This is a genomic window from Ralstonia psammae (assembly GCF_958405935.1).
Classification (GTDB): Bacteria; Pseudomonadota; Gammaproteobacteria; order Burkholderiales; family Burkholderiaceae; genus Ralstonia; species Ralstonia psammae.
In genome coordinates this window covers 1-56,493 of sequence record NZ_CATZBU010000015.1, presented here as the reverse complement: position 1 = coordinate 56,493, position 56,493 = coordinate 1, and the positions used below count along the sequence as shown (strand labels likewise).

Annotated in this window: 52 protein-coding genes and 1 pseudogene (1 of these 53 only partly in view); 20 read left to right on the top strand and 33 right to left on the bottom strand. The window is 64.8% G+C overall.

Annotated features, from left to right (window positions below; all coding sequences use genetic code 11):
- Positions 1–530, top strand: the 3' portion of a protein-coding gene (locus R2N16_RS22210) for a sigma-54-dependent transcriptional regulator (protein ID WP_316668650.1). The gene continues 1,096 nt to the left of window position 1, outside the view; 530 of the gene's 1,626 nt are visible here — the last part of the coding sequence; its start codon lies beyond the left edge, outside the window; the stop codon is at positions 528–530.
- Positions 523–1,119, top strand: a complete 597-nt coding sequence (gene ampD / locus R2N16_RS22205) for a 1,6-anhydro-N-acetylmuramyl-L-alanine amidase AmpD (RefSeq protein WP_316668646.1) — start codon at positions 523–525, stop codon at positions 1,117–1,119. Before R2N16_RS22210 ends, ampD begins: the two co-directional genes overlap by 8 nt.
- Before the next feature lie 71 nt (positions 1,120–1,190).
- Here ampD and R2N16_RS22200 read toward each other — a convergent pair whose 3' ends face one another.
- From R2N16_RS22200 to R2N16_RS22190, 3 genes are read right to left on the bottom strand one after another with little or no spacing between them, the layout of a single operon-like run.
- Positions 1,191–3,338 carry a phosphocholine-specific phospholipase C gene (locus tag R2N16_RS22200; protein ID WP_316668644.1) on the bottom strand — a complete coding sequence of 716 codons (2,148 nt, stop codon included), beginning with the start codon at positions 3,336–3,338 and terminating at the stop codon, positions 1,191–1,193.
- A 36-nt stretch (positions 3,339–3,374) separates the two neighbouring features.
- On the bottom strand, positions 3,375–3,575 hold the full coding sequence (locus R2N16_RS22195) for a hypothetical protein (RefSeq protein WP_316668642.1): 201 nt from the start codon (positions 3,573–3,575) through the stop codon (positions 3,375–3,377).
- Between the two features lie 30 nt (positions 3,576–3,605).
- A complete protein-coding gene (locus R2N16_RS22190) occupies positions 3,606–5,636 on the bottom strand; it encodes a LamG-like jellyroll fold domain-containing protein (protein ID WP_316668640.1) in 2,031 nt (676 codons plus the stop codon).
- A 651-nt stretch (positions 5,637–6,287) separates the two neighbouring features.
- On the opposite strand from R2N16_RS22190, the gene R2N16_RS22185 reads away from it, so the two are divergent.
- The 3 genes from R2N16_RS22185 to R2N16_RS22175 all read left to right on the top strand — a co-directional run bounded on the left by R2N16_RS22185 (position 6,288) and on the right by R2N16_RS22175 (position 11,812).
- On the top strand, positions 6,288–9,251 hold the full coding sequence (locus R2N16_RS22185; protein ID WP_316668638.1) for a ribonucleoside-diphosphate reductase subunit alpha: 2,964 nt from the start codon (positions 6,288–6,290) through the stop codon (positions 9,249–9,251).
- Positions 9,252–9,367: 116 nt separating this feature from the next.
- Positions 9,368–10,576 carry a ribonucleotide-diphosphate reductase subunit beta gene (locus R2N16_RS22180; protein ID WP_147213782.1) on the top strand — a complete coding sequence of 403 codons (1,209 nt, stop codon included), beginning with the start codon at positions 9,368–9,370 and terminating at the stop codon, positions 10,574–10,576.
- Between the two features lie 153 nt (positions 10,577–10,729).
- Complete coding sequence (locus R2N16_RS22175; protein WP_316668634.1) at positions 10,730–11,812, top strand: M14 family metallopeptidase; 1,083 nt, start codon at positions 10,730–10,732, stop codon at positions 11,810–11,812.
- A 47-nt stretch (positions 11,813–11,859) separates the two neighbouring features.
- On the opposite strand, the gene R2N16_RS22170 is transcribed toward R2N16_RS22175, so the two are convergent.
- The 6 genes and pseudogenes from R2N16_RS22170 to R2N16_RS22145 form a co-directional block, all read right to left on the bottom strand.
- On the bottom strand, positions 11,860–12,753 hold the full coding sequence (locus R2N16_RS22170) for an EamA family transporter (protein WP_316668752.1): 894 nt from the start codon (positions 12,751–12,753) through the stop codon (positions 11,860–11,862).
- Between the two features lie 122 nt (positions 12,754–12,875).
- Positions 12,876–14,219, bottom strand: coding sequence for a peroxidase (locus tag R2N16_RS22165; protein WP_316668632.1), 1,344 nt, complete (start codon positions 14,217–14,219; stop codon positions 12,876–12,878).
- A gap of 118 nt (positions 14,220–14,337) precedes the next feature.
- Positions 14,338–14,631 (bottom strand): annotated as a pseudogene (locus tag R2N16_RS22160) (methyl-accepting chemotaxis protein); the annotation flags it as partial.
- A gap of 175 nt (positions 14,632–14,806) precedes the next feature.
- Entirely contained in the window at positions 14,807–15,262 is a 456-nt protein-coding gene (locus tag R2N16_RS22155; protein WP_316668630.1) for a DUF2147 domain-containing protein, read from the bottom strand.
- Between the two features lie 66 nt (positions 15,263–15,328).
- Complete coding sequence (locus tag R2N16_RS22150) at positions 15,329–16,450, bottom strand: collagen-like triple helix repeat-containing protein (RefSeq protein WP_316668628.1); 1,122 nt, start codon at positions 16,448–16,450, stop codon at positions 15,329–15,331.
- A gap of 132 nt (positions 16,451–16,582) precedes the next feature.
- A complete protein-coding gene (locus tag R2N16_RS22145) occupies positions 16,583–17,380 on the bottom strand; it encodes a collagen-like triple helix repeat-containing protein (protein WP_316668626.1) in 798 nt (265 codons plus the stop codon).
- 1,750 nt (positions 17,381–19,130) lie between these two features.
- On the opposite strand from R2N16_RS22145, the gene R2N16_RS22140 reads away from it, so the two are divergent.
- The gene (locus R2N16_RS22140; RefSeq protein ID WP_316668624.1) at positions 19,131–19,709 is read left to right on the top strand and encodes a histone H1-like DNA-binding protein; all 579 of its coding nucleotides are present in this window, start codon (positions 19,131–19,133) and stop codon (positions 19,707–19,709) included.
- A gap of 253 nt (positions 19,710–19,962) precedes the next feature.
- On the opposite strand, the gene R2N16_RS22135 is transcribed toward R2N16_RS22140, so the two are convergent.
- The 10 genes from R2N16_RS22135 to R2N16_RS22090 all read right to left on the bottom strand — a co-directional run bounded on the left by R2N16_RS22135 (position 19,963) and on the right by R2N16_RS22090 (position 28,562).
- Complete coding sequence (locus tag R2N16_RS22135) at positions 19,963–20,430, bottom strand: outer membrane lipoprotein (protein ID WP_009241557.1); 468 nt, start codon at positions 20,428–20,430, stop codon at positions 19,963–19,965.
- 9 nt (positions 20,431–20,439) lie between these two features.
- Positions 20,440–21,375, bottom strand: coding sequence for a carbohydrate kinase family protein (locus R2N16_RS22130; protein ID WP_316668620.1), 936 nt, complete (start codon positions 21,373–21,375; stop codon positions 20,440–20,442).
- Positions 21,376–21,467: 92 nt separating this feature from the next.
- Positions 21,468–21,968, bottom strand: coding sequence for a thiol peroxidase (tpx, locus tag R2N16_RS22125; protein WP_316668619.1), 501 nt, complete (start codon positions 21,966–21,968; stop codon positions 21,468–21,470).
- 151 nt (positions 21,969–22,119) lie between these two features.
- Entirely contained in the window at positions 22,120–23,547 is a 1,428-nt protein-coding gene (locus R2N16_RS22120) for a DUF3426 domain-containing protein (RefSeq protein ID WP_316668617.1), read from the bottom strand.
- 96 nt (positions 23,548–23,643) lie between these two features.
- Positions 23,644–24,540, bottom strand: a complete 897-nt coding sequence (gene prmA / locus R2N16_RS22115; RefSeq protein WP_316668615.1) for a 50S ribosomal protein L11 methyltransferase — start codon at positions 24,538–24,540, stop codon at positions 23,644–23,646.
- Positions 24,537–25,904, bottom strand: coding sequence for an acetyl-CoA carboxylase biotin carboxylase subunit (gene accC, locus R2N16_RS22110; protein ID WP_316668613.1), 1,368 nt, complete (start codon positions 25,902–25,904; stop codon positions 24,537–24,539). Before accC ends, prmA begins: the two co-directional genes overlap by 4 nt.
- A 132-nt stretch (positions 25,905–26,036) precedes the next feature.
- Positions 26,037–26,504 carry an acetyl-CoA carboxylase biotin carboxyl carrier protein gene (gene accB, locus R2N16_RS22105; protein WP_316668612.1) on the bottom strand — a complete coding sequence of 156 codons (468 nt, stop codon included), beginning with the start codon at positions 26,502–26,504 and terminating at the stop codon, positions 26,037–26,039.
- Positions 26,505–26,647: 143 nt separating this feature from the next.
- A complete protein-coding gene (gene aroQ / locus R2N16_RS22100) occupies positions 26,648–27,115 on the bottom strand; it encodes a type II 3-dehydroquinate dehydratase (RefSeq protein WP_316668610.1) in 468 nt (155 codons plus the stop codon).
- A gap of 182 nt (positions 27,116–27,297) precedes the next feature.
- Positions 27,298–27,822: a TlpA family protein disulfide reductase gene (locus R2N16_RS22095; protein WP_316668609.1), complete on the bottom strand. Its 525-nt coding sequence runs from the start codon at positions 27,820–27,822 to the stop codon at positions 27,298–27,300.
- Positions 27,823–27,887: 65 nt separating this feature from the next.
- Complete coding sequence (locus R2N16_RS22090) at positions 27,888–28,562, bottom strand: UDP-N-acetylmuramate--alanine ligase (RefSeq protein ID WP_316668607.1); 675 nt, start codon at positions 28,560–28,562, stop codon at positions 27,888–27,890.
- A gap of 78 nt (positions 28,563–28,640) precedes the next feature.
- Between R2N16_RS22090 and mpl the strand changes: the two genes are divergently transcribed.
- From mpl to mtgA, 7 genes are all read left to right on the top strand, one after another.
- Positions 28,641–30,026, top strand: coding sequence for a UDP-N-acetylmuramate:L-alanyl-gamma-D-glutamyl-meso-diaminopimelate ligase (gene mpl, locus R2N16_RS22085; protein WP_316668606.1), 1,386 nt, complete (start codon positions 28,641–28,643; stop codon positions 30,024–30,026).
- 7 nt (positions 30,027–30,033) lie between these two features.
- On the top strand, positions 30,034–30,657 hold the full coding sequence (locus tag R2N16_RS22080) for a YqiA/YcfP family alpha/beta fold hydrolase (RefSeq protein WP_316668604.1): 624 nt from the start codon (positions 30,034–30,036) through the stop codon (positions 30,655–30,657).
- A complete protein-coding gene (locus R2N16_RS22075; RefSeq protein ID WP_316668602.1) occupies positions 30,654–31,232 on the top strand; it encodes a chorismate--pyruvate lyase family protein in 579 nt (192 codons plus the stop codon). The genes R2N16_RS22080 and R2N16_RS22075 overlap by 4 nt, the downstream gene beginning before the upstream one ends.
- A 153-nt stretch (positions 31,233–31,385) precedes the next feature.
- A complete protein-coding gene (locus tag R2N16_RS22070) occupies positions 31,386–33,482 on the top strand; it encodes a ribonuclease catalytic domain-containing protein (protein WP_316668600.1) in 2,097 nt (698 codons plus the stop codon).
- A 52-nt stretch (positions 33,483–33,534) separates the two neighbouring features.
- Complete coding sequence (locus R2N16_RS22065) at positions 33,535–34,449, top strand: energy transducer TonB family protein (protein ID WP_316668597.1); 915 nt, start codon at positions 33,535–33,537, stop codon at positions 34,447–34,449.
- Between the two features lie 11 nt (positions 34,450–34,460).
- Positions 34,461–35,378, top strand: a complete 918-nt coding sequence (gene aroE / locus R2N16_RS22060; protein ID WP_316668595.1) for a shikimate dehydrogenase — start codon at positions 34,461–34,463, stop codon at positions 35,376–35,378.
- 20 nt (positions 35,379–35,398) lie between these two features.
- Complete coding sequence (mtgA, locus tag R2N16_RS22055) at positions 35,399–36,103, top strand: monofunctional biosynthetic peptidoglycan transglycosylase (RefSeq protein WP_253543064.1); 705 nt, start codon at positions 35,399–35,401, stop codon at positions 36,101–36,103.
- Positions 36,104–36,115: 12 nt separating this feature from the next.
- Here mtgA and corA read toward each other — a convergent pair whose 3' ends face one another.
- Positions 36,116–37,078, bottom strand: coding sequence for a magnesium/cobalt transporter CorA (corA, locus tag R2N16_RS22050; RefSeq protein ID WP_024972131.1), 963 nt, complete (start codon positions 37,076–37,078; stop codon positions 36,116–36,118).
- Between the two features lie 212 nt (positions 37,079–37,290).
- Between corA and pyrF the strand changes: the two genes are divergently transcribed.
- Positions 37,291–38,106 carry an orotidine-5'-phosphate decarboxylase gene (gene pyrF, locus R2N16_RS22045; protein ID WP_316668750.1) on the top strand — a complete coding sequence of 272 codons (816 nt, stop codon included), beginning with the start codon at positions 37,291–37,293 and terminating at the stop codon, positions 38,104–38,106.
- A 40-nt stretch (positions 38,107–38,146) separates the two neighbouring features.
- The gene (locus R2N16_RS22040) at positions 38,147–38,365 is read left to right on the top strand and encodes a metal transporter (protein ID WP_316668590.1); all 219 of its coding nucleotides are present in this window, start codon (positions 38,147–38,149) and stop codon (positions 38,363–38,365) included.
- 1 nt (position 38,366) lies between these two features.
- On the opposite strand, the gene R2N16_RS22035 is transcribed toward R2N16_RS22040, so the two are convergent.
- From R2N16_RS22035 to thiL, 3 genes are read right to left on the bottom strand one after another with little or no spacing between them, the layout of a single operon-like run.
- Positions 38,367–38,867 carry a CinA family protein gene (locus R2N16_RS22035; RefSeq protein WP_316668588.1) on the bottom strand — a complete coding sequence of 167 codons (501 nt, stop codon included), beginning with the start codon at positions 38,865–38,867 and terminating at the stop codon, positions 38,367–38,369.
- A gap of 32 nt (positions 38,868–38,899) precedes the next feature.
- Complete coding sequence (locus tag R2N16_RS22030) at positions 38,900–39,478, bottom strand: phosphatidylglycerophosphatase A family protein (RefSeq protein WP_316668587.1); 579 nt, start codon at positions 39,476–39,478, stop codon at positions 38,900–38,902.
- Positions 39,475–40,560, bottom strand: coding sequence for a thiamine-phosphate kinase (thiL, locus tag R2N16_RS22025; protein WP_316668585.1), 1,086 nt, complete (start codon positions 40,558–40,560; stop codon positions 39,475–39,477). The genes R2N16_RS22030 and thiL overlap by 4 nt, the downstream gene beginning before the upstream one ends.
- A gap of 161 nt (positions 40,561–40,721) precedes the next feature.
- Between thiL and R2N16_RS22020 the strand changes: the two genes are divergently transcribed.
- The 3 genes from R2N16_RS22020 to R2N16_RS22010 all read left to right on the top strand — a co-directional run bounded on the left by R2N16_RS22020 (position 40,722) and on the right by R2N16_RS22010 (position 44,591).
- Entirely contained in the window at positions 40,722–43,067 is a 2,346-nt protein-coding gene (locus R2N16_RS22020; protein ID WP_316668583.1) for an NADP-dependent malic enzyme, read from the top strand.
- Between the two features lie 472 nt (positions 43,068–43,539).
- On the top strand, positions 43,540–43,971 hold the full coding sequence (locus tag R2N16_RS22015) for a ribonuclease (protein ID WP_316668581.1): 432 nt from the start codon (positions 43,540–43,542) through the stop codon (positions 43,969–43,971).
- On the top strand, positions 43,968–44,591 hold the full coding sequence (locus tag R2N16_RS22010) for a barstar family protein (RefSeq protein WP_316668579.1): 624 nt from the start codon (positions 43,968–43,970) through the stop codon (positions 44,589–44,591). The genes R2N16_RS22015 and R2N16_RS22010 overlap by 4 nt, the downstream gene beginning before the upstream one ends.
- A gap of 89 nt (positions 44,592–44,680) precedes the next feature.
- On the opposite strand, the gene araH is transcribed toward R2N16_RS22010, so the two are convergent.
- Genes araH through R2N16_RS21980 form a run of 6 tightly spaced genes read right to left on the bottom strand, consistent with a single transcriptional unit; the run spans position 44,681 to position 52,015 of the window.
- Positions 44,681–45,691, bottom strand: a complete 1,011-nt coding sequence (gene araH, locus R2N16_RS22005) for an L-arabinose ABC transporter permease AraH (protein ID WP_316668576.1) — start codon at positions 45,689–45,691, stop codon at positions 44,681–44,683.
- A 33-nt stretch (positions 45,692–45,724) separates the two neighbouring features.
- Positions 45,725–47,254: an L-arabinose ABC transporter ATP-binding protein AraG gene (araG, locus tag R2N16_RS22000; RefSeq protein ID WP_316668575.1), complete on the bottom strand. Its 1,530-nt coding sequence runs from the start codon at positions 47,252–47,254 to the stop codon at positions 45,725–45,727.
- Positions 47,255–47,311: 57 nt separating this feature from the next.
- Positions 47,312–48,316, bottom strand: a complete 1,005-nt coding sequence (locus tag R2N16_RS21995; RefSeq protein WP_316668573.1) for an arabinose ABC transporter substrate-binding protein — start codon at positions 48,314–48,316, stop codon at positions 47,312–47,314.
- Positions 48,317–48,369: 53 nt separating this feature from the next.
- Positions 48,370–49,308, bottom strand: a complete 939-nt coding sequence (locus tag R2N16_RS21990) for a Gfo/Idh/MocA family protein (protein WP_316668571.1) — start codon at positions 49,306–49,308, stop codon at positions 48,370–48,372.
- A 2-nt stretch (positions 49,309–49,310) separates the two neighbouring features.
- Positions 49,311–50,252 carry a dihydrodipicolinate synthase family protein gene (locus R2N16_RS21985; RefSeq protein ID WP_316668569.1) on the bottom strand — a complete coding sequence of 314 codons (942 nt, stop codon included), beginning with the start codon at positions 50,250–50,252 and terminating at the stop codon, positions 49,311–49,313.
- Between the two features lie 26 nt (positions 50,253–50,278).
- Positions 50,279–52,015, bottom strand: coding sequence for an IlvD/Edd family dehydratase (locus tag R2N16_RS21980; RefSeq protein ID WP_316668567.1), 1,737 nt, complete (start codon positions 52,013–52,015; stop codon positions 50,279–50,281).
- A gap of 203 nt (positions 52,016–52,218) precedes the next feature.
- Here R2N16_RS21980 and R2N16_RS21975 point away from each other — a divergent pair, with 203 nt between their 5' ends.
- Complete coding sequence (locus R2N16_RS21975; protein ID WP_316668565.1) at positions 52,219–53,163, top strand: LysR family transcriptional regulator; 945 nt, start codon at positions 52,219–52,221, stop codon at positions 53,161–53,163.
- A 60-nt stretch (positions 53,164–53,223) separates the two neighbouring features.
- Here R2N16_RS21975 and R2N16_RS21970 read toward each other — a convergent pair whose 3' ends face one another.
- The 4 genes from R2N16_RS21970 to gcvA all read right to left on the bottom strand — a co-directional run bounded on the left by R2N16_RS21970 (position 53,224) and on the right by gcvA (position 56,130).
- On the bottom strand, positions 53,224–53,823 hold the full coding sequence (locus R2N16_RS21970) for a YidB family protein (protein ID WP_316668564.1): 600 nt from the start codon (positions 53,821–53,823) through the stop codon (positions 53,224–53,226).
- Between the two features lie 83 nt (positions 53,824–53,906).
- On the bottom strand, positions 53,907–54,656 hold the full coding sequence (locus tag R2N16_RS21965) for a 16S rRNA (uracil(1498)-N(3))-methyltransferase (RefSeq protein WP_316668562.1): 750 nt from the start codon (positions 54,654–54,656) through the stop codon (positions 53,907–53,909).
- Positions 54,657–54,706: 50 nt separating this feature from the next.
- Entirely contained in the window at positions 54,707–55,126 is a 420-nt protein-coding gene (locus tag R2N16_RS21960; protein ID WP_316668560.1) for a VOC family protein, read from the bottom strand.
- 77 nt (positions 55,127–55,203) lie between these two features.
- Positions 55,204–56,130, bottom strand: a complete 927-nt coding sequence (gene gcvA, locus R2N16_RS21955) for a transcriptional regulator GcvA (protein ID WP_316668558.1) — start codon at positions 56,128–56,130, stop codon at positions 55,204–55,206.
- A 176-nt stretch (positions 56,131–56,306) separates the two neighbouring features.
- Between gcvA and R2N16_RS21950 the strand changes: the two genes are divergently transcribed.
- A partial coding sequence (locus R2N16_RS21950; protein WP_343228939.1) for a porin occupies positions 56,307–56,493 on the top strand: 187 nt, incomplete at its 3' end.

The following is a 56,493-nucleotide window of genomic DNA, read 5'->3' as shown; positions in this document are numbered from 1 at the left end:
AGCTGGAGAACCTGCTGGAGCGGGCGTACGCGTTTGCGGAAGGCGAGTCGATCGACGTGGATGATCTGGGCGCACTGGGCGCCGAGATCGAGCGCTCGCCGCTGTTCCACCGCACGCGCGAGGCGCACGCTGCCGCAGCAGGCAATCATCCGATGGCGCCGTCGCCGATGACCAGCTGGCCCGATGCCGTCTACATGCCGGCGCCCGTGCCCAGCCCGATCGGGATGCCGCAGCCGATGGCGCCGCCCGAGCCGGCACCCGTTGCGCAGCCGGCGGAGCCGGTGTTGCCGAGCGTCGCACTGCCGATCGATCTGCCGGCGTATCTGGAGTCGGTCGAGCGCAACGTGATCCTTGCCGCGCTGGACCAGACTGGCTTCAACCGTACGGCAGCGGCCAAGCTGCTCGGGTTGTCGTTCCGCCAGTTGCGCTACCGCATGCAGCAACTGGGCATTCGTGACCCGCGGGACGTTGAAGCGCCACCCGGGGGCGTGGGCGAGCCGGCCGGAAATGGGCTGAACGGTGATGCCTGAAAGGTTGCATATCGGCGCGGACGGATGGGTGGATGGCGGGCGCAGACATCCGTCGCCGAATATCGACGCGCGGCCCGACGGCATGCCGATCGACCTGATCGTGCTGCACAACATCAGCCTGCCGCCTGCGCAGGCCGCAGCCGATTTCGGCACCAACCACGTGCTCGACTTCTTCACCAACACGCTCGACTGCGACGCGCATCCGTACTTCGATCAGTTGCGCGGCGTGCGCGTGTCGGCGCATTTCTTCATCCGCCGTACGGGGGAGTGCGTGCAGTTCGCGCCTTGCGGGGCGCGCGCCTGGCATGCCGGTGCGTCGGACTTTTTCGGCCGAACGCGCTGCAACGATTTCTCGGTTGGCATCGAAATCGAGGGCACCGATGATCTGCCGTTCACGCCCGAGCAGTACGCCACTACGGCGTCGCTCGTGCGGGCGATCTGCGCGGCGTATCCGATTGCGGCGATTGCCGGCCACTCGGACATCGCGCCGGGCCGCAAGACCGATCCCGGGCCATGCTTCGACTGGGCACATCTGCGTGCGCTCGGCGGATTCAACGCGGCGTTGTTTCCGTACCAGCCCGCGCTCTGAAATGGAAACGGGCGGCCCGTTGTGAAGACCGCCCGCGTTCTCCTTCCTGTCTGTCTTTCTAGTTCACGGCCTTAGGTTCCCATGGCGGGGTCGGACACGCCGTCCTTGCCGGTTTCCATCCGGCCGGCAAAGCGCCGCGTGAAGCCACCTTGCGGCACCGTCACCGTCAAGTCGTACCAGTTGCCCTGGCGGGCGATCGGCCAGTGCTGGTCGAGTTGCTTGCCGGCGGGAATGTCGAACGTCCACGGGCCGTCGGTGCGGTAGGCATTGGGTTTGACGGTGAAGGTGCAGCCGGCGGTGCCGGTGTTCATCATCGTCACGTAGACCTCGGCGTTGGCCACGTCGTAGCACACGCGGATTTCCGGTGCGCTCGAACCCGCAGCCGACACGGCGCTCACATCGCCCGAGAAGGCGCGATGGAAGCCGTTGGGGCCGAGCACCCACAGATCGTACTTGCCCTTGTCGGCGGCGAACACGTCCCACGTGTCGTCGAGCATCTTGCCGGGCTCCACCGCATAGCGGCGCGGCACGCGGTCCAGATGCAGGCGGTCGTACACGTGGAAGACGGCAGCGGCTGTGCCGGTGTTGCTGAAGATCAGGCGCAACGCGCGGTTGGTGGCATCTTCGCGGGCGCTCACGTGAAGCTCGTACGGCAGGGCGCGCGAGGGACGCGTGCCGGTCGCCTGCATGGGCAGTTGCTGCGCCGTCACCGAGGGCAGCGGCACCTGTGGCTTCAACCCTTGCGCAGTGCGGATGGAGTCGGCCGTCGCCTTGTCGCGGCTGGGCAGCGTGGGCAGCGTTTCGTTGTTCGGGTTGACGAAGTTGAAAGCGCTGGTCAGGTCGCCCAGCACGGCGCGGCGGTACGCGCTGATGTTCGTCTCCTTGACGTTGAAGCGCAGCTCCAGGAAGCGCAGCACCGAGGTGTGATCGAACGCCTGCGAGTTGACCCAGCCGCCGCGGCTCCACGGCGAGACGATGTACATCGGCACGCGCGGGCCGGGGCCGTACGGGTTCTTGTCGGTGTGATATTCGCCGGCGGTGCTGACCGTCGATTTGCCGGCCAGCACGCCGTTGTCATACGCGGGGGCGGCGGGCGGCGGCACGTGGTCGAAAAAGCCGTCGTTCTCATCGAAGTTGATGAACAGCACGGTCTTGCTCCACACCGCCGGGTTGGCGGTGAGCGCGTTGAGCACTTCCTGCGTGTACCACGCGCCCTGCACGGGGCTGGACGGGCCGGGGTGCTCGGAGTACGTGGCCGGTGCGACGATCCACGACACCTGCGGCAATTGTCCGGCGGCGATGTCGTCCTTCAGGGCCTGCAGGAAACCGCCGTCGGGCATGGTGTTGCCCACGCCCTTGATCAGCGGGCTGATGGTTTCGTCGGCCGGCGTGTACGGCGGGAACGGGCTGCCGTCCGCGAGGTTGCCGCGAGCGGCGTTGGCGTCGCGGTAGGCCTTGAAGCCGGCGAGCGGGTTGTCGGTGAAGTTGTCCGGCATGTTCTGGTACACCTTCCACGACACGCCGGCTGTTTGCAGGCGCTCGGGGTAGGTCGTCCAGTTGTAGGTGACGCCGGCGTCGAGGTGGTCGCCGCTGTTGTCGATGACCGGGCCGCCCGCAGCGCCGGTCGGGTCGTTCGTGCCCGTCCAGTGGAACAGGCGGTTGGTATTGGTGCCGCCGTGGAAGCCGCAATGGTACGCATCGCACAGCGTGAAAGCGTTGGCCAGCGCGAACTGAAAGTCCAGCTCGGCCTGCTTGTAGTAGCCCATTGACTGCGTCTGCTTGTAGGTCGGCCACTTGCTCATGCGGCCCAGGTCCCACGCTTGCTGCGCATCGGGGTAGCTGTGCGGCGTGCCGGAGACGCGCTGCGCGTTGCCGGCGCTGCTGTCGAGGTAATACGGCAGTACCGTGCGCGACGTGCCGCCGCTGGTGTAGGTCTGCTGCCAGACGTTCAGGCCGCCGGCCAGCGGGATGGGGAAGCGGTCGCCAAAGCCGCGCACACCTTGCAGCGTGCCGAAGTAGTTGTCGAACGAGCGGTTCTCCTGCATCAGGATCACCACGTGTTCAACATCGCGCATCGTGCCGGTGGCGTTGTTGGCGGGAATCGCCAGCGCGCGGCGGATCGACGGCGGAAAGGCGGCCAGGGCGGCGGCCGAAATTGCGCCCGTGCTGGCCATCTTGAGGAAGTTGCGGCGGCTGCCGTTGTTTGTGTTGGAAGTCATGTCGGTCTCAAACGCAAGTCGATGGGAAGCCGCGCGTTACGGAGCGCAGTGCAGGTTCGGCTTGTTGGCCGGCGGTTGGCCGGGTTGATCCGGCTGGGTGGTACCGGGGCTGGTGCCGGTGCCCGGCGTGCCGTCGTTCGAATCGCCGCCGCAGGCCGACAGCGACAAGGTGGCGGCGCACAGCAGCACCGCGGCCAGCCGGTGCGGCCGCGCCAGAGGATGGATAAAAGGCTTCATGAGCGGTCTCGTTCGGGGTGGGGGAGGGAGTCAGGGGGTCAGCGACGACAGCGGCTGATGCGAGCCGTTGATCGTCTTGAGTTCGTCCAGCGTCAGGCGGCGCGTCCACATGGCCAGGTCGTCGTAGGCCATTACGCCCTTGAGCGAGCCCGGGTTGTTGGGCACGTAGTTGTGTGTGGCGTCGTCGTTCAGGCCCCAGACCTTGGTGGCCAGGCCGTTGAGCTTCGTGACGTCGGTATTGGCGATGGCCTTGTCTTCCACCTTCTGCACGCCCAGCACCGGGTCGAGGATGTAAGCGCTGAAGCGCTTGCCCTGCGTGTCGACCGACAGCGCGAGATAGGCCCACTGGTTGGCGCTGAACTTCATGCCCTGGATGTCGTCGCGCTTGCCGCCGCTGCCCAGGTTGAAGCGCACCTCGCAGCCGCCGAACAGGCCGAAGGCGATGCCCGCATTTGCGCCGGAGGTGTAGTCCTTGTTGGACAGGATCGGCTCGCCCGTGCCGTTGCCCTGCGTGCAATCCGACTTGAACCAGAAGCCGATGGTGAATTGCGGGCTCTGCGCGATGTCGGCGCCGTTCTGCGTGAGCTTGTAGGCGTCGATGCGCGAATCGACCGAGAGGGCCGTGCCGCCAAACGGGTCCGTCACGGCCGAGCCGCCGTCGGTGCCGACCACCCACGGGCCGATGGTCGAATTGGCCTTGCGGTCGGTCGGGGGCAGCGGATCGAAGCTGTAGTACGCGGCCAGACCGTTGGTGAGCGAGGTCGCCAGCGGCGTCGGTGCAACGTAGCTGATCTGCGCGAGCATCGAGACCGGCACGTTGTTGCGCACCAGCGTGTAGTTGAAGCGGTAGATGCCGCTTGCGGCGGCGATGTTGCTGTCGGTGTACTGCGTGGCCGTGGCGGGCAGCGTGGCGACCTGCTTGCCGTCGCGCAGCACGTTGATCGGGCCGCTGGCGGTGGTCGGGTTCTGCCAGTTCAGCACCAGCGATGCGCTGTACGCGCCCACCGTGCTCTGCAGGTTGCGCACGCCGATCGCGCTGGCGGTGAGCGCCGCGCCGTCCAACTTGTGGGCGGTAGCCGGCACGGCGGCGTTCAATTGCGCCAGCACGGTCGGCACGATGTCGGCTTCGCTTGGCAGGGCGGCCAGCGTGGCTTCCGACGTAGGCGCGGCCATGCCGTTCTTGCCGAGCAACGGATTGACGGTCTTGTTCAGCGCGATGAAGGCGGTGCGGTTTTCCAGCGTCGGTGCTGACGTGGTGGCGCCCGTGGCGTCCAGGCCGTGGCTGGTGGTCACGACCACGAGCCAGTCTTCGTTCGGGTTGGCGGTGCGGCGCTGGGCGATGGCCGCCTGCAGCGTGCCCAGCGCCTGGTCGACGTTGGTCAGCGCAACGGCGTACGCATCGCTTTGCAGGCCTGAGGCCAGCGCGGCTGCTGCGGGCGCGGTGTATTGCGCGAAGACGACGTCATAGCCCGACTGCACGAGCTTCACGCTGTTCTGCGTGACGCAGGTGTCTACCTGGGCGCAGTCGACGAGCGTGTCGAGATTGCCGGCTTGCTGATCCGCCTTGAGCAGGGCGGGCAGCACGGCCGAGCTGACGGCGGCGCCCAAGCGTTGCGTGCTGCCGGCTGCCTTGGCGGCGTTGCGCGCGTAGCTGAAGACACTTGGGGCGGCCAGGGTGGTGACGGTATCGTCCGTCACGCTATGGCGGTTCTGCCAGGTGCCGGTCAGCACGGTGGCCCAGCTTGGCGTATCCAGCGGCGGCTGGGCGGTGGTCGTGCCCAGCGTCCCCCCGGTGGAAGCCGGCATCACCGCCAGCGTGCCGAGGTTCGGCAAGCTGCGCTGCAAGAGCGCGCTCTGCACCTGCGCGTAGGTGGCGCCGTCCACGCCCACCACCAGCACCTTCTTGCTGGCGTTGGAGGACGGTGCGTCCGTGTTGCCCTGGTTGGCGATGGGGCTGCTGTCGCTACCGCCGCATGCGGTCAATGTGGCCGCCAGCGCAGCGGCCACGGTTGTGCTTAGCGTGGCCCTCAGCAGGCCGCGGGCAGGTTGATTCCAAGCCATGTCGATTTCCTCGGTCGTTGTGTGCGGCGCTCGGTGTCCCGCCGCTGTGATTGCGCTCCCTGCAATGCGACCGAAGCGTAGGGTTGGGGCCTGTCGCTCAAGTGACAGCCGAGGCAAGAATGCTGATGCCGCTATTCGGATTTCTTGAGCGAGTGGAATGTCGAGGAAGGCATCGGCCGCAGCATGCCTGCACCGGTGCAGTGCGCTGCACACTTGCCCCCACCGTAGATGAGGTGACGTCTATTGAGCTTGCGACGTCGATAGAAAGAATTATTCTGGAAGAAGGGTCATTGCGACGCCGCACGCCAGCCCCGCCGACCCGTTGTGCCGCCTGGGATGGCGGGTTTGCGGCACTGCATTTGGATTGAGAAACCCCCCCTTCGTCGCCATCTGTCAAGACTGGTCTTGTTTGATCGATCCACTATACTTAGGGCTAATCCCGGGGTAACACACTAGATATAGTGGTGACTTTCCGGGATTCTTATTTCGGCGCCACGCGGGGGCGGGCGTACGGCGGGTCAAGCCGACGCTTGGGAGCTGAGAAAAGGCAAGGGTCTTTTCCGTCTCATTTCTCCGCATGGCGCAAGGGTTCGCCAAGGGTGCTTCACCCAGCGGCGAGCCAATAAAACGAACGGTTCAACAGGAGTCCACATGCAGACGGCCCAACCCGAAATCCACTCCGGCACCGCCAATCCTTCCCAATTTGCGCAAAGCGCTGGCGGTACGGCCGTGGCCCCCAGCGCCGGCTACGCCGACTACAAGATCATTCGCCGCAACGGCGCCGTGGTCAGTTTTGAGCCTTCCAAGATCGCCGTGGCCATGACCAAGGCCTTCCTCGCCGTGAATGGCGGGCAGGGCGCTGCTTCCGCGCGTGTGCGCGAGCTGGTCGACCAACAAACGCAGAACGTGGTGCGCGCCCTGCTGCGCAGCCGTCCGAACGGCGGCACGTTCCACATCGAAGACGTGCAGGATCAGGTTGAACTGGCCCTGATGCGCTCGGGCGAACATGACGTGGCCCGCGCCTACGTGCTGTACCGCGAGCGCCGCGCCCAGGAGCGCGCGCAAGCCGGCGAAACCCAGCAGCAACCGGCCGTCATCGGCCTGAACGTGACCGACGGCGGCATCACCCGCCCGCTGGACATGGCGGCGCTGCGCAACGTGATCGTCTCGGCCTGCGAAGGTCTGGGCGAAGCGGTGGATCCGGAGCCGATCCTCAAGGAAACGGTCAAGAACCTGTATGAAGGCGTGCCGATGACGCAGGTGTACGACTCGGCCATCCTGGCCTCGCGTACCCTGATCGAAAAGGACCCGGCGTACAGCCAGGTCACGGCGCGCATCCTGCTGCACACGATCCGCCGCGAAATCCTCGGCGAAGAAGTCACGCAAGCGGAAATGAGCACGCGTTACGTCGACTACTTCCCGCAGTTCATCAAGCGCGGCATCAACGCCGAGCTGCTCGACGACAAGCTGGCCCAGTTCGACCTGGCCCGCCTGGGTGCGGCGCTGGACGCCTCGCGCGACTTCCAGTTCAACTACCTCGGCCTGCAGACGCTGTACGACCGCTACTTCCTGCACATCAACGAGACGCGCATCGAGATGCCGCAGGCGTTCTTCATGCGCGTGGCGATGGGCCTGGCGCTGAACGAAATCGATCGTGAAGCCCGCGCCATCGAGTTCTACCAACTGCTGTCGTCGTTCGATTTCATGTCGAGCACGCCGACGCTGTTCAACTCGGGCACGCGCCGCTCGCAGCTGTCGTCGTGCTATCTGACCACCGTGTCGGATGACCTGGACGGCATTTACGAGGCGCTGAAGGAAAACGCCCTGCTCTCGAAGTTCGCGGGCGGCCTGGGCAACGACTGGACCAACGTGCGCGCACTCGGCTCGCACATCAAGGGCACCAACGGCAAATCGCAAGGCGTGGTGCCGTTCCTGAAGGTCGTCAACGACACGGCTGTGGCCGTGAACCAGGGCGGCAAGCGCAAGGGTGCGGTGTGTGCGTACCTGGAAACGTGGCACCTGGACATCGAAGAATTCCTGGAACTGCGCAAGAACACCGGCGACGACCGCCGCCGCACGCACGACATGAACACGGCCAACTGGATTCCGGACCTGTTCATGAAGCGCGTCATGGAAGGTGGCGAGTGGACGCTGTTCTCGCCGTCGACCTGCCCGGACCTGCATGACAAGGTTGGCAAGGCATTCGAGCAGGCCTACCTGAGCTACGAAGACAAGGTCGCGCGCGGCGAGATCAAGCTCTTCAAGAAGATGCCGGCGCTGCAACTGTGGCGCAAGATGCTGGGCATGCTGTTCGAAACCGGCCACCCGTGGATCACGTTCAAGGATCCGTGCAACATCCGCAGCCCGCAGCAGCACGTGGGCGTGGTGCACAGCTCCAACCTGTGCACGGAAATCACGCTGAACACCAACGACAGCGAAATCGCCGTGTGCAACCTGGGTTCGGTCAACCTGGTCGCTCACCTGGTCAAGCAGGCTGACGGCAGCGTGGTGCTCGATCACGACAAGCTCAAGAAGACCGTGCGCACGGCCATGCGCATGCTCGACAACGTGATCGACATCAACTACTACGCGGTCAAGAAGGCGCGTGATTCGAACCTGCGCCACCGCCCGGTCGGCATGGGCATCATGGGCTTCCAGGACGCGCTGCACGTGCTGCGTGTGCCTTACGCCAGCGACGCAGCGGTGCAGTTTGCCGATACCTCGATGGAAGCCGTGTGCTACTACGCCTACTGGGCGTCGACCGAGCTGGCCGAAGAGCGTGGCCGCTACAGCAGCTACAAGGGCTCGCTGTGGGACCGTGGCATCCTGCCGCAGGACTCGCTCAAGCTGCTGGCCGAAGAGCGCGGCGGCTACCTGGAAGCCGACATGTCGTCGACCATGGACTGGGATAGCCTGCGCGGCCGCATCAAGCAGTACGGCATGCGCAACTCGAACTGCGTGGCGATCGCCCCGACGGCAACGATCTCCAACATCATCGGCGTGTCGGCCTGTATCGAGCCGACGTATCAGAACCTGTACGTCAAGTCGAACCTGTCGGGCGAGTTCACGGTGGTCAACGACTACCTGGTGCGCGACCTGAAGGCACGCGGCCTGTGGGACGAGGTGATGGTCGCCGACCTGAAGTACTTCGACGGCTCGCTGGCCCGCATCGACCGCATCCCGCAAGACCTGCGCGACCTGTACGCAACGGCCTTCGAGGTGGAGCCGACGTGGCTGGTGGAAGCTGCATCGCGCCGCCAGAAGTGGATCGATCAGGCGCAGTCGCTGAACATCTACATGGCCGGTGCGTCGGGCAAGAAGCTGGACGACACGTACAAGCTCGCCTGGCTGCGTGGTCTCAAGACCACGTATTACCTGCGCACGATCGGTGCCACACACGTCGAGAAGTCGACCGTGTCGCGCGGCACGCTCAATGCGGTGTCGTCGGGTAGCGACGTGGGGGGCGTGTCGGCTGCAGGTGCATCGCAAGCTGCTCCCGCCAGCGCGCTGGACAACGTGGCCGCCGCTGCTCCGGCCATGCCGGAAGCCGAAGGCGCCGTGTGCACGATGCGCCCGGGCGACCCCGGTTTCGAGGAATGCGAAGCCTGCCAATAAGTCTAAACAGTGTCTGAGGTTGCTCCCGCGCAAGCGGGGGCGCCGTGACCTGGACGACACTGGACTCGCGCTCCGAAAGAGCGGGAGCGACGAGCAAAGAATTAGGAGAAACACATATGCTGAGCTGGGACGACGACGTCAAACCTGCCGCACAACCGCAAGCTGCGCCGCAGCCCGCGTATCAACCGCAGCCGCAACTGCAAACGGCCACCGCTGACCAGGGCGGGGTGCTGCCTCCGTCGGCCACGCAAGCCGCCGGTACGGGCATCCTCGGCAACAACCCGAACGCCGCTGCCGCACAGAGCAACCGCCGCGTGAACGCCGCCGACAAGCGCGTCATCAACGGCGCCACCGACGTCAACCAGCTGGTGCCGTTCAAGTACAAGTGGGCGTGGGAGAAGTACCTGGCCGGCTGCGCGAACCACTGGATGCCGCAGGAAATCAACATGTCGCGCGACATCGCCTTGTGGAAAGACCCGAACGGTCTGACCGAAGACGAGCGCCGCATCATCAAGCGCAACCTGGGCTTCTTCGTGACGGCCGACTCGCTGGCCGCCAACAACATCGTGCTGGGCACGTACCGCCAGATCACCGCGCCGGAATGCCGCCAGTACCTGCTGCGCCAGGCGTTTGAAGAGGCGATCCACACGCACGCGTATCAGTACATCGTTGAATCGCTGGGCCTGAACGAGGCCGAGATCTTCAACGCGTACCACGAAGTGCAGTCGATCCGCGACAAGGACGAGTTCCTGATCCCGTTCATCGACACGTTGACCGATCCGTCGTTCAAGACCGGCACGCCCGAGAACGACCAGAAGCTGCTGAAGTCGCTCATCGTCTTCGCCTGCATCATGGAAGGCCTGTTCTTCTACGTTGGCTTCACGCAGATCCTGGCGATGGGCCGTCAGAACAAGATGACCGGCGCTGCCGAGCAGTACCAGTACATCCTGCGCGACGAGTCGCTGCACTGCAATTTCGGGATCGACCTGATCAACCAGATCAAGCTGGAGAACCCGCACCTGTGGACGGCCGAGTTCAAGGCCGAGATCACGGAGCTGTTCAAGAAGGCTGTCGACCTGGAATACCGCTACGCAGAAGACACCATGCCGCGCGGCGTGCTGGGCCTGAACGCACCGATGTTCAAGGGCTACCTGCGCTTCATCTGCAACCGCCGTTGCCAGCAGATCGGCCTGGATGCGCTGTTCCCGAACGAAGAAAACCCGTTCCCGTGGATGAGCGAGATGATCGACCTGAAGAAGGAGCGCAACTTCTTCGAGACGCGCGTGATCGAGTACCAGACTGGCGGTGCGCTGTCCTGGGAGTGATCTGAGCGCCCGCTTCGACAAGGCGCCAAGACAAACGGGCGACGCACCACGCGTCGCCCGTTTGCATTTTGGGATGCCCGATTCACGTTTGTACGATTGCGCCGCTCGCATGAGGCATGGCACGCTGCGGCAACCACCGCAATCGGGCTCGCCATGACCATCGAGGCATCCTTTTCCCAAACCTACGATGAAGCCCGCGGCAAGTTCCTCGCCGCCGCGCAAGGCCGGGGGCTCCGCATCGAGCGTCATCTGCATCCGGAAGTGGTCGGGCCGTCCGGCGAGCAGCTTTCCATCGACACCGCACTGCTTGCGCCGGCGCAGGCTCAAACGCTGCTGATCGTCACCTCCGGCGTCCATGGTGTGGAGGGGTTCAGCGGCTCGGGTTGCCAGACCGGCTTGCTGCAAGACGACGAACTGTTCGCGCGGCTGGCGGCTGCCAAGGTAGCGCTGCTACTGGTGCACGCGGTCAATCCGTACGGGTTTGCGCACTTGCGGCGCGTGAATGAAGACAACGTTGACCTGAACCGCAACAGCGTCGACTTTAACGAGGCCGCTTCCGCCAACCCCGCCTATCTCGAAGTCGACCCGCTTCTGCTGCCGCGTACCTGGCCGCCCAGCCAGGCGGATCAGGCGGCGCTGCAGCACTACATGGTTACCCGCGGCGAGAGGGCCCTGCAAGACGCTGCAACGAGCGGCCAATACCGCGTGCCGGACGGCATGTTCTACGGCGGCAGCGCGCCGTGCTGGAGCACGCTGCAGATGCGTGGAATCGTGTCGCGGCATGCGGCCGACATGTCCCGCCTGGTGTGGATCGACCTGCATACCGGGCTCGGTCACTACGGCCACGGCGAGAAGATTTTCAACAGTCCCGATCCTGCCGAACTGGAGCGCGCCATGTGCACCTGGGGCGCCGATGTTCGGCCGATTGCCGCGGCAGGTTCGGTATCGTCGGTGGTCAAGGGCGATCTGGTGGGCATTGCATACGAACTGCTGCCGGGCATCGAGAAGACCTGCGTGACGCTGGAGTTCGGCACGCTCGCGCCGCTGGCGGTGCTGCAGGCGCTGCGCGCCGACCATTGGCTACATCGCCATCCGGAGCAGGGCGCCGCGCAGCGCGCCGGCATTCGCCAGTCGCTGCGTGATGCGTTTTATTGCGACGTGCCGGAATGGATGGGGATGGTCTACGGGCAGACGCGCATGGCTGTTCTGCAAGCGGTGGCGCGGTTTTCCGGCTAGGCGACGTCGGGCGACCCCAATAGGACCCCAACAGGACCCCAACAGGCTCAGGGGGAAGGCTTGGGCGCCCGCACCGTGAGCGCACACCCCGCGGACGCGGCGATGATGGCCAGGATCGCCACCCACTGGCGCCCCGTCAGTTGCTCGTGCAGCACGATCGCCCCCGCCAGCGCGCCGATGGCAGGCTCCAGGCTCAGCAACACGGAAAACGTCTTGCCGGGCAGATGCTTGAGCGCCACCATCTCGAGCGAATACGGGATCGCGCTCGACAGCAGCCCGATGCCCAGTCCCGCCAGAATGAGCGATGGTGCGAGCAACGCCGCCCCTGCCTGCGCCACGCCAAACGGAATCGCAAACAGCGCACCGACCAGCATGCCGATCGACGTAGCCTGGCCCGCATGCAGGCCGCCGAGGTTCTTGCCGGTCAGGATGTAGAGCGCCCAGCAGACGCCGGCGGCCAGCGCATACACCGCGCCCAGGTGGTCAACCTGACCGACCGACTTGTCGCCCACCGTCAGCATCAGCAAGCCGACCACCGCCAGCCCGATCCACACGAAATCCAGCGCGCGGCGCGACAGCAGCACGGCCAGCACCAGCGGCCCCGTGAACTCGATGGCGATCGCAATGCCGATTGGCAACCGCTGTAGCGACAGGTAGAACAGCAGGTTCATGCTCGCCAGCGTGACGCCGTACAGCGCGATGCGGCCGGCATCGGCGCGGCTCAGGTGCAGGCGCCACGGCCGCCAGAATGCCAGCAGGATCACTGCGCCAATCGTCACGCGATACGTGACCGTGCCCGCGGCGCCCAGCACCGGGAACAGCGTCTTGGCAAATGAGTTACCGAGGCACACCGACGCCATCGAGCCCATCAGCGCAAAGATGGGCATCCAGGGGGAGGGCGTCGTCGTGGAAGCGGTAGAGGCGGGAGCAGCGGAAGACATGAACGAGAGCGCGGGGGACGACAGATGGTGCGGCAAGGCAACGCCACAGCATAGCCGCGCGCCGCCGAGAAATCGTTGCATTCTCGGCGGCGCAGGCGTCGCTTTTTATCGAATTGGCGTGCTTACAGAGCGGCTGCGCTCGGGCGGATCACGTCGATCAGCAACACACGCTGGCCTTCGCGTTCGCCGTCGGGGCGCGGGGTCACGCCGCGCTGCGGGCGCGGGGCGGCGAGCGGTGCCGGGTCTTCGGCGCTCATGCCGAAGACGGCCAGTTTGGACGCCGCAATGCGCTGCAGCGTGCCGCGCACACCGGGCACGTCGAGGTCGTCGGGGTCGAAGCCGGTGGTGGCCGTCCAGTCGTCGCGGGCAATGTCCTGCAGGCCGTTGGCCATCTCGAACTGCAACGAGGCACCAAAACCCTTCTGCAACGAGTGCGAGCCGAGCAGGTATTCCGCCGTCAGGAAGCCGCGCAGCCGCGTCCAGAACGCCAGCGAGCTGACATTGCCGCTCTTGAGCGCGTGGCTCGGGGCGACTTCCCAGCTGTGGTCGAGCAGCTTGTTGATGAGGCGGCCCCAGGTCGGCACGTCGGTGCCGGCAGAGCAATCCTCGCCGGGGCCTTCCGGGCGGGCGAGCTGGCGCAGCAGGCCGGTGAACGAACCGGAGCTGGGCCGTGCACTGCCGGCTTGCGGGCCCGAGGGCCAGCGCCATTGCAGCGGCGAGGCCGGCCGGGCGCCGGGCCATTGCGCGTGCTGCTGCAGTCCTGTGCAGGGCGTCAGATAGCGCCACTGGCGCTGGTCGCAGCCAATGCGGCGCAGCGGGTCCAGCTCCGCCGACAGGTCGAACTTGCCCAGGAAGGTCGCGTTGCGCGACTTGATCGGCGAACGCGCATAGACGTTGAAGTCGGGCCAGCCTTCGTACAGGTTGATTTGCGGCAGCGCGTGGTGCTTGTCGAGCGCGTCGTCGGGCTGATCGATGCGGCGACTGGTGAGGAACAGCGCGCGGCAATCGAGCGTCGGCACCGCACCGCGCAGGCGCAGCAGCACGAGCAGATCGCCGAATTCCGCCGGGCGGGCTTCTGCGCGGGCCGGGTAGGCGTGCGGCTGCTCTTCGGGCCAGAAGCTGGTCAGGCGCAGGGCCGAACCCGGGAACGCGCTGCGCAGTCCTTGCCTGAGCAAGCGAAGGCCATCGGCGTGGCGCAGGATGCGCAGGACGGAAAGATCGTCGCGCAAGGTGGCGTCGGGGTGGGGCGCGCGGCCGCCGTGCTCTGCGGCCAGCGCAAAGCGCCACAGCGCGGTATCGCTGGCCAGATCTTGTGCAGCGACATCGCGTACCGCACTGGAGCGGCCGCCGGACATCGGCTCATGGGCGTCGCCGGCAGTGTCTCCTGCTGCGGCATAGACGCTGGTGGTCGACCCGGCAATCGCGCCAAAAGGGCCACTGAATGGCGGCCGGTTGCGCTCGGGCATGGCTATTCCAACATTGTTTTATCGATTCTCTGGCGCGCAGCATAGCACCATGCGACACCCCAGAGAACGGCGCGGCGTCCCTCCCCTCGTTGGGGAATAGGACACGAAATCTCTGCGATCAGGCGGTGCTGAACGACGCCACCGCGTCGCGCAACACCTGTGCCCGTTCTTCCAGCGACAGCGCGGCGGCGGCCTGCTCGACCAGCGCTGCGTTCTGCTGCGTCACCTCGTCCATCGGGTTCATGGCCTGGTTGACCTGCTCGATGCCGCAGCTTTGTTCTTCGGACGCCGAACTGATCTCGCCCATGATGTCCGTCACGCGCTTGACCGCGACCATCACCTCGTCGATCACGCCGCCCGCTTCGGCCACCAGTGTGGTGCCGCTTTCTACGCGGCCGACCGAATTACCGACTCCGCAACGGTGTAACGGCGATGGAGTGGTCTTCTTTAATGGAGGTACCGTCCGTGCAGCGTGCGGATTTCCGCAAAAAGAAGGCGCCGGCTTGCACCGGCGCCCGAAGAGACGGCACCCCACCCGCAAGGAGGGGCACCGCCGCGCGTTGGGAGGTCTCGTTATCGGCGGGCGGTCATTGCTCGCGAATCCAGGTCTGCGTACGGCCCAGCAGGCTGATGCCCAGGAAGCCGCGCACATTGAGTTTCTGACCGTCTTCCGACAGCGACATCTTGGCGCTGTAGACCTTGCCGTTTTCCGGGTCCAGGATCTGACCGCCATCCCAGTTGTTGTTGCCGTCCGCCTTCAGGCCCGTCAGGATCGTCAGGCCCTTGATCGGCTGGTCCTTGCGGTCGTCCGAGCACTTGGTGCAAGTCTTGTTCTCGTCGCCGGGCACCAGGATCTTGGTGACCTTGCCGGTGAACGTGCCGCCGTTGTCGACGATCGTCACTTCGCCTTTCTGTTTGCCTGTGTTGTCGTCGATGGTCTTCCAGGTGCCGGCGGGGCTGGCTTGCGCGAAGGCGCTGCCGGCGGCCAGTGCGAGAGCCAGTGCGCCAGCCAGGCGCGCGAGAGAGTGGGGGGTATGTTGCATCGTGGAGTCTCCTTGTTGTCGGTCAAAAGAATCGGTGAGGGCTGATCGATGATGTCGGCGCAGGGATCAATGCGCGCTCAACGCACCGGTCAGGGGTGACAGCGGATTGCTGCCGGAGCTGCTGGTGGCGTTCGTGACGCCACCCAGCGCATTCGTGATCGGGGCGAGCGGGTTGCCGCTGCCGGCTGCGCCGCTCAGTGCGCTCGTTACCGGGGCGAGCGGATTGCTGCCACCGCCGAGGCCGCCGCCGAGCGCGCTCGTGATCGGCGCCAACGGATTCGTCGAGCCGCCGCTGCCGCCGTTGACCAGGCCACCGGTGCTGGCCACCGTGCCGCCGACGGCGCCGACCACACCGCCCACGTCACGCGTGAGCGGGTTGCCGCCGGCAGCGCCGACTTGCGCACCGGCGCTCTGCAGGCCGCCGCCAACCGTATTGAGCGCACCCGCCAGCGGACCGCCGAGCATCGTCGTGCCGCCGACCGCCTGCGTGCCCTGCACGACTTGCGACGACAGCGGCACGATCGCGTTGCTGGTCTGCTGCGTAATCTGCTGCACCGGGCCGCTCGAGGTGGCGATGGTGGTCAGACCGCCCGCACCTTGCAGCACTTGCCCGAGCGCCGATACACCGCTGCCCACAGGCGACGTCACCGGATTCAGCGGCGCCAGCGGGCTGCCCGCGGCACCCAGGTCCGAGACGGTCTGCCCCGCGTTGCCTACCGTCACCCCGGCGGAGCGGATCACGTCACCCGAACTCTGCACCGTGGTGCCGACGGGGTCGGGCGTGGAGCCGATCTTGCCGAGCCCGTTGCTGATGCCGGCGCCCAACGTCTGGACCGTATTGCCGGCGGAGGTGACCGTCGCACCCAGATCCTTCTGCGCCGCCGTGCCGCCGATGACGGGCACCGACGCCGTGCCGATCGTCGTGCCAAGGTCACTGACGGTCTTGCCGGTCTGCGTGACGACGTTGCCGCCGCCGCTGGCCACGTTGCCGACCGGCACCGCGCCCGGATCGTTGTTGGCCGACGATGACGGTGTCGTGTCACCGTTCGGGTTGCCGCCCGAGGCACAACCGGCCAATGTCAGCACGGCCACAGCCGCCGCTGCCAGCAGCGTGCGCGACGCCGAAACGGCGGACAACGAAGCCGAAGAAGCGGACGAAGAAGCGTGGAGCGGGTTCTGAATTTTCATGGTGAGTCTCCTTGTAAGCGCGGCCCGTACCGCGTGTCACCGCCGGGTCAGAAGAACGCGCATCTGGCGTCCAGCGGGTAGCATCCGCCTGCGTTTGCTGTCGAATGCAAAGAAAGTTCTACAGAGCAGGGGCTAGTGATGCGCGCCGGATGTCACACCCGACAGCACACCGCCAACCAACCCGCCCACCGTTGTGCCGACGCTGCCCAATCCGCCCAGCGGACCAGTCGCGGCCGTACCACTACTGCTGACAGCGCCAACCGAGCCAAGCGCACTGACACCAGGCAACCCCGCTGTCAGCGAACCGACTGCCGTCGTGACCGGCGCCAGCGCACCACCGAGCGCACCGGTCAACGCACCTCCCGGTGCACCACCCGCCGCAGACGGCGCCGTCGGCGCGACCATTGCCGACAACCCACTGGTGAGCGAGCCGAGCGCGCCCACCGTGTTACCCAGCGTCGACACCAGCGCATTGCCCTTGCCGGCCGTTGTGATCGTGCTGCCCTCGCTGCCGAGCGCACTGCCCAGCGTCGACAACACGTTGCTCACCGGCGCACCCAGGCCAGTGGCCGCGCCCAGCGTTTGCGTGGCGGAAGTCAGCGTGCTGGTGAGCGGCACGATGGCGGTGATGGTGGTGGTCGTCAACTGCTCGACAGGACCGGTCAGCGTCGCGATGGGTGTGCTGCCGGTTGAGCCGCTGCTACCCGTTGCATTGCTGGTGTTGTCGTTCGACCAGGCGGGCGATGTCGATGCCGCGATCGCCGGCTTGGATTGCGAATCGCTGCCGCCGCCAAGCGACGTACCCATGTCGCCGCTGCCCGAATTCGCGCAACCGGCCAACATGGCGAGTGATGCCGTCGCCAGCACGCACTGCAGGAACACTCCGCGCTTCGGCGGATTCGATTTCGACAAGAACGCTTGATCGCGCATCTTGTGCCTCCACGACTCAGAACAGAACGCTTGTGTTGGACCCCTTCTGTCTTGCGCTCTTTGCTCGTCGGGTTTGTCGTCGCCCGGCATGCGGGGTTGGCGACGACCTCCCTGTCTTGTCACGGGCCACGCGCAGGCCCGTGCCACACTGCGCGATCGATGCCGCGCTGATGTGGTGAGCGGATCGTGAAGTGAAACCGAATGGCATGACAATCAGCGTCAACCTGACACCCGGATATGCAGTTGCAACAATTCGCGAACTTGATTCCGAATAAAGCGCCTCTACAAGCCATTCTTCGGGCGATCAGTCCGCAGCAAAAATCGCTTCCGGATTGCCGTAGAACAATCCTTCTATCGTCGTAAAACAGCCTCGTTTCAAACGCAATTGCGTGCAGTTTTCAGCGGTTGCTGAGCAGGGTTTTCCCGCGATCGGCGATCGGTTTCGCACAGCGCATCACGCGATCGTCCGGTCGTGCTTGCCCGCTGTTCGGCATCGTCACGCTCCGGTGCAGATGTCGCATGCATCGACACGAACTCCGCATGCGTCGATGCCATTCGCACTCTCGAGCGCTCGCACGCATCGATGCGTCGACCCTATCGTCAGCACCTCGCGCATCGGATGCGCGGCACGCGATTTGCGGTACCTGCATGCGCTGTTGGCCATCGCAATCGCAGCGACTTCGCGCGGTGCGCATCGAAGGTGTTCGACTTGCAAGTCAGCAGCGTCGATCGACACGTTCAACACGCCGATACGCACGCGTCGATCGCATCGATTGCGTGCGTATCGACAGGTTGCATGCGAAAAATTTGCGCGCGTTGTCGCATCTACGCATCGTTTTTTTTCGACACGCATCGCGCCGCGCGCACGTCGACGCGCACGACGATGCCGAACGTGCGCGCCGCACGTGCATCCGTTCACGATGCACACGCGCACTACATCGCGTGTTGCTGTAAACCGGCATGACTACTGGGTTTGCGGGACACGTGTGTCAACGTGGAGCAACGCCGTAACGTGATGTCACGACGCAAGAAAATGCGCATTCGCGAGATCGATCTGCACGCATGCGCGATGCGAATCGCAGCGACGCACAGACGCAGCGCAATCCTTCACCAAAACTCACCGCGCTTTTTGCATAAATCTCTTAACATCACCGCGCAAACGAATTATGATTCGCCTTGACAAGACGTTGACTTCGATGCAAGGCAGCTTCGCGCGATCAACGATGATGAAGTTCCAAGCGGCAAGTGAAAGGTAGTCGAGGAGCGTAACCACTTTGATGCACGCCACGCCGACAGGGCTGTTCGAACTCGGTGCCGTCTCTGCGATCCCCCCGTCGGGATGGGCGTACTACCCCCAAAAGAAAACGCGCGCTCTCCAGTTTTTCGCTGTCCACAAAGTCACGCTGCAAGCGGCTTTGCGGTCCACGCAGCGATTCGCGCAAGATCAGATTTCGACCGGTGTGGCCACGATGCCCCGGTCCTCTCAATTGATGAAGACTCGCCGGATGCAATCTGTCCGGCCGACTGCGGTTGCGCCCGTGTGCGCAACCGAGGCGTGCAACTTGCTGCGTGTGTCCACCGCGCAAGTCGCAGATCTTCCTACCGAATTCATTAGCGTGCGACTGCCGTTGGGTGGCGCGCCGATGAATCGCTCGCTCGGTTGGTCTGGCGATGCCAATGCATCGTGGGATCGGGCCGGTCGGGTTGCTCAATCTCGATAGTTCGATACCCAATCTTGAAGGAGTTTCCCATGGCAACTGCTGCTAAGAAGAAACCGGCCGCCAAGGCCCCGGCCAAGAAGGCCGCTGCAAAGAAGGCTCCGGCCGCTAAGAAGGCTGCTGCAAAGAAGGCTGCTCCGGCCGCCAAGAAGGCTCCGGCCAAGAAGGTTGCAGCTAAGAAGGTCGCTGCCAAGAAGGCACCGGCCAAGAAGGCCGCAGTGAAGAAGGTTGCAGCCAAGAAGGCACCGGCCAAGAAGGCCGCAGTGAAGAAGGTTGCAGCCAAGAAGGCACCGGCCAAGAAAGCTGCAGTGAAGAAGGTTGCAGCCAAGAAGGCCCCGGCTGCCAAGAAGGCCGCCGTGAAGAAGGTTGCAGCCAAGAAGGCCCCGGCTGCCAAGAAGGCTGCTGCCAAGCCTGCTGCGAAGAAGGCTGCCGCCAAGAAGGCCCCGGCTGCCAAGAAGGCTGCTGCCAAGCCTGCTGCGAAGAAGGCCCCGGCGAAGAAGGCTGTCGCCAAGCCCGCTGCTGCTCCGGCCGCTGCACCTGCTGCACCCGCTGCCAAGACCGCGCTGAACCCGGCTGCGGCATGGCCGTTCCCGACCGGCAACCGTCCGTAAGTCATTCCTACGACGGTGATCCTCCGGGACCACAGCGGCGCGCAGGTCGCGCCCACCTGATCGGATACCGCGTATCCGGTCCGCAAGACCTTGGTGTCTTGCACCGCCCGCCGATCGGCTCACGCCCCGGCGGGCTTTTTCTTGCCCGAGCGTTGCGCGTGCGTTTCTTATGGGCATAAAAAAACCGCACCGGCGCGATGCCGATGCGGTGTTTCCGATGAACCCCCTCGGCCTATCGGCCGAGCGTCGTCGATCAGTGCGTCACGCGCGTCACGCCGCCCGATGACAGCAGACGCACCCGCTCACCCGGGCGGAAAGCCTCGTCGGCGTCTTGCGTGATGGCGCGGTACTCACCGTTGTCGAGCTTGACGGTGATTTCCAGGCCCGGACGCTTGTTCATCTGACCTTCGAGCGCGCTGCCTGCGACGCCACCGAGAATCGCACCGAGCACACCCGCCGCCACCGAGCCGTTGCCGCGCCCGATGGCTGCTGCCGAACCGATGCCGCCGATCGCACCGCCTGCAATGGTGCCGACGCCGGTCTGTTCACGGTCGATCACGACATTGCGCACCGAATCGACCGTACCGAAGCGCACGGTCTGCTCGCGCTGCGCCTGACCCGAGGTGTAGGCGCTGTTGGAGTTGGTGCCCATGGCGCAGCCTTGCAGGCCAAGGGCGGCGACCAGCAGGGTCGCGGCACCGATGCGATAGATGGGTTTCATGTTTGTTCCTTATTGATACCGATACCCGAAAGCGGATTCGAAGCGCCGGGCAATTTCCTCGACGGGCAGGCCGTGATTCTGCGGGCCTTGGCAAGCGATCTTGAGTGAGCCCATCAGGCTGGCGAGGCGGCCGGTGGTGTCCCAGTCCAGGCCGTTCTCGATGCCGTAGAGCAGGCCGCCGCGGAAGGCGTCGCCGCAACCGGTCGGGTCGACCACACGTTCGGCCGGCACGACCGGAATAGTGTACTGCTTGCCGCCGGCGTAAATCTCCGCCCCTTCTTCCCCGCGCGTGACGATGTAAGCCTCGACGCGCTGCGCAAGTTCTGCCGCACTGTAGCCCGTGCGTGACAGCATGACCTGCGCTTCGTAGTCATTGACCACCACGTAGCTGGCGAGTTCAACGAAGTGGCGGAGGTCGGCGCCGTCAAACAGCGGCATTGCCTGGCCCAGGTCAAAGATAAAGGGCACGCCGGATTCTGCAAATTGCGTGGCGTGGTGCAGCATGCCTTCGCGGCTATCGGGGCCGACGAGGCCGAGCCTGGCCGGCAGCGCGTTCTTGACCGAATTGATGCTCGAATGGCTCATCGCGCCTGGGTGGAACGCGGTGATCTGGTTGTTGTCGCGGTCGGTCGTGATCATCGCTTGCGCGGTGAACGTATCCGGAACCTCCGTGACATGCGCTGTCGAGATGCCGAGCTTCTTCAGGTAGTCCAGGTACGGGCCCGCATCCTGGCCGACCGTGCCCATGATGATGGGTTCGCCGCCGAGCATCTTCAGCGTGTAGGCGATGTTGCCTGCGCAGCCACCGAACTCCCGGCGCATTGTCGGCACCAGAAAGGAGACGTTCAGGATGTGGATCTTGTCGGGCAGGATGTGTTCGCGGAAGTGTCCGTCGAACGTCATGATGGTGTCGTAGGCAACCGAGCCGCAGATCACGCTGGCCATATTGAAGCACTCCAGATATGACACGGCCGCCCAGTGGACGGCCGTGCGATGAACGAGAGACCGGAAGCCGGTCTCGATGCAATCAGTTCAGCTTACTTCAGCGCAGCCAGGGCCGCGTCGTAGTTCGGCTCGTCCTTGATCTCGGGCACGAGCTGCGAGTACAGGACGTTGTCGTTGGCGTCGAGCACGATGACCGCGCGGGCGGTCACACCAGCCAGCGGGCCCGACGTGATGTCGACGCCGTAGGCTTGCTTGAAACCCTTGTCGCGGAAGGTCGACAGCGGTTTCACATTCGCGATGCCTTCGGTGGTGCAGAAGCGGCCGGCTGCGAACGGCAGATCGGCAGAGATGGACAGCACGACGGTGTTGTCCAGCTTGGCAGCGGCCTCGTTGAACTTGCGCGTGGAGGTGGCGCACACCGGGGTGTCCAGGCTCGGCACGATGTTCAGGACCTTGCGCTTGCCGGCAAAGTCAGCGAGCGACACGTCTTTCAGATCTGCGCCGACCAGGGTGAAGGCCGGGGCCTTCGCGCCTGCGGTCGGGAATTGGCCGCCGACTTCGATCGGGTTGCCGCCAAGGGTCACGTTTGCCATGGTGTTACTCCTTCCTTTGATACGTGTTGGGGGGGAGAGCCGCTAACAACACCCTCTTGGCGTCGCCTCCCTGCCGCCCCGCTTGTACTGCCTGCGTCGGCATACCTGGTCAGGAGGGTCTTGTTAGCGGCTCTAAGCCAGGGGTGAAAATTCAGGGGTAAAAAATCAGGACCCGGTAATTGGCCGTCGGGCGCTGGGACTGGAATCGTACCCGAATCGGTAGTTCGGCGCGGGCAGGCAGCCCTGACTTGCCGTATGCACTGTCGGTCGGGTTGAGGTAGTCGCTGGGCAGCAGGGCGCGGCGCGAGAGCAGTTGGTCTTGCAGGTCGGTCGTGACCAGCTCGATGGCCGGCAGGGCGATGGGGCCACCGGCGCGGTTGCGCAACGTTGCCGTCAGCACGTATTGGTCTGATGCATCGCCTTCCTGCCGCAGCAGTTGCGACGATTCGATCTGCAATGCATCGAGATCACGCGGCGGCGCGATCGTGCAGTGCAGTGGCTGGCACAGGGCCTCCAACATCGGGCGTGCGGAGGGCGCGCGGCGAGCGATCTCGGCGCGGGCGAGGAAGAGCATTTGCACCACCGCCAGCACCGCCAGCAGACCGATCGCGATACGCGCCAGAGCGCGGCGTCCGGTCGTTTTGCGTGCCTGCTCGCGGGCCTGTGCGGCACGCAGAAAATCCAGCGTCGCGGCTGAGACACCATGATTCGGTCCGCGCGCCTTGCGCGGACGCGGGGCGCCGGTCAGCGTGCGCTGCGGCGTCGGGCTGGTCGGCTCGGCTTGCGTGCGACGTGCGTGACCATGGCGGCGCGGCACCGGCGCAAAAAGCGTGTGCGAATCGGTTTCGTGGCGCATCCAGACCGAATCGTGCTTCTCCGTCTCGGGCTTCGGGGACGCGATGACTGCCGGCGCGGAAGCAGCCGCTACCGGAGTCGCCGTGGGCGCGAAGGCCGGTTCGATCGGCAAGTCTGCCGACGGCTGCTTGGGTACGGCGGCCGCGAACGTGTCTTCCTCGTCGTCAAGGTCGCGGATGGGTGGCAGGCCGTGGAATGGATCGGCAGGAGCGGCGGGCAGTCCAGCTTCTGGGGCCTGCTCCCCGGGCTCGATGGATGGCTCGACAGCGTGCTCGATCGGCGCCTCGTCGGGCAGCGGACGTGTGTCGGGTGCGGTCGATTGCACGTCGGGCACGGGTGTCGCGCCCTCAACTTCGCCCAGATGCACTTCTGCGACGCCTTCATCCGGAACGTCCTCTTCCCAGATCAGCGTCATGCCGAAGCCGTGGTCGTCCTCTGCGACAGGCGGCGCGGCGAGCGTTTCCGGTTCAGGGCTGACGGGCGTTGAGAGGGGCGCTATGCGGGGGGCGTGTTCTGGCGATTGTTGGGGCTGCGGTGCTTCGGCGGTCGGCGCCGCAGGCGTGAGCACGGCGCCAAGCTCGATCAGATGATCGCGGCCATCGAAGACGTGATTGCAGCGCCCGCAACGAACGAGGCCGCCGCGCAGCCGAAGCTGATCGGCGACAACGCGGAAGGCGGTTTGACAGTTGGGGCAGCGGGCGGCGAGACGTGGCGCAGTTGCCATGCGGGACGAGGAGAAAAAAGCCGACCGCGCGAGTATTGCAGACAGTGACGTCAGCGTCGACCTTTGCAGGCGACACTGACGCACAATGCCTTGAAATTACGCGGGCTTCACACCGTGCAGGCAGACCCAGCCGTCACGTGCACGCCACACTGTGAGCGGAATGGCCGAGGCATACGCGGCGGCCACTTCTTCGGCCTGGCGCTCGAGCACACCCGACAGGATCAGTCGGCCGCCCGGGCGCACGCGTGCGCACAGCATGGCTGCCATCAACTTGAGCGGGTTCGACAGGATGTTGGCGACGACCAGATCGAACGTGCCTTCCGGCGCATCGTCGGGCAGGGCAAACGTGGCTTCGACGTGGTTGCGCTCGGCGTTGTAGCGCGAGGCTTCCACGGCGTTCGGATCGATATCGACACCGACGGTTTCACCAGCGCCGAGCTTCTTGGCGACGATGGCCAGGATGCCCGAGCCGCAGCCGTAGTCGAGCGTGCGCTCGCCGGGTTGCACGTGCTGCTCCAGCCATTCCATGCACAGGCGCGTGGTCGGGTGGCTGCCGGTGCCGAACGCGAGGCCCGGGTCCAGTTCCAGCACCACGGCGTCGGGTTCCGGCGCGTCGTGCCAAGACGGCACGACCCAGATGTGCTCACCAATATGGATGGGCTCGAACTGCGATTGCGTTACGCGCACCCAGTCCTGCTCTTCCACTTCGCGCACGGTGTACGTGGGCAACGGCGACAGGTTGATCTCGTTGGCCGCGGCTGCCACCAGCAGTGCCGGATCGGCATCGTCGGCCAACAGCGCCACCACGCGCGAGCGGTTCCACGCCAGGCGTGTCGGCTCGTGGCCGGGCTCGCCGAAGAGCGGTTGCTCGTCGGGCGTATCGGCGTCGGCGTCTTCCACCGAGACCGACAGCGCGCCGAGATCAAACAGTGCCTCGGACAACGCTTCGGCGTCGTCGCGCGCCACTTCGAGCACGCATTCGCGGTATGTCACTTGCCGCCACCCTTGGCCACTTCCTGTTGCGCCAGACGGTGCTCCAGGTAGTGGATGTCAGTGCCGCCTTCAACGAAGTTGGCGTCGAGCATCAGGTCGCGGTGCAGCGGCACGTTGGTCTGGATGCCTTCCACCACCATTTCCGACAGGGCGATGCGCATGCGGGCGATGGCCTGCTCGCGGGTGGCGCCGTACGTGATGACCTTGCCGATCATCGAGTCGTAATTGGGCGGCACGAAGTAGCCGTTGTAGGCATGCGAGTCCACGCGGACGCCCGGACCCCCCGGCACGTGCCACGACGTGATGCGGCCCGGCGACGGCGTGAACTTGAACGGATCTTCCGCGTTGATGCGGCACTCGATGGCGTGGCCCTTGAGCGTGATGTCCTTCTGACGGAAGCGCAGTTTCTCGCCGGCCGCCACGCGGATCTGCTCCTGCACGATGTCGACGCCCGTGATCATCTCCGTGACCGGATGCTCGACCTGCACGCGCGTGTTCATCTCGATGAAGTAGAACTCGCCGTTCTCGTACAGGAACTCGAATGTGCCAGCGCCACGGTAGCCGATCTTCTTGCACGCCTCGGCGCAGCGGTCACCAATGCGCTCGATCAGGCGGCGCGGAATGTGCGGTGCCGGCGCTTCTTCGATCACCTTCTGATGGCGGCGCTGCATGGAGCAATCGCGCTCGCCCAGCCAGACGGCATTGCGGTGCTGATCGGCCAGGATCTGGATTTCCACGTGGCGCGGATGTTCCAGAAACTTCTCCATATAGACTTCCGGATTGCCGAAGGCACGGCCGGCTTCTTCACGCGTCATGTTGACGGCGTTGATCAGCGCAGCCTCGGTGTGAACCACGCGCATGCCGCGGCCACCGCCGCCGCCCGCCGCCTTGATGATCACCGGATAGCCGACCTTCTTGGCCGTTGCCAGAATTTCCTTCGGGTCTTCCGACAGGGCGCCTTCCGAGCCCGGCACGCACGGCACGCCAGACTTGATCATGGCCTGCTTGGCCGACACCTTGTCGCCCATCAGGCGGATCGATTCGGGCGTCGGGCCGATGAAGGTGAAACCGGATTGCTCCACACGCTCGGCAAAGTCGGCGTTTTCCGACAGGAAGCCGTAACCGGGGTGGATGGCCTGGGCGTCGGTCACCTCGGCGGCCGAGATGATGGCCGGCATGTTCAGGTACGACAGCGGTGACGGTGCCGGGCCGATACACACGGCTTCGTCGGCCAGCTTGACGTATTTGGCTTCCTTGTCCGCCTCGGAATAGACCACCACGGTCTTGATGCCGAGTTCGCGGCAGGCGCGCTGGATGCGAAGAGCGATCTCGCCGCGATTCGCGATCAGGATCTTGTCGAACATCGTGTTCTCGCTACAAAAAGGAGAGGCGAGGGCGCTGTGGCTGGGCCGCGCTCAGAGGCAGCCCTTGTGCGCCGGCTCGCGCTCGGATGCGGCACGCAGCGTGCCGCACGATGAGGGTCTGATGTCGGAAACTCAGCCGATCACGAACAGCGGTTGGCCGTATTCCACAGCCTGGCCGTTGTCGATCAGGATTTCCTTGATGACGCCGGCCTTGTCCGCTTCGATCTCGTTGAGCAGCTTCATCGCTTCGATGATGCAGATGGTCTGGCCTTCCTTGACGGTGTCGCCCACCTTGACGAACTCGGCGGCGCCCGGCGACGGCGAGCGATAGAAAGTACCGACCATCGGCGACGTCACGATGTGACCAGCCGGCAGGGCCGGGGCGGCAGCCTCAGCGCTGACGGCAGCCGGAGCCGCAGCAGCGGGTGCGCCGACAGCCGGTGCAGCCTGCATCTGCATCGGCGCATATTGCATCGGGGCCACCACTTGCGGCGCCGACTTGACGATGCGGACCTTGCCTTCGCCTTCGGTCACTTCGAGTTCCGAAATGCCCGATTCGGCTACCAGGTCGATTAGCGTTTTCAGCTTGCGCAAATCCATGAACGTTCTCCTGCAGCGTCGGCGATCTGGGGCGGTGGATGCGCGCGAATGGCTCTTCAGCCGCACATCAGTCAAAAGGCGCTCCAGGCGCTGGCGTCGTTGCCTTGGTTAAGTGGTTGAAATAAAAGGAAGAAGACGGCTGATTAGCCGCCGTGTTGGTCGATTGCGAAGTCCAGCGCCGCCAGATAGCCGCGCCAACCCAGTCCGCAAATTACGCCCACCGCCTGGTCTGCCAGATACGAATGGTGGCGGAACGGCTCACGGCGATGCACATTGGACAGATGCACTTCGATATACGGGATCACCACGCCGGCCAGCGCATCGCGCAGGGCCACGCTCGTGTGCGTATAGGCGGCCGGATTGATGATGATGAATTCGACGCCTTCGCTCTTGGCAGCATGGATGCGATCTACCAGTGCGCCTTCGTGGTTTGACTGGAAGTGCGCCAGCGTTACGCCGCGCGCCGTGGCGCGTTCGATTAAGGCGGTATTGATGTCGGCCAGGGTGGTCGCACCGTAGACTTCCGGTTCGCGCGTCCCCAGCAAATTGAGGTTCGGGCCGTGCAATACGAGCACGTTTCGAAGCGCTTTGGCGATGGGTTTATCAGCCACGTTTTTACCGGTTGAGCGAAGTTGGGCGCAATTTACAGCAACTTAGAATGCTTTGTCTAGTTTTTGCTGAGAAACTCTCCAGAAATCGGTGTTTTCACCGATCTTGGGGCCACTGTCGATGCTTTTGCCGGAGAAGAAGGGGAGTTGCGTGCACATGAACGTCATATGACGTTTTTGCAGATTCACGTGCGCTGTAGGGCCTCACGTAGTTCTTCGGCATGCACACGACCCATCTTCCGGAAAGTGATCTCGCCTTGTGCATTCAGGATCACAGTAAACGGAAGGCCGCCGACTTCGTTCCCGAATTGACGGCCCAGTTCCGTCCCGCCAAAGCCCGCCACGGCAATCGGATATGTGACGTGTACCTTGCTCAGGAACGTCTGGATATTGGACGCCGAGTCGATACCGATGCCGACAAACTTTGCCTTGGCCTTCTGCTCCTGTGCCAGCGCAGACAGTTCGGGCATCTCTTCCACGCAAGGACCGCACCACGGTGCCCAGAAATTGATCACCACCGCTTGGCCGCGAAAAGCCGCCAGATCCAGGGAGGCGCCATTGGCGTCCGGCAGCTTGCTGCCGTAAAACGCGGCGACGGCATTGTCAGCCGGCGTTTTGGGCTCGGTGGCGCGATGTCCGAAATAGACGCCTGCCGTCGCGGCGATCAGGCCGGCGATCAACAGGGCGATCAGCGTGGTACGACGGGACATGTTTTGCGGGGATCTCTCTATATATACAGAGGCGAAGCGTGCGGGATTGTACTCCTGTCGGCCGATCACCCCTGCGACAGTAGGGCACGCACTGCCGCTGCGTCGCCGCGCTGGGTCTTGCCGGTGGCGTCTGCGCGCCGCGCGCCACGCACATCGTTCATGTCATATAGGGCGATATGGACGCCGACCGGTGTGCCCGTTTCAGCCCGCAGCTCGCGCGCAAGTTCACGGGAATCGGCCCCGGCGGGCCATTGGCCGCGCCACAGGAAGCTGAGCGTTTCCACTTCGTCGCGGCCGGCGAAATGGGCACTCTCCGTGGTGTCGAAATCCACCCCGGCGTTAAGCAGGAAGATCGCCACGTCCTTCGGGCTATCGCAGAAGACTTGCAGGTGGATGTCGGAGTGCTCGCTGGCGGTGCCGTTGAAAACCGCGCCCGCCAGGTACGGGTGATGGGCTGCCAGCCCTTCCATCAGCAGCAGCGCGATGCGACGCAGCAACGCCAGCACGCGCGGCTGGGATTCGGCTTGGAACAGCGCCTGGTACTCGCGGACTTCCGCTTCGACCTGTTCGTTGTCGGGTAGCCATTCGCCGGGCGCGCGAGATTCCGTGCCGAGCACTTGGCGTGCGGCCTTGCGCTTGGCGGTGGCGTAGTCGGCACCGTCTTCCGCGATCATGCGGGCGGCGGCGGCGGCAATTTCCTCCCGCACGCGTGCGGGGTCGAGGGTGGAGCGTTTGGACATGGCTCTATTTTACTGAAGCGCGCGGGCCGGCCTGAAGCCGCAGGTACAATGCGGCGCAACGAAGTTGAGATGGCTCCCATGCATATCCACATCCTTGGAATCTGCGGCACCTTCATGGGCGGCATTGCCCTGATTGCCCGCCAGGCCGGCCACCGCGTTACCGGCTGCGACGCCAACGTCTACCCGCCGATGAGCACCCAGCTCGAAGCACAGGGCATCGAGCTGATTGAAGGCTTCGACCCAGAACAACTCTCCATCGGCGCCGATCTGTACGTCATCGGTAACGTGATCTCTCGCGGCAATCCGCTGATGGAAGCCATCCTGGACCGCAACTTGCCGTACATTTCCGGTCCGCAATGGCTGGGCGACAACGTACTGCGCACGAAATGGGTGCTCGCCGTGGCCGGCACGCACGGCAAGACGACCACCACGTCGATGCTCGCGTGGGTTCTGCAGGATGCGGGCTACAACCCAGGCTTCCTGGTGGGCGGTGTGCCCCGCAACTTCGGGTTGTCTGCGCGGCTCACGGAATCTGACTTCTTCGTCATCGAGGCCGACGAGTACGACACGGCTTTCTTCGACAAGCGCAGCAAGTTCGTCCATTACCGCCCCCGTACGGCCATATTGAACAACCTGGAATTCGATCACGCAGACATCTTTCCCGATCTTGCGGCGATCGAAACCCAATTCCATCATCTCGTGCGCACCGTGCCGGGTCAGGGCCGCCTGCTCGTCAATGGTCGCGAAGATAGCCTGGAGCGCGTACTTGCGCGCGGATGCTGGTCGGAGGTCGAGCATTTCGGCGCAGAAGACGGCGATGGCTGGCGAATCGCCAATCTGGGCGACGACGATAGCTTCGACGTCGTTTTCCAGGGACAAACGCAGGGCCGGGTGCGCTGGCAACTGCAGGGGGACCACAACCGCATGAACGCGCTGGCCGCCATCGCGGCCGCGCGCCACGTGGGCGTACCGCCTGCTCAAGCCATTGAAAGCCTGGCCCGTTTCGAAAATGTGAAACGACGCATGGAAGTTCGCGGCACCGTCAATGACGTGACGGTCTACGACGATTTTGCCCATCATCCGACGGCCATTCGCACGACGATCGAGGGCTTGCAACGTCGCGTGGGCAAGGGCCGCATCCTTGCGGTGCTGGAGCCGCGTTCAAACACCATGAAGTTGGGTGTGATGAAGAGGGCACTTCCGGACAGTCTGTCCGGAGCTGACCAAGTTTTCGCATACGGCGCTGCCCAGGGCCGCGACGCAATCGGCTGGGATTTGGCTGGCGCGTTGGCGCCGCTGGGAGCGCGCGCCAAGGCGTTTTCTGATCTGACCACGTTAGTCGAAGCCGTCACGGCCGCCGCCCGCCCCGGTGACCATGTGCTTGTCATGAGCAACGGTGGCTTCGGCGGCGTTCATCAGAAGCTGCTGGATGCCCTGGCCGAGCGAGTCGATACGGCAAGCTGACCTCCATATGCCGGCATCCATCATCTATCTGCACGGATTCCGTTCGTCGCCGCGGTCGTTCAAGGCGCAGTTGCTGGCCAAGCGGATGGCTTCCGTGGGGCTGGCGGACCAATACGTTTGCCCAATCTTGCCCGTCTCGCCACGCCAGGCGATGGCCGAGACAGATGCGCTGATCGCGGAGTTGAGTGCGCGAGACGGCACCAAACCTGTACTCATCGGCTCGTCCCTGGGTGGCTATTACGCCACGTGGCAGGCCGAACGCCACGGGCTGCGCGCGGCCATGCTCAATCCCGCCAGCCGCCCCGAACGGGATCTCGCCAAATACGTCGGCGAACAGCCGTTATGGCATGGCGGCGGCACGATCCGCGTGGAGCCGCATCACCTCGATGAGCTGCGCGCGTTGGCCGTGCCCGCCATTACGCACCCCGAGCGTTATTTCCTGCTCGCCGCGACCGGTGATGAGGTGCTCGATTACCGCGAAATGCTCGGCCACTTTCCCGGCGCGGCCACTCGCCTAATCGACGGCAGTGACCACGGTATCAGCGATTTTGCGCGGTACATGGACGAAGTACTCGTCTTTTGCGGCGTTCCTGCCGATCTGTTGGCCGCGCACCCGCTTGGCGCCGTATGACTGATTCCCTGTCGTACCCGCGCAGCCTCTGGCGCAGCGCGTTACCTCCTGCTGTGATCTATGACCGTCACTGGGCGCGCTGGGCGGTGGGCACCGATTCGCTGACAGCCAGGCTTCGTGCGGCTTCGTCGCGCTTCCGCGTTCAATTGCTCGGCCAGCAGCGCGCGATGCCGTTGCGCGACGAGTGGCGTTGCCTCGGCATGGCCGGGCCTGCCGCCACGCTGGTCCGCGAGGTTTTGCTCGTCTGCGACGACATCCCGGTGGTCTATGCACACACCATCGTGCATCCGCGCAGTGTGGCGCTCGACTGGCCATTCCTGAAAGCGCTGGGGGCGCAGCCGCTGGGGCATTCGCTGTTTGCCGATCCGCGTGTGGAGCGCGGGGATTTCGAATTCGCCTTGCTGGACGCGCGCCACCCGCTGGTGCGCCGCGCGCATGCCGCGCTGGGCGATGCGCCTGTTGCCGGGATCTCCCGGCTGCCGGCCCGCCGGTCGGTGTTTCGGCGCGGAGCGAGCGCGATGCTGGTGACGGAGGTTTTCCTGCCCGCTCTGGCCGGCTTCCACCCGCCGCGGTAAGCGTATTTCGCGGGCCGGGCGTCCAGCCAGTGCGGTATCATCGCCCCCAACTTTTTATCGCCTCGCATCAAGCCATGACGTCCGGGTGCGCGGCCATTTCACCTCATTCAAAGTGGTGCTCGCTCGTGTGAGTGCCGCAATCCATACAAATCCATGCAGTTGCTGTTTGAAGAAGGCGGCGAGATCCGCGCGGGCACCGTCTTGTCCCAACAGGGCGAGGCCTATCAGGTCGAGTTGCCGAGCGCCAAGCGCACCAAGGTCAAGTCGCGCGACGTGTTGCTGCAATTCGCGCAGCCGTCCGCGGGTGAGTTGTCGCAGGCCGCACAGGCGCTGTCGGCAGAAATCGACTTGGATTTCCTCTGGGAATGCGCTTCGGCCGATGAATTCGGCTTTACCGATTTGGCCGGCGAGTATTTCGGCGCCGGCGCCAATGCTACGCAGCAAGCCGCGCTGGCCATCGCGCTGCATGGCTCGCCCGTCTACTTTCGCCGCAAGGGCCGTGGCCGCTATCAGCGCGCACCCGAAGATCAACTGAAGGCCGCGCTCGCGGGCTTGGAGCGCAAGAAGCAGCAAGCCGCGCTGCAGGCCGAATACGAAGCCGAACTGAAGGCGATGCGCTTGCCCGACGCCTTCCGCGGTAAGACACTGCAACTGCTGTTCAAGCCGGACAAGAGCAGTCTCGAATACAAGGCGCTCGACGCGGCGTGCACCGCGCTGGGCCTGTCGCCGATGCGCCTGATGGTGGCAGTGGGCGGCATCGCCAATGCCCGTGCGCTGCACGAGGCGCGCTTTCTGTCGGAGTGCTTCCCGAAGGGCATCGGCTTCCCGGATGTGACTGTGCCGGAACCGGCGATGGAGCTGCCGGCCGCTGCCGTGCGCGCCTTCTCGATCGACGACGTGACCACCACGGAAATCGACGACGCCATCTCGGTCACGCCCATTGACGACGCCACGGTGCGTATCGGCATCCATATTGCCGCGCCGGGCTTCGGCATCCAGCGCGGCGAACCGTTGGACGTGATTGCACGCCAGCGTTTGTCGACCGTGTATTTCCCCGGCGATAAGATCACGATGCTGCCGGAGTCGGTGGTTGATCGGTACACGCTGCAGGAAGGGCGCGCGTGCCCGGCGCTGTCGCTGTACGCGACGGTCGACCGCGCTACATGGGCGGTTACCGCCAGCGAAACGCGCTGCGAAACCGTGACCGTGGCCGCCAACCTGCGCCACAACCTGCTCGACGACGTGATCACCGCCGACGCGCTGGCCAACGGCTCGGGCGAATACCCGTTCAAGGCCGAACTGGCCGTGTTGTGGCCGTTTGCGTGCGCGTTGTACGACGGCCGCCAGCAGGCACGCATCGCCAGCGGCCTGAAGCCTGAGGGCGCGCAGAAGGGCGATTATTCGTTCTATATCGATGCGATTCCCGAGGCCGAGGGTGGCGGCGAGCGCGTGCGCATCGAACAGCGCAAGCGCGGCTCGCCGCTGGACAAGATCGTCGCCGAGCTGATGATCCTGGCCAACAGCACGTGGGGCCGCATGCTGGCCGACGCTGGGGTGCCGGGCATCTATCGCACGCAAAAGGCGTGGGGCATGCACCGCACGCGCATGCAGACGTATCCGGCGCCGCATGAAGGTCTGGGCGTGGCGCAGTACGCGTGGAGTACCTCGCCGCTGCGTCGCTATGTCGATCTGGTCAACCAATGGCAGATCGCGGCAGTGGCGCAGCACGGTGTGACGGCCAAGCTAATTGCACCGTTCAAGCCAAAGGACGCCGACCTGCTGGCCGCAGTGGCTGACTTCGAAGCCACCTACGCCGCCTATGCCGACCACCAGTCGACCATGGAGCGTTACTGGTGCCTGCGGTGGCTCAAGCAGGAAAACCGCACGCGCATGCAGGCCGTGGTGCTCAAGGAAGGCGCCGTACGCTTCGCCGACATTCCGCTGGTGACGAAGGTGCCGGAGCTGGCGCAAACGGCACGCGGCACGCATGTCGTGCTCGATATCCTGGACACCGACGAGATCAGCCTGGAAGTGTCATGCCGCGTGGTGGAAATCCTCGCGCCCGCAGCGGATGCACACGCTGAAGCCGAAGCCATCGAAGAAGAACTGGCCGAGGCAGAGACCGAAGCCAATGTGCCGGCTGAACCACAACCGGCCGCCGATGGGGAAGAGGCTCGCGCAGAAGCCGACGCAGCTGTGGCGCCGCCGCCGCAAGACGGCGAGAGCGGTGGAACGCCTGCCGCTGCCTAACTACAATCGCAGACTGACTTTCATTCTTCGCGCATCGAGCAGGAATCGCCCCATGGCCGCTCTCGCAAACCGTCCGGACTGGTCCGGCAGCAGCACGCTCACCAAGGCACTGGTGGTGTCGCTGGCCGTGCATGTTCTGCTGCTGTTCGTGCGGGTGGTGGCCCCCGAGGCGTTCGATATCAAGCGCGAAGACCCGGGTCTGGATGTGGTGCTGGTCAACGCCAAGTCGTCGACGGCGCCGTCCAAGGCGACGGCCGTGGCCCAGGTTAACCTGAACGGCGGTGGCGAATACGACCAGCAGCGCGCTACCACGCCGCTGCCTGCCGACACCAATGAGCAGACCGGTGACGCCATCAAGCTCACGCAGCGCCGCGTTGAATATCTTGAGCAAGAGCAGCGCCGCCTGCTCACGCAATCGACCGACCGCGCACCGCTGGTCAATGATCGGCAGGTCAAGCCCGGCCAGCGTCCGCAGCCGTCGCCCACCAATGGCACAGACGACCGCACCACGCAAGACGAAATCGCCCGCCTGCAGGCCGAGATCGACCGTAACCTCGAGAACTACGCCAAGCGCCCGCGCCGCAATGTGCTGACTGCCGCCAGCGCGCGTCAGGTCGATTACGCCCGCTACTACGATGCCGTGCGCCGCAAGATCGAAGCGCGAGGCACCGCCAACTTCCCCAGCCAGAATGGGCACCCGCTGTACGGCGAGCTGATCGTCGTGATCAGCATCAACCGCGAAGGCCAGCTTGGCTACAACCAGGACGGCTACAAGATCGAAGGCATCGAGATCGCCAAGAGCTCGGGCAACCCCGCGCTGGATCGCCAGGCCGTGGCCATCGTGCGTTCGTCTTCACCGTTTGGCGGCTTCCCGGCCGAGATGCGCAAGCGCGTCGACATCCAGGATGTGGTCGCCACTTTCAAGTTCACCCGCGCAGGCCTGGAAACCCACCTGCAGACCCGCTGATTTCGCCGTCCATGTCGTCGTCGTTCCAAGAGGCCATCCTCGCAGCTGCGAGCGCGCCCCCCACAGATCGCTATGGCGTGATCGGCAACCCGATCGCGCACAGCAAGTCGCCCATCATCCATGCTGCGTTTGCGCAGCAGACTGGGCAGCTCATCCGCTACGACCGTATCTACGCTGAACTGATCGCATTTGACGAAACCGTGATGACCTTCGTGCGCGAAGGCGGACGCGGGCTCAACGTGACCGTGCCGTTCAAGCTCGATGCGTATGCAATGTCGACATCGCTGTCGCTGCGGGCGGAATCGGCCGGCGCGGTCAACACGCTCAAGTTCGACGGCGAAGAGATCTTTGGCGACAACACCGACGGCGTCGGCCTGATGCGCGACATCACCCACAACATCGGCAATTCTTTCGAAGACGAACGCGTGCTGCTGCTGGGCGCCGGTGGCGCAGCGCGTGGCGTGCTGCTGCCGTTGCTGGAGCACAAGCCCGCGCGCGTGTTCCTCGCCAACCGTACGGCCGATCGCGCCAACAGGCTGGTCGAGCGCTTCGAGGTCTCGGCCAAGCTGCACGAGGTCGAACTCGTGGGCGGCGGCTATGACGAGCTGGCTGCGGACGACGTGTTCGACGTCATCATCAACGCGACGGCGAGCAGCTTGCAGGCCGAGGTGCCGCCGATCCCGACCACCGTGTTCGGCCCCAACGCGCTGGCCTACGACATGATGTACGGCCCGCGGCCGACGGTGTTCATGGAGTTTGCCCGCCGCAACGGCGCCCGCGCATGGGACGGCCTGGGCATGCTGGTGGAGCAGGCAGCGGAATCGTTCTTCGTCTGGCGCGACGTGCGCCCGGATACCGCTCCGGTGCTGCTTGCCATGCGCGAAGGGCTGCAGGGCGAAGCCGCCGTCGCGGCGCGCGCGCCTCGCTGAACCTGGAGAGAAGCCCCGCGATGATGCGTTGGTTCGGCTACGTGATCGGCTGCTTCGTTGCGGGCGTGGCCGCGCTGAACTTGTACTTCTTTGCCGCCATCGCGAGTTGGCAGGTGTTCGATCCGTCGTCCACCAGCTTCATGCGCGCCGAGCGCATGCGTTTGTGCGGCGCCAATGTCTTCACCTGCAAGGTAGACCACCGCTGGGTCAATTACGACCAGATCTCGCGCAATCTCAAACGTGCGGTCATCGCCAGTGAAGACGCCGATTTTGTCTCGCACAGCGGCTGGGAAGTCGATGCCATGCTGGACGCGTGGGAGAAGAACAAGCGGCGCGGCCACGTGGTCGCGGGCGGTTCGACCATCACGCAGCAACTGGCCAAGAACCTGTTCCTCTCGGGCGAACGCCACTACCTGCGCAAGGGTGAAGAGCTTGTCATCACGTGGATGCTTGAGTTCTGGCTCGATAAGGAACGCATTCTCGAGATCTACCTGAACTCGGTGGAATGGGGCGAAGGTGTGTTCGGCGCGGAAGCGGCGGCTCAGCACTACTTCAAGCGTCCTGCCTCGCAGCTCACGGTGGGTCAGGCGGCACGCTTGGCCGCGGCGCTCCCCGCACCGAAGTGCTTCGACAAGAAGAGCTACTGCGCCAACGTGCACGTCAACTTCACGCGCAAGGCCACCGTAATCGCTAACCGTATGGGCTCCGCCACGCTGCCGGATTAACCGGGCGTAGGGCTACTTCAGCCAGCCTTTTCGGCGAAAGTACACCAGCGGAATTGCCGCCGACACCACCATCATCACGATCGCGTACGGGTAGCCCTCGGCCCAGTCCAACTCCGGCATCACCTTGAAGTTCATGCCGTAGATCGAGGCGATCAGCGTGGGCGGCATCAGCGCCACCGACACCACGGAGAACAGCTTGATGATCTTGTTCTGGTTGATGTTGATAAAGCCGACCGTGGCATCCATCAGGAAGTTGACCTTGTCCGACAGGAACGCCGTGTGGTTTTCGATGGAATCGATGTCGCGCAGCACCTGGCGCGCCTCGTCCTGCTGGTCGGCCGAAAGCAACTGGCTGCGCAGCAGGAACGACACGGCGCGGCGCGTGTCCATCACGTTGCGGCGGATCCGGCCGTTCAAGTCTTCCACGCGGGCGATGATCTCCAGCACATCGGCGGCGGCCGCATCGGTCACCTCATCGGCCAGCACGCGCTTGCTGGCATCTTCGAGGCGTTCGTAGACTTCTTCGATGGAGTCCGCCGAGTATTCCGCGTCGGTGGCGTACAGATCCATCAGCACATCTTTGGCGTTGCGCACCGAGCCCGGGCGAAGCCGCGCACGCATGCGCACCAACCGGAACGCAGGCAGATCTTCGTCGTGGATGGAGAAGAGCACATCCTTGGTCAACACGAAGGCCACGCGCACGTTACGCGAGGTGGTTTCTTCGTCGAGGAGGAAATCGGTACGGATGTGGATGTGGCCGTCTTCGCCTTCAAAGTAGCGGGCGGAGGCTTCCAGGTCCCCCAATTGCTCCAGCTCGGGCAGGACCACGCCGTAGGCTTCCTTGATCCACGCCAGTTCTTCGTCGTCGGGGTCGATCACGTCGATCCAGATCGGCTTGTGCTGCAGCAGTTCACTGCGTTCTTCGACCTGTTCCTGCGCGAGACGGCCTTTTTGCACGACGAACAGGTTGATCATGGGGTGTTTCCTTGAAGCAGGCGTTGAACGGGCGGCGAAAAATCGCGCCGAGTGTAGCGTAAAGAGCCGACGGGTTCAGCCACAAACGGTGGCTTGGCGCGCACGCGTGGGGCCGATGCCACGTCCGGAAGATGCGGCCACCGGGCCGCCCGACGAGTAAAATGCAGACAAGTCATGCGGCCAGCCGGCTGCGCTCTCACATTCCCGACACCATGCGATTTACCGAACAACTGGCTGCCGCCTGGCAACGCAACAACTCCCTGCTGTGCGTCGGGCTCGATCCCGACCCGGCACGCCTGCCGGCCTCTCTGACCGGCACGGGCGGAGCGATCTTCTCGTTCTGCCGCGCCATTGTGGACGCGACCGCCGATCTGGTCTGCGCGTTCAAGCCGCAGATCGCCTACTTTGCCTCGCAGCGCGCCGAAGACCAGCTCGAGCAGCTCATCAACTACATCCACGAGGCATATCCGGGCATCCCGGTCATTCTTGATGCCAAGCGTGGCGATATCGGCTCCACCGCCGAGCACTACGCCAAGGAAGCCTTCGAGCGCTACCAGGCCGACGCCATCACCGTGAGTCCGTACATGGGTTTCGACTCGATGCAGCCGTACCTCGCGCATGCCGAAAAGGGCGTGATCGTGCTGTGCCGCACCTCCAACGCCGGCGGCAGCGATGTGCAGTTCCTGGAAACCGACGGACGCCCCGTCTACCAGGTCGTGGCAGAACGTGCGCGCGACGTGTGGAACACCAGCGGCCAGATGGGCCTGGTGGTGGGCGCGACCTTCCCGGAAGAAATTGCCAAGGTGCGAGAGATCGTCGGCGATATGCCGCTGCTGATTCCGGGCGTTGGCGCCCAGGGCGGTGACATCGAAGCCACGGTGCGCGCCGGCCGCACGGCGGACGGCAACGGCATGATGATCAATTCGTCGCGGGCCATTCTCTACGCCAGCACCGACAGCGATTTCGCCGATGCGGCCCGCCGCGTGGCGCTTGCCACCCGGGACCAGATCAACCAGTTCCGCAACTGATCCGCACGGTCGGTTCGGTTGCCGTGAGAGGAAGGACGCCATGACCACGCATCCGCACCGCCCTGTCGCCGGTACGCTTCGAGAAGAGACCGCCAAGGATCCGAACCGCAAGCTCGAGAAAGAGCGCGACGATACCCACCAGCACGAGACGACGCGCCGCGATCATGATCGCGACCGTCGCCACGAGCACGACCACGAGCACCAGCCGGAACACGATCACGGAGATCGTCGCCGGCCGGATCATCCCAGCGAGATCTAGATCAGGACTCCGCCGAGTCGAGGAAGTCGAGCAGGCCGCGCAGCGCGTGCTCCGCAGCCTGCAGTCGGACCTGCTTGCGGTCGCCCTTGAAGTGGCGCGTTTCCACACGCGTTTGCAGGCGGTTGCTCCAGCCGAAGCACACCATGCCGACAGGCTTGTCGGGCGTGCCGCCGGTCGGGCCGGCCACACCGGTAATTGCGACGGCCACCTGCGCGCGGCTGTTGAGCACTGCGCCCTCGGCCATGGCGTGCGCCACCGGCTCGCTCACGGCGCCATGTTCGCGGATCAGCGCCGCCGGAACGCCCAACATCTGCGATTTCGCTTCGTTGGAATAGACGACGAAGCCGCGCTCAAACCACGCGGACGAGCCCGATACATCCGTGATGGCGGCGGACACCAGCCCGCCGGTGCACGACTCGGCGGACGCCATCATCAGGCTGCGCTTGTGCAGCGTATCAGCGGTGAGTTCGGCCAGTTGGGCCAGGGCGCGGGATTCAGCCATTGCAATACCTTCGAAGCTTCCGACGTCAAACGTCAAAACGAGCGCCACAGCGCAAACACAAGCAGCGTGTAGAACGCCGCGAGAATGTCATCGACCATCACGCCATAGCCGCCGCGCACGCCAAAGCCCTTGAGCGTGCGGTCGTAGTAGCGGATCGGTGCTGGCTTGACCATGTCGAAGAAGCGGAACCACAGGAAAGCGGCGAATTGCCCACCCAGCGTGGTTGGCGTGACGAAGGCCAGCACGAGCCAGAACGCGACCATTTCGTCCCACACCATGGCGCCATGATCGGCGACGCCCAGATCGCGCGCGGTGCGGGCGCACGCCCAGATGCCGATCACGAAGCCAACGGCCGCGATCAGCAGCCAAGTCGGTCCCGAAATCCAGCGTGCAAACACCACGTAGATCACCCACGCGTACAGCGTGCCGACCGTGCCCGGCAGGATGGGCGACAGGCCCGAGCCGAAGCCGAGCGCGAGGATACGCGCCGGATGCCCGAACATGAAGCGCGCCGTCGGGCGGCGGACTTGTGCGGTCTGGCCCGCTTCAAGGACGACGGCGTCAGCCTGGCCCGGCGGATTGGAAGGCGGGAAGGGAGTGGAAGACGTCATGGGGCGGAAGAGAAATGGTCGAAGCTGCTGTGCGTGAAGATGACCGGGGCGCCGTACGCATCGACGAGTCGCAAGCCGGCTTCGGCGTCGATGCGGCCGACGCGTGTGACAGCCACGCCCGCGCGCTGGCCCGCAGCGACCACGGCGTCGCGAGCACCGGCAGGGGCCGTGAAGCAAAGTTCGTAGTCGTCGCCGCCGGCCAGCGTGCATTGAAGTTGAAGCGCCGGGGGCTGCGCTGCCAGCGTCGCCGAGCGCGGTACATCATTGACCGTGATCGTCGCTCCAACGCGAGATTGCGTGAGGATGTGGCCAAGATCGCCTAACAAGCCATCCGATACGTCCAGCGCCGCCCGGGCGACACCGCGCAATGCCAGGCCGAGCGCGACGCGCGGCGTGGGCATGTCCATGCGCGGCTGCACCTGGGCGAGCGCGTCGGGCGTGAGCGCCCATTCGTTGCGCAGCGCGCCCAACGCCAGTCGCGCATCGCCGACGGTGCCCGAGATCCAGAGGTCATCGCCAGGGCGGGCGGCGTCGCGACGCAGTGCCGCAGCGGCAGGGACGTCGCCGAAAACCGTCAGGCTGAGTGTGAGCGGCCCGCGGGTGGTGTCGCCGCCAATGAGTTCGCAGTGAAAGGCATCCGCCAAAGCGAGGAGACCTTCGGAAAATGGTTTCAGCCAGGCGGGGTTGGCTTCGGGTAGCGCCAACGCCAGCGTGAAAGCGCGCGGCTCCGCACCCATGGCCGCCAAATCCGACAGGTTGACAGCCAGCGCTTTGTGGCCAAGTGCGCGTGGCTCCGCGTCTGGGAAAAAGTGACGGCCGGCGACGAGCATATCGGTGGAAATCGCCAATTCATGGCCCGGGCGCGGACCGAGCAAGGCGCAATCGTCGCCCACGCCCAATGTCGCCCGCGGCGTCGGTCGCGTGAAATAGCGGCGGATCAGGCCGAATTCGGACAGATCTGCGGCAGGATCAGCGGAGTTGGAAGAATTGGTGGGCTTGGGCACGGCAGCGGCGATGGAAGGATATGGGGCAAGCCCGATGGTGCCGTGACAGGACGGTGGAATATTGTAGCGAATGCGCATGTCACCCCCACCCAAAATCCCGTTGTGAGATCGCTTTTCACTATATAAAATGACGGGCCCAAGGAGGCGGACCGTATTCCCGTGGCGCTCGTGAGGGTATCCCGGTGGCCCGCTAGATGCGACGGCCGGCGCGCGCGCTGGCCACCCGATACGAGAGACCCATGACCACGGTGGATACCCAGCCTCAGCAGCCCGCCCGCACGGATGAAGAACTCAAGGCGCAGCAGCGCGCCGCCTTGCGCAAGGCCGCGCTGGAGTACCACGAGTTTCCGACCCCGGGCAAGATTTCCGTCACGCCGACCAAGCCGCTGTCGAACCAGCGCGACCTCGCCCTGGCGTATTCGCCCGGCGTTGCTGCGGCCTGCGAAGAGATCGTCGAAGACGTCGCCAACTCTTTCCGCTACACCGCCCGCGGTAACCTCGTCGGTGTGGTGACCAACGGTACGGCCGTGCTCGGCCTGGGCGATATCGGCCCGGAAGCCTCGAAGCCGGTGATGGAAGGCAAGGCCGGCCTGTTCAAGAAATTCGCTGGTATCGATGTGTTTGACATCGAGATCAACGAAAAAGACCCGCAAAAGCTGGTCGATATCATCGCCTCGCTGGAACCGACCTTCGGCGGCATCAACCTCGAAGACATCAAGGCCCCGGAGTGCTTCTTCGTCGAGCGCGAACTGCGCAAGCGCATGAAGATCCCGGTCTTCCACGATGACCAGCACGGCACCGCCATCGTGGTGGGCGCGGGCATCACCAACGCGCTCAAGGTGGTTGGCAAGGACATCAAGAAGGTCAAACTGGTGGCTTCGGGCGCGGGCGCCGCGGCGCTAGCCTGCCTTGACCTGCTGGTCGACCTGGGGCTGCCGCGCGAGAATATCTGGGTGACGGACCTGGCCGGCGTGGTCTACGAAGGCCGCACTGAACTGATGGACCCGGACAAGGCGCACTTCGCACAGAAGACCGACCTGCGCACCCTGGCCGAAGTCATCGACGGCGCCGACATTTTCCTGGGCCTGTCCGCGGCCGGCGTGCTCAAACAGGACATGGTCAAGCGCATGGCCGACAAGCCGATCATCTTCGCGCTGGCCAACCCGAACCCGGAAATCCTGCCGGAGCTGGCCAAGGAAGTGCGCCCCGACGTCATCATGGGCACCGGCCGCACCGACTACCCGAACCAGGTCAACAACGTCCTGTGCTTCCCGTTCATCTTCCGCGGCGCACTGGATGTCGGCGCCACCACCATCACGCGTGAGATGGAAGTTGCGGCCGTGCACGCCGTGGCTGAACTGGCCCGTCAGGAGCAAAGCGACATCGTTGCTACCGCCTACGGCATCCAGGACCTGTCGTTCGGCCCCGAATACCTGATCCCGAAGCCCTTCGACCCGCGCCTGATCGTCAAGATCGCGCCGGCCGTGGCGCAGGCAGCCATGCTCTCGGGCGTGGCGCAGCGTCCGATCGAAGACATGGACGCCTATCGCCAGCATCTCCAGCAGTTCGTCTACCACTCGGGCACGCTGATGAAGCCGATCTTCTCGGCCGCACGCAAGGTGCCGATGGAGAACAAGCGCATCGTCTTTGCCGAGGGCGAAGAAGAGCGCGTGCTGCGCGCCGTTCAGATCGTCGTGGACGAAAAGCTTGCCTGCCCGGTCCTGATCGGCCGCCCGAGCGTGATCGCCCACCGCATCGAGCGGTTCGGCCTGCGCCTGCGCGAAGGCGTGGACTTCACCGTGGTCAACCCGGAGCACGACGAGCGCTTCCGCGATTACTGGGAGACGTACTACAAGCTGATGGCACGCAAGGGCGTGACGCCGCAGTACGCCAAGTTGGAGATGCGTCGCCGCAACACGCTGATCGGCGCCGTCATGGTCCACAAGGGCGAAGCGGACGGCATGATCTGCGGCACGATCAGCAACACCGCCGCCCACCTGCGCTACATCGATCAAATCCTGGGTGGCACCAACTGCGTGTACGCGGCCATGAACGGCCTGGTTCTGCCGGGTCGCCAGGTCTTCCTGACCGATACGCACGTCAACGTGGACCCGACTGCCGAGCAACTGGCCGAGATCACGATCATGGCCGCTGAAGAGCTGTGCCGCTTCGGCATCAAGCCGAAGGTCGCGCTGATGTCGCACTCGAACTTCGGGTCGTCGGAGGCACCTTCGGCCGTCAAGATGCGCGAAACGCTGGCAATCCTGCGCGAACGTGCTCCGAACCTGGAAGTGGATGGTGAGATGCACGGTGATGCCGCGCTCGACGAGAAGCTGCGTGCGTCGCTGGTGCCGGATTCGACGCTCAAGGGCGAAGCCAATCTGTTGGTCATGCCCAACATCGACGCCGCCAACATTGCCTACAACCTGCTGAAGGCGGCCGCGGGCAACAACATCGCCATTGGCCCGATCCTGCTGGGTGCGAAGAAGCCTGTGCATATCCTTACGCCATCGGCCACGGTGCGACGCATCCTTAACATGACGGCACTGACCGTCGTGGATGCGGCCGCGCAAGCGCAGCGCTGATCGCGATTGCACCAGAAAAGGGAGCGCACGATGCTGCGCTCCCTTTTTTTGTCAGCTAAGTTTGCGTGCGCTTACATTTCTGCAAACTAAATAGCCGTATCAAAAAGCCCTTCAGACTTTCACCCTCGGTTGATTGTTGTCATCGATGAGCGTACCCTTATGGGCTGAAGGGGTGCTTCTGAGCACATGAGGTCCGAACCGGGCCGGACGGGTTAAAAAAAGCGGTTTTCCGTACACACGTCTGACTGGGTCGCCTTATTCGGTGCGCGCAATTGGTTGGTTTTTGCAGGCGGAAGGATTCCCCAAGTCTTCGGCAGTCGCCCGACTTGTCATTCCCTGCCAGGCCTCTCACGCATTGAGCCGCTTCGCTTTCAGCTGCAAACCGGCTGTCCGGATCGTTATTGGACGGCCACCTGCGCTTGTGACCTGCGCCGGGCTCCGGTCGGCGCGATTCTCCCGTTAGGGCCTGCTGATGACAAAGCGACTTGGAGCGTGGATCAGCCGCTCCGTATCTCAGGCGATGGCGCGTGGCGCGCTAGCGGCGACGCTTGCGTTGTCGGTGGCTGGCTTGCCGGCCAATGCGGTCGGTCGGGACACCACCGGCATGGCTGCCGCCGTGGGAACCATTCGCCCGGCAGACCTGCCCAACGAGGCGCAGCGCACACTGGCACTGATTGAGCAGGGCGGCCCGTTTCCCTATGCAAAAGATGGCACCACGTTCGGCAACTATGAACGACGTTTGCCTGCGCAACGGCGTGGCTATTACCGGGAGTACACCGTGAAGACGCGGGGGGCTCGCAACCGCGGCGCTCGGCGCATCATCTGCGGCGGCGATCAGCAAGCGGCCAACGACTGCTACTACACGGAAGATCACTACAACAGTTTTCAACGGATACAGCGATGACGACCAACATGTTTGGGCTGGACGACTCGCTCACCGCACGCGATGAGCGCGTGGCCCGCGAGGCGTGGCACAAGGCGCAAAATCTGTACGACGGTGTGGTCGGCATGCAGGCCCTGGGCGCACGCGTCGGGGGTGCAGCCAAGTTGCCCCAAAGTGCACCGCAGAACATCATGACGCAGGACAACACTCAGCCGGACGACGACGGAGGTCGCGAAGACGCCATGAACCTGTTCAAGACGGTGCGTCCGAATATCGTGCAATCGATCCGCGCGTTTCGCGTGGCGGATCTGGCCGAGTCGGCGGCCAGCCTTGGCCAGCATTTCCTGTACGCCAACTGCGCGGCCGCGACCACCAAGAGCGAAGTGCTCGACGTGATTGCGCGCGAGTTCCTGTTCCCGAAGCATTTCGGCAAGAACTTCGATGCCCTGGCCGACTGCCTGACCGACATGATCTACAAGGCCGGCCCGCAACCGGGTTTTGTCATCGTGCTCGAAGGCCTGCCGTGCCAGCCCAAGTTCGACAAGGAAGCGCGCGAAGTGCTGCTGGACGTGTTCCGCGACGCGGCCGAGTTCTGGGGCGAGCGCAAGGTGCAGTTTCGCGTGTTCTATTCGTTCGCTTGAACCTGCCCGCCCGACGGGCGATCGGCGTTGGAATGAAAAAGCCCGCAAACGCGGGCTTTTTTGTTGCCGTGTGAAGGCCGACCGGCTTGTCAGCTTGCGCGCTTGTTGCGGCGAATGCGGTCGAACCACACCGCCAGCAGCAGAATGCCGCCCCGGATCAGGTACTGATAGAACGTCGGCACATTCATCAGGCTCATGGCGTTCTGCACCGACCCCATGATGAGAACGCCGACCAGCACACCCGACACGGTTGCCACCCCGCCTGTGAGCGAAACCCCGCCCAGCACGCAGGCCGAGATCACCCCCAGTTCAAGCCCGACCGACGTTTTCGGATCGCCAAGGCTCATGCGCGAGGCCAGCATTACGCCGGCAAAGCCGGTCACCAGGCCTTGCAGGACGAACACGGCAATCTTGATGCGCGTGACGGGCAGGCCGGCAAGCAGCGCGGCTTCTTCATTGCCGCCGACGGCGAGCACGTTCTTGCCGAATACCGTCTTCTTGAGCAGGAAGCCGAACAGGGCGAAGCCGACGATGTTGCTCCAGATGGGGTACGAGATGCCGAGGAACGACCCGCCGCCCAGGTCGAAGAAGCTCTCTTCGGAAATCATCACCGCATCGCCGTTGGAGGTGATGAAGGCGAGGCCGCGCACGACTTCCATCATGGCCAGCGTGACGATCAGCGAGTTGATCTGGTAGCGCGCCACCAGCACGCCGTTGACGAGCCCGACCAGGCCGCCCGCCAGCACGCCGGTCCCGACGCCAAGCACCACGCTGTGCGTGGCGGTGATGAGCGTGGAGGCAACAACGCCTGCGAACGCCACGATGGAGGCAACGGAGAGGTCGACCTCGCCGAGTGCGAGGACGAACATCATCGTGACCGAGATGGAGCCGATCAGGGTGACGGAGAGCAGCAGGCCCTGGATGTTGCGGCTGCTGACGAAGCCCGGCACCGTGAACGCCAGCGCGGTGAACAGCAAGAGGAACACCACGACGATGCCCGATCGGTTGACCAGCTCCCACGTGAGGGCGGCGCGGCTGGGCATGCCAGGGGCCGCCAATGGCGGGCCGCCCGGCACGGATTCGGTGGATGGCGTTTGCATAGGGTCGGTTTCCATGAGGGCGTGAATCGCGCGTTAGCGCGGCAGCGCAAGTTTGATGAGGGTGTCGGGCGAGGCGTGCTCTCTGGGCAGATCGCCGACGATGCGGCCCTGCTTCATCACGAGCACGCGGTCGGCAACGCCGATGACTTCTGCCAGATCGCTCGACACGACGATGACGGTGCGGCCCGCTTCGGCGAGGCCGTAGAGCAGGCTGTAGATTTCGCTGCGGGCGCCGACGTCGATGCCGCGTGTGGGCTCGTCCATCAGGAAGACGCCGATGTCCTCGGCCAGCCAGCGCGAGAGGATTACCTTCTGCTGGTTGCCGCCCGACAGCTTTCCGATGGGCGTTTCACCGTTGCGCGTCTTGATGGCGAGCTTGTCGATGAACGACTTGGTGGTCCGCGCTTCCTGCCGGTTGTTCAGCACGCTGAAGCGGCTGAAGTGGCGCCGGCAACTGATGTTCAGGTTGTCCGACACCGAGGCGATGGCGACGATGCCTTCCTGCTTGCGGTCTTCCGGACAGAGCGCGACACCCGCGCGCACCGCGTCGCGCGGCGTGTTGAACTGGACGCGTTTGCCTTTGAGGTGAACCTCGCCCGCTGTGGGCCTGACTGCGCCATAGAGCAGCTTCATCAGCTCCGAACGTCCCGCGCCGACCAGCCCGAAGAAGCCGACGATTTCTCCTGCGTGCGCTCGGAACGAGGCGGGTTCGCTCAAGCCCGGCCCCATCAGGCCGCGGACGTCGACCTTCACTTCGCCGAGCGGGCGTGGCTTGTAGCCGTACACGTCCTGGATCGAACGGCCGACCATGCAGCGGATCAGCCGTTCGCGGTCGAGGCTGGCGCCGGCATTGAACGTGTCGATGTGCCGGCCGTCACGGAACACGGTCACGCGATCGCACAGTTCGTACACCTCTTCCATACGGTGCGTGACGTAGATGACCGCGCGGCCCTCGGCCCTGAGTGCACGGATGATGCGGAACAACTGCGCTGTCTCGCGTGAGGAGAGCGAACTCGTTGGTTCGTCGAACGCGATCACGCGCGCGTCGCGCATCAGAGCTTTGCCGATCTCGATCATCTGGCGCTGGCCGATCGACAAATGCTTGACGGGTTGGACCGGGTCGAGCTTCTCGCCCAACCGTTCGAGTTCGCGCAGCGCACGGGCAATCAACGTCTTCTCGTCGAGCACGCCAAAGCGGTTGGGCAGCGCGCCGAGCATCAGGTTTTCTGCCACCGTCAGTTCGGGCACGAGGTGCAGTTCCTGATAGATGATCGCGATGCCCGCCGCAATGGCCGCGCGCGTGTTCGTGAACTGCTGCGGCACGCCATCGAGCGACAGCGTGCCAACCTCCGGCTGGTTGACACCCGACAGCACCTTGAGCAGCGTCGACTTGCCCGCGCCGTTCTCGCCCATCAGGCCGTGCACCTCGCCGCGGCGGATGTCGAGCGAGACGTGGTCGAGCGCCAGCACGCCCGGAAAGCGCACGGTAATGCCGTCGAGCTTCAGATAGGCGCCAGCGGAAGCGTCGGGCGGGCCGCTCTCATCAAGTGATTGGACTGTCATCGGTTGCTCTTTGAGGATGCGCGTGGGGCGCGTAACCCGCCCGCGCCGCGCGTTGCATCAAATGCCCAGTTCCTTGCGCACTTCCTGCCAATTGCTGCGCACCATCAGCTTGCCGGTGGTCTGCGTATCTGCGGGCGGCTGCTTGCCGGTCTTGATCCAATCGACGAGGTTGGCGGCACTGTCCTTGCCGTGGTTGGTCGAACTGACGGCAATCGTGCCGAAGAAGCCAGTCGGTTCCTTCTTCTGGAATTCTGCAAACGCCTCGCCGGCCCCGTTGATGCCGACACCGATCACGTCGGCTGCCGGAATATGCAACTGCTCGGTTGCGCGCACGCCGCCCAGCACGCTCTCTTCATTGAGCGCGAAGATCACCCATTTCTTGATGCCCGCATGCTGCGCCAGCACCGGCGATGCCGCATTGAAGCCGCCTGCGTCGTCGGTTGTCTTTTGCGGCGCGTCGAAGATGTTCTCCTTCTTGAAGCCGCCGGCCAGCAGCGTCTGCGTGGCGCCGTCCGTGCGCAGCTTGGCGGTCGGCAACTCATAGTTGGTGATGCGCAGCGCGCCCACTTCCTCGGGCTTCCAGCCGCGGCGCTTCATCTCGTCTGAGATGGCCTGGCCGACCTGGTTGCCGATCTTGAATGCCGACATGCCCAGGTGCGGCACGTTGGCCAGGGGCTTGCCTGACGAGTCGACGAGTTGATCGTCAACCGTGACGAACTTCATGTTGTAGTGCTTGGCGCGTGCGGAAATGGCCGGGCCCAGGCGCACATCCGGCGCGCAGATGACGAAGCCCTTGGCGCCTTGTGCGCCCAGGTTGTCGATGGCGGAGAGCACTTTTTCGCCATCGGGCGTGCCGATGTTCACCACCGAAAAGCCGTTCTTCTGGCCAAGTGCGGTGGCAGCTTTCTGTTCGTTGATGAACCAGGCTTGCTCGGGCATCTTGACCAGGAAGCCGATCTTGAGCGGCTCGTCGGCGTGGGCGGGCAGGGTGGCGGCCAGCGGCGCCAGGCACAGAGTGGCTGCCAGGGCGGACAGGGTCAGCCGGCGAAGTTTGCGTTGCATGGTTGTCTCCTCGTTGGAATGGCTCTTATGGCACTACGTGAGTCGGGCGTGCCTCACGGCACGAACGGATCAATCAGATGGCGCCGACCGAGCAGCATGGCGTCGGCCACGTGCTGAAGCGGGCGGACATCCACGTCGCTTTCGCCGTTGGCGATCAGCTCGAGAAAGCGTGCGTACAGGCTCGGGTATTCGAGTTCAGGGCCGATGTCGATCTCAACGCCGTCGATGGTCAGTTGCTTGCCGCCCTGTGCGAGCCGCAGGGTGCCGTCGCGCGTGGTCACGTCGATCTGCCATAGCTCCCCGGCGTCATGGCGCCAGTCGAATGCCGCCTGGATCGCCGTGCCGCGCTCATCGGTGAATGCCAGGTGGGCGGCAATCGGCGTTTGCTGATTGGCGGGTACCCACAGGTCGGCCGACGTCAGAAAGAACGCATGCGGCAGCACGCGGGTCAGGATCGACAGCGCGTTGATGCCCGGGTCAAACACGCCCAGGCCGCCGGGTTCCCAGATCCATGCCTGGTTCGGGTGCCAGCGGCGCACATCCTCTTTCCATTGCACGTCGACCGAGACGATGGCGCGGCTTGCGAGCCACGCGCGAGCGGTCTCGACACCGGGCGCGTGGCGCGAGTGCCAGGACGCGAACAACGTGCAGCGATGCTCCTGCGCCAGTTCAGCGAGGATCGCGACTTCCGACACGCTGGCGCCCGGCGGCTTCTCCAGCATCACGTGCTTGCCGGCGGCGAGTGCCGCACGGGCCTGCGCAAACCGCACCTGCGGCGGCGTACACAGCGAGACCGCCTGCAGCCCGGGTTCGTCTGCCAGCATGGCGTCGAGCGTCGTGTAATGCGGCAGGCCGTCAATGCGCGAATGCGGGCTCGCGCAGGCCGCGAGCGTGAATCCGGGCTGCGCGGCGAGCGCCGGCAGATGCTGATCGCGCGCGATCTTGCCAACGCCGACAATGCCGATCGCAATTGGATTGGTTTTACCGTGCATGGCTATCGACCCCAGCGCAAGACCAGCGGATCAAGCCGCCGGGCAATGTCGATCAGGCCCCGACGCGTGTCGGGATGCATCGGCGGCAGCGGATGGCGCGATGCCTCGCAGGCGATCACCCCACCTTCCTTCATCAGGGCCTTGGCGGTCAGGATGCCGGCCTGCCGGTTCTCGTGATTGATGAGCGGCAACCAACGTTGATACAGATCGAAGGCGAGATCGTGCTGCCCTTGCGCGTGCGCCTCGATGATCGGCCGGATGCCATCGGGATACGCGCCGCCGGTCATGCTGCCCGTGGCGCCGGCATCAAGATCGGCCAGCAGCGTGATGGCTTCTTCGCCGTCCCACGGGCCTTCGATGGCGTCGCCGCCCAGGCGGATCAGCTCGCGCAGCTTGGCCGCTGCACCGGGCGTTTCGATCTTGAAGTAGGCAACCTGCTCGATCTCGCGGGCCACGCGCGCGAGGAACGCCGCCGATAGCACCGTGCCGCTGGCCGGCGCATCCTGAATCATGATCGGAATGCCCACAGCATCCGACACGCGTGCAAAGAATTCGTGGATCTGCGTTTCAGGCACGCGGAAGGTGGCGCCGTGGTAGGGCGGCATCACCATCAGCATGGCGGCGCCCATGTCCTGCGCGCGGCGGCTGCGTTGCGCGCAGACGGCGCTGCTGTAGTGCGATGTGGTGACGATCACCGGTACGCGGCCGGCGACATGTTCCAGCGCGGTGCGGGTGATCAACTCGCGCTCGTCGTCGGACAGCGCGAACTGCTCGGAAAAATTCGCCAGGATGCATAGACCGTCCGAGCCGGCATCGATCATGAAATCGATCGCGCGTTTCTGGCTTGGCAAATCGAGTTCGCCGGTCTCGGTGAAGGTGGTGGGCACCACTGGGAAGATGCCGCGATAGCGTGGTGCGTGCGCGGCGGGTTGAGCAATCGGCAAAGCCAGTCTCCTACGCGTGTATCGATTCAGTGCGAGTGGCGCGGCACGGCGGCGCCACGGCAGCCGACCAGGAAATCGAGGTCGCAGCCCTCGTCGGCTTGCAGTACGTGGTCGACGTACAGGCGCTGGTAGCCGCCGCCTTCGCCGTGCGAGCGCGGCGCTTGATAGGCCGCCATGCGGCGCGCGAGTTCGGCATCGTCGATGTCCAGGTGCAGCGTGCCGGCTTCGCAGTCGAGTTCGATCCAGTCGCCGTCCTGCACCGCGGCCAGCGGGCCGCCGGACGCGGCTTCGGGCGCGACGTGCAGCACCACCGTCCCGTAGGCGGTGCCGCTCATGCGCGCGTCGGAAATGCGGACCATATCCTTCACACCCTGGCGCAGCAGCTTGGGCGGCAGGCCCATGTTGCCGACCTCCGCCATGCCCGGATATCCCTTCGGCCCGCAGTTCTTCATCACCAGCACGGAGTTGGCATCCACCTCCAGTGCTTCATCGACGATGCGTTCCTTGTAGTGCTCGAGGTTTTCAAAAACGACCGCACGGCCGCGATGCCGTAGCAACTCCGGACTCGCTGCCGACGGCTTGAGCACCGCACCGCGCGGCGCGAGGTTGCCCCGCAGCACGCGAATGCCGCCGTCGCCGATCAGCGGGTTGGTGAGCGGGCGGATCACTTCGTCGTCGGTGATGGGCGCGTTTTTTACGTTGTCCCACAGCGTCTTGCCGTTGACTGTCAACGCGTCGGGGTGCGGCAGGAGCTTGGCCTCGCCAAGGCGGCGCAGCACCGCAGGCAGACCGCCGGCGTAATAGAACTCCTCCATCAGGAAGCGGCCCGATGGCATCAGGTCGACGATGGTGGGGGTGTCCCGGCCGATGCGCGACCAGTCTTCCAGCTCAAGCGGCACGCCAATGCGTCCGGCAATCGCCTTGAGGTGGATCACCGCGTTGGTCGATCCACCGATGGCCGCGTTGGCGCGGATGGCGTTCTCGAACGCCGCGCGCGTGAGGATCTTGGACAGCGTCAGCCCTTGCAGCGCCATCTCGACGATGCGGATGCCGGACATATGCGCAAGCACGTAGCGCCGCGCATCCACCGCCGGAATGGCCGCGTTGTGCGGCAGCGATGTGCCGAGCGCCTCGGCCATGCACGCCATGGTGGATGCCGTGCCCATCGTGTTGCACGTGCCGGCCGAGCGCGACATCCCCGCTTCAGCCGACAGGAAGTGGTGCAGATCGATTTCACCCGCCTTGAGCGATTCGTGCAGCTGCCATACGGCCGTGCCAGAGCCGATGTTCTTGCCATCGAGCTTGCCGTTGAGCATCGGTCCGCCCGTCACGACGATGGCCGGCACGTCGCAGCTTGCCGCGCCCATCAGCAGGGCGGGCGTGGTCTTGTCGCAGCCGGTGAGCAGCACAACCGCATCGATCGGGTTACCGCGAATCGCCTCTTCAACATCCATGGCCGCGAGGTTGCGCGTGAGCATGGCCGTCGGGCGCAGGTTCGATTCGCCGTTGGAGAACACGGGGAATTCCACCGGAAACCCCCCCGCCTCGTAAATGCCGCGCTTGACGTGCTCGGCAAGCTTGCGGAAATGCGCGTTGCACGGGGTCAGTTCCGACCAGGTATTGCAGATGCCAATGATCGGGCGGCCGTCGAATTCGTGGTCGGGAATGCCCTGGTTCTTCATCCAGCTTCGGTACATGAAGCCGTTCTTATCGGCGGTGCCGAACCATTGGGCCGAGCGCAGCTTGGGTTTCGATTCCGACATGGGTGCGTGTGTCACGGACGTGGTTGTCGAGGCGCGCGCGCATCGATTCGGCTGTGTGGCACTTGCGGGCCGCACGGCACGTCCGTTGTCTCCGGTGTGGTTGTGGTTTTTTGATCGGACCGAGTGTACGGAGCGCCCTGATATCCTTCCAATGAAATATTGGTCATGACCGATATCCGATTTGATATCTCTAGGAAGACCCGATGTCGAACAGCCCCTGGTATGTCCGTGCGCGCCTGAAGACGCGACAACTGCTGCTGCTGATTGCCCTGGCCGAGGAGGGCAACATCCACCGGGCGGCCGCCGCGCTCAACATGACGCAGCCCGCCGCCTCCAAGCTGCTGCGCGAGCTGGAGGCGATGCTGGATGTGCAACTGTTCGAGCGCATGCCGCGCGGCATGCGGCCCACGCGCTATGGCGATGCCCTGATCCGCCACGCACGCGCCGTGGTCGGCAGTCTGGACCAGGCGCAGGAGGAAGTGCTCGGGCTCAAGGCCGGACACCTGGGCCATGTGGCGGTTGGCACGATCACCTCGCCTGGCGTGCGGCTGCTGCCGCCGGTGGTGGCGCAGATCACGCGCGAGCATCCGGGGCTGCGGGTGTCACTGGATATCGAAAGCAGCAACGTGCTGCTGGAACGCCTGGCACAGGACAAGCTCGACCTGGTGGTTGGCCGCCTGTTTGCCGAGCACGACAAGCTGCACCTGCGCTACGAGCCGCTGGCCGACGAACCGGTGGTTGCGGTGGCGCGGCCGGGGCATCCGCTGCTGGCGCAACCGTCGCTGACGCTGGGCGACGTGCAGCCGGCCACCTGGGTAGTGCCGCCTATCGGCAGTGTGCTGCGCCACCGGTTCGACCTGATGTTCCAGCGGGAGAGCCTGACCGCGCCATCCAGCGTGGTGGAGACCTCGGCGCTGCTGTTCCTGACGCGCATCCTGGAGCAGAGCGACATGCTGGCCGTGATCGGCGCCGATGTGGCGCAGTACTACGCGTCGTATCGGATGCTGGCGATTCTTCCGTTGTCGATGCCGTGCCAGATGGACGACTTCGGCATCATCACGCGCACGGATCGGCTGTTGTCTCCGGCCGCGGAGCATGTGGTGCAGGCGCTGCGCGAGGCGGCACGAACGGCCTACAGCGCAGGTTGACGGCCGGCGTAAAAAAAGAAAGCCCGCAACTGCGGGCTTTTTTCTGCGCGGCGAGGGCGTTCAGGCTGCCGGCACTGCGCCCTGCGGCGTGAGGTGATTGACCGCTTCGGGCAGGCCTTCGGCGAGCTGGTTGGCGAGGTCGCCTTCGCTGATGCCGAAGTGGGCGGCGAGTTTTGACACCTCCTCCAGCGCGCCCGTGCCGCTCAGTGCCTGGGTAATCTGCTCGCCCGACACCGGCAGGTTCTGGCCATTGCCGATCCACGATTTGACCTGTTCGCCCAGGCCGGCTTGCTCAAGGATCTGCTGCAGCGGCCCGAGGCCTCCTGCCGCGGCCTGATCCGCATTGGCGCCGCCGCCGCCCAGCAATCCGCCGAGCAGACCGCCAAGCCCACCGGCACCGCCAGCGCCACCGAGCAGGCTGCCGAGCGCCCCGGCGCCGCCTGCCGCACCCAGCAAGCCGCCCAGCGAACCGAACAAGCCGCCGCCCTGATCTTCCTGCCCTTGCGGCGCGGCGGCATCGCCCGCGCCTTGCGACTTGTGCTTCATGGCCAGGTAGGCCAGCACGCCCACGGCCAGCAGCACCTTCTTGTTGCCCAGCAAGGATGATTGCGCGCCGCCGGCGTCGTTGCCGCCGCCCAGAATCGAATCGAGTAGACCCATGATGAAGCTCCTTTGGTCAATGGCGGGCACGGGGGAAAGGCCCGCCGGTGGGGATCAAACGGTCAGTGTTTCGTTGTCACAACTTAGAACTCGCCGAGTACGGCATGCAGCGCAGACACGGCAACAAGCGCCGCCGATTCCGTTCTCAGGATACGTCGTCCGAGTGTCAGCGGTAAGAAACCGGCGGCCTCAGCAAGCGCTTCTTCGTCGGGCGAGAGACCGCCTTCGGGGCCGATCAGCAGGACGATGCCGTTGCCTTCGATGCGCGTGCGCGATTGCACCGCCCATTGCGTGAGCGATTGCGTGCCGCGCGGAGACAGCAACACGCGCGGCGCGTCGATCGACTTGGCAGCGGCGAGCCATTCGCGCAGGGTGGCGACCGGTGCGACAGCCGGCACGCGGGCCCGGCCGCATTGCTCGCAGGCGGCCTGCACCAGTGCTTGCCAGTGCTGCGTGCGCTTGGTTGCACGCTCGCCGGAGAGGCGCACCACGCCGCGCTCGGTCTGTAGCGCAGCGATGGCGTTCACGCCCAGTTCAACGGCCTTTTCGATCAGCCAATCCATCTTGTCGCCACCGGCAATGCCTTGTGCGAGCGTGATGGCGTAGCGCGCCTCGGTGTCGGGCTGCGTGGCGTCTGCAAGGCTGGCGGTGGCGTCGCGCTTGTTGATGGTGTCGAGCCTCGCGCGGAATTCGTGGCCGGAGCCATCGAACAGGCAGACGTCATCGCCGACGGCCAGCCGCAGCACGTGGATGTGGCGCGTGACGGCCTCGGGCAGCGTGACGGTGGTGTGCGGGGCAAGCGGCGTATCGACGAAAAAGCGGGGAAGCCCCATTACAGCAATCCTTGTGGTGAAGCGGCTCGGGCAATCAAACGATGAAGCGATCAGGCTGTCGCCGGGCGGCAGGCGAGGCCCCAGCGATAGCCGTCGGGGTCGCGCACGGCGGCGTAGCGCTCGCCCCAGAAGGCATCGTGCGGCGCCATGATGGACGTGGCGCCCTGGTCGAGCGCATGGTGGTACGCGGTGTCGACGTCGTCGCAATACAGGTGGAAGCTTTGCGGGCATTCAAAGCCCGCGCCGGCCGGGGCTTTGGCGGTGGAGCCGAAGGCGCCCTCGGGCGCAAACATCAGCATGAGTTGACCCTGGTAGGTCATCTCCACGTGGATCGGGCGGCCATGGTCGTGCACCTCATCCTGCACACCGAAACCGAACGCGTTGCGATAGAAGGCGATGGCGGCCGATGCATCGCGCACGGTCAGGTATGGGACGAGCCACGGGGTGTTGGCGGGGCGGGGGAAGCTCATGGCGGGCTCCTTCTTCGGCGCAATGCAACCAGGGACGAGTAGTGTAGAGCGCCCGCCACACCACAATCAAAAAGAAATCAAAACACCTCGCTTGACGGGGCTTGGTTGCGCGCCCGGCCGCCGCCGCGCGCAACCTCATCGACGAGCCATTGGCGGAACAGGGCAAAGCCTGCGTGCTCTGCCGCCTGGTGCGGATGGATCAGGTAGTACGACAGGCGCAGCGAGGCTTCGGTCGCCAGCGGCCGCATCAGACGTCCGGCGGCGATGTCGTATTCGACGAGGATGCCCTGGCCCAGCGCCACGCCCTGGCCGTCAATGGCCGCCTGCAGCGCCATCAGCGCTTCGGAAAACGCTGGCCCGCGCGAGGCGTCGATCTGGGGCACACCCACCTCGTCGAGCCATTGTCGCCACGTCGGGTGGTGCGCCAGATGGCGTCCGCCACGCTCGTGCAGCAGCGTGTGCGCGGCAAGGTCTTGCGGCATGCGGATGGCGGCCTGGAGCGTGGCGTTGCATACCGGAAAGAAATCGGTGGAGGTGAACCACTCGACACGCAGGTTGGGCGCGTTGACTTGCCGGTCGTCAATGCACAGATCGAACTGGCCATGGTCCTGCACATCGGCGGTGGAGACCTCGACGCGCACGTGCGGATGTTGGTTGAAGAAGCGGTACAGGCGCGGCACCAGCCATTTGGCGCCGAAGGTTGGCGGCACGGCCACGCGCAGGGGCGCATCGGCGGTGTCCATCAACAGGTCGGTAGCTTGTTCGAGCGCACGCAGCGCGTCGCGCACGCGGGGGAGGTAGTTGTCGCCGGCGTCTGTCAGCGTGAGCTGGTTGTTGCGGCGCGCAAAGAGCTTTTTGCCCAGGTGATCTTCGAGCTGCTTGATCTGGTGGCTGACCGCGGCGTTGGTCACGCAAAGCTCATCCGCCGCCCGGCTGAAGCTCAGGTGGCGGCCCGCGACCTCAAAGACACGCAATGAATTAAGGGGAGGGAGGCGCCGCGGCATGTGTTTCCATTAAGAAAAATTTGACGTCTCACGAAGAATTTGTAGTTTGCCACGTTAAGGCAGCCCCGACTACAAATGCGCCTGGGGACGGTTGACGTTGCCTGGTGTGTGCCTCCAGCGATCTCAAACCACGCGATGCACCGGACCCCGCCTACAAAAACATTTCAGGAGACGTCATGATTCGAACCACCGCTGTTCGCGGGATGCTGGCGTGCGGCCTCGCGCTCGCTGGTTGGACCGCCCCCGCCCTCGCACAAACCAACGTCACGCTGTACGGCCGCGTCGCCAGCGGCATCGACTACCAGAACAATGTCGCCCCCACCGCGACCTCGCCGGGCGGCAGCCTCTGGCGGGCCGCCGACA

Bases quoted from the DNA above. Each gene is read 5' to 3' on its own strand.
- ampD (WP_316668646.1), top strand. From the start codon at position 523: ATGCCTGAAAGGTTGCATATCGGCGCGGACGGATGGGTGGATGGCGGG.
- R2N16_RS22200 (WP_316668644.1), bottom strand. From the start codon at position 3,338: ATGACTTCCAACACAAACAACGGCAGCCGCCGCAACTTCCTCAAGATG.
- R2N16_RS22195 (WP_316668642.1), bottom strand. From the start codon at position 3,575: ATGAAGCCTTTTATCCATCCTCTGGCGCGGCCGCACCGGCTGGCCGCG.
- R2N16_RS22190 (WP_316668640.1), bottom strand. From the start codon at position 5,636: ATGGCTTGGAATCAACCTGCCCGCGGCCTGCTGAGGGCCACGCTAAGC.
- R2N16_RS22185 (WP_316668638.1), top strand. From the start codon at position 6,288: ATGCAGACGGCCCAACCCGAAATCCACTCCGGCACCGCCAATCCTTCC.
- R2N16_RS22180 (WP_147213782.1), top strand. From the start codon at position 9,368: ATGCTGAGCTGGGACGACGACGTCAAACCTGCCGCACAACCGCAAGCT.
- R2N16_RS22175 (WP_316668634.1), top strand. From the start codon at position 10,730: ATGACCATCGAGGCATCCTTTTCCCAAACCTACGATGAAGCCCGCGGC.
- R2N16_RS22170 (WP_316668752.1), bottom strand. From the start codon at position 12,753: ATGTCTTCCGCTGCTCCCGCCTCTACCGCTTCCACGACGACGCCCTCC.
- R2N16_RS22165 (WP_316668632.1), bottom strand. From the start codon at position 14,219: ATGCCCGAGCGCAACCGGCCGCCATTCAGTGGCCCTTTTGGCGCGATT.
- R2N16_RS22155 (WP_316668630.1), bottom strand. From the start codon at position 15,262: ATGCAACATACCCCCCACTCTCTCGCGCGCCTGGCTGGCGCACTGGCT.
- R2N16_RS22150 (WP_316668628.1), bottom strand. From the start codon at position 16,450: ATGAAAATTCAGAACCCGCTCCACGCTTCTTCGTCCGCTTCTTCGGCT.
- R2N16_RS22145 (WP_316668626.1), bottom strand. From the start codon at position 17,380: ATGCGCGATCAAGCGTTCTTGTCGAAATCGAATCCGCCGAAGCGCGGA.
- R2N16_RS22140 (WP_316668624.1), top strand. From the start codon at position 19,131: ATGGCAACTGCTGCTAAGAAGAAACCGGCCGCCAAGGCCCCGGCCAAG.
- R2N16_RS22135 (WP_009241557.1), bottom strand. From the start codon at position 20,430: ATGAAACCCATCTATCGCATCGGTGCCGCGACCCTGCTGGTCGCCGCC.
- R2N16_RS22130 (WP_316668620.1), bottom strand. From the start codon at position 21,375: ATGGCCAGCGTGATCTGCGGCTCGGTTGCCTACGACACCATCATGACG.
- tpx (WP_316668619.1), bottom strand. From the start codon at position 21,968: ATGGCAAACGTGACCCTTGGCGGCAACCCGATCGAAGTCGGCGGCCAA.
- R2N16_RS22120 (WP_316668617.1), bottom strand. From the start codon at position 23,547: ATGGCAACTGCGCCACGTCTCGCCGCCCGCTGCCCCAACTGTCAAACC.
- accC (WP_316668613.1), bottom strand. From the start codon at position 25,904: ATGTTCGACAAGATCCTGATCGCGAATCGCGGCGAGATCGCTCTTCGC.
- accB (WP_316668612.1), bottom strand. From the start codon at position 26,504: ATGGATTTGCGCAAGCTGAAAACGCTAATCGACCTGGTAGCCGAATCG.
- R2N16_RS22095 (WP_316668609.1), bottom strand. From the start codon at position 27,822: ATGTCCCGTCGTACCACGCTGATCGCCCTGTTGATCGCCGGCCTGATC.
- R2N16_RS22090 (WP_316668607.1), bottom strand. From the start codon at position 28,562: ATGTCCAAACGCTCCACCCTCGACCCCGCACGCGTGCGGGAGGAAATT.
- mpl (WP_316668606.1), top strand. From the start codon at position 28,641: ATGCATATCCACATCCTTGGAATCTGCGGCACCTTCATGGGCGGCATT.
- R2N16_RS22080 (WP_316668604.1), top strand. From the start codon at position 30,034: ATGCCGGCATCCATCATCTATCTGCACGGATTCCGTTCGTCGCCGCGG.
- R2N16_RS22075 (WP_316668602.1), top strand. From the start codon at position 30,654: ATGACTGATTCCCTGTCGTACCCGCGCAGCCTCTGGCGCAGCGCGTTA.
- R2N16_RS22070 (WP_316668600.1), top strand. From the start codon at position 31,386: ATGCAGTTGCTGTTTGAAGAAGGCGGCGAGATCCGCGCGGGCACCGTC.
- R2N16_RS22065 (WP_316668597.1), top strand. From the start codon at position 33,535: ATGGCCGCTCTCGCAAACCGTCCGGACTGGTCCGGCAGCAGCACGCTC.
- aroE (WP_316668595.1), top strand. From the start codon at position 34,461: ATGTCGTCGTCGTTCCAAGAGGCCATCCTCGCAGCTGCGAGCGCGCCC.
- mtgA (WP_253543064.1), top strand. From the start codon at position 35,399: ATGATGCGTTGGTTCGGCTACGTGATCGGCTGCTTCGTTGCGGGCGTG.
- corA (WP_024972131.1), bottom strand. From the start codon at position 37,078: ATGATCAACCTGTTCGTCGTGCAAAAAGGCCGTCTCGCGCAGGAACAG.
- pyrF (WP_316668750.1), top strand. From the start codon at position 37,291: ATGCGATTTACCGAACAACTGGCTGCCGCCTGGCAACGCAACAACTCC.
- R2N16_RS22040 (WP_316668590.1), top strand. From the start codon at position 38,147: ATGACCACGCATCCGCACCGCCCTGTCGCCGGTACGCTTCGAGAAGAG.
- R2N16_RS22035 (WP_316668588.1), bottom strand. From the start codon at position 38,867: ATGGCTGAATCCCGCGCCCTGGCCCAACTGGCCGAACTCACCGCTGAT.
- R2N16_RS22030 (WP_316668587.1), bottom strand. From the start codon at position 39,478: ATGACGTCTTCCACTCCCTTCCCGCCTTCCAATCCGCCGGGCCAGGCT.
- thiL (WP_316668585.1), bottom strand. From the start codon at position 40,560: ATGCGCATTCGCTACAATATTCCACCGTCCTGTCACGGCACCATCGGG.
- R2N16_RS22020 (WP_316668583.1), top strand. From the start codon at position 40,722: ATGACCACGGTGGATACCCAGCCTCAGCAGCCCGCCCGCACGGATGAA.
- R2N16_RS22015 (WP_316668581.1), top strand. From the start codon at position 43,540: ATGACAAAGCGACTTGGAGCGTGGATCAGCCGCTCCGTATCTCAGGCG.
- R2N16_RS22010 (WP_316668579.1), top strand. From the start codon at position 43,968: ATGACGACCAACATGTTTGGGCTGGACGACTCGCTCACCGCACGCGAT.
- araH (WP_316668576.1), bottom strand. From the start codon at position 45,691: ATGCAAACGCCATCCACCGAATCCGTGCCGGGCGGCCCGCCATTGGCG.
- araG (WP_316668575.1), bottom strand. From the start codon at position 47,254: ATGACAGTCCAATCACTTGATGAGAGCGGCCCGCCCGACGCTTCCGCT.
- R2N16_RS21995 (WP_316668573.1), bottom strand. From the start codon at position 48,316: ATGCAACGCAAACTTCGCCGGCTGACCCTGTCCGCCCTGGCAGCCACT.
- R2N16_RS21990 (WP_316668571.1), bottom strand. From the start codon at position 49,308: ATGCACGGTAAAACCAATCCAATTGCGATCGGCATTGTCGGCGTTGGC.
- R2N16_RS21980 (WP_316668567.1), bottom strand. From the start codon at position 52,015: ATGTCGGAATCGAAACCCAAGCTGCGCTCGGCCCAATGGTTCGGCACC.
- R2N16_RS21975 (WP_316668565.1), top strand. From the start codon at position 52,219: ATGTCGAACAGCCCCTGGTATGTCCGTGCGCGCCTGAAGACGCGACAA.
- R2N16_RS21970 (WP_316668564.1), bottom strand. From the start codon at position 53,823: ATGGGTCTACTCGATTCGATTCTGGGCGGCGGCAACGACGCCGGCGGC.
- R2N16_RS21965 (WP_316668562.1), bottom strand. From the start codon at position 54,656: ATGGGGCTTCCCCGCTTTTTCGTCGATACGCCGCTTGCCCCGCACACC.
- R2N16_RS21960 (WP_316668560.1), bottom strand. From the start codon at position 55,126: ATGAGCTTCCCCCGCCCCGCCAACACCCCGTGGCTCGTCCCATACCTG.
- gcvA (WP_316668558.1), bottom strand. From the start codon at position 56,130: ATGCCGCGGCGCCTCCCTCCCCTTAATTCATTGCGTGTCTTTGAGGTC.